At 72.5% G+C, this 45,167-nt stretch carries 42 protein-coding genes (1 of these 42 cut by a window edge); 26 read left to right on the top strand and 16 right to left on the bottom strand.

Going from position 1 to position 45,167, the window contains the following annotated elements; all coding sequences use genetic code 11:
* Positions 1-686, bottom strand: the 5' portion of a protein-coding gene (locus DEI92_RS03550; RefSeq protein WP_111012338.1) for a C4-dicarboxylate transporter. 322 nt of this gene lie to the left of the window's left edge; the window shows 686 of its 1,008 coding nt (coding positions 1-686); its start codon is at positions 684-686; the stop codon falls past the left edge of the window.
* Positions 687-944: 258 nt separating this feature from the next.
* Here DEI92_RS03550 and DEI92_RS03555 point away from each other — a divergent pair, with 258 nt between their 5' ends.
* Positions 945-1,871 (top strand): alpha-E domain-containing protein, encoded by a 927-nt coding sequence (locus DEI92_RS03555; protein WP_111012339.1) that lies wholly within the window; start codon positions 945-947, stop codon positions 1,869-1,871.
* 2 nt (positions 1,872-1,873) lie between these two features.
* Here DEI92_RS03555 and DEI92_RS03560 read toward each other — a convergent pair whose 3' ends face one another.
* The 4 genes from DEI92_RS03560 to DEI92_RS03575 form a co-directional block, all read right to left on the bottom strand.
* Positions 1,874-3,220 (bottom strand): MFS transporter, encoded by a 1,347-nt coding sequence (locus tag DEI92_RS03560; RefSeq protein WP_181434620.1) that lies wholly within the window; start codon positions 3,218-3,220, stop codon positions 1,874-1,876.
* Positions 3,217-3,672: a MarR family winged helix-turn-helix transcriptional regulator gene (locus tag DEI92_RS03565; RefSeq protein ID WP_220035651.1), complete on the bottom strand. Its 456-nt coding sequence runs from the start codon at positions 3,670-3,672 to the stop codon at positions 3,217-3,219. The genes DEI92_RS03560 and DEI92_RS03565 overlap by 4 nt, the downstream gene beginning before the upstream one ends.
* A 268-nt stretch (positions 3,673-3,940) precedes the next feature.
* Entirely contained in the window at positions 3,941-4,216 is a 276-nt protein-coding gene (locus tag DEI92_RS03570) for a hypothetical protein (RefSeq protein ID WP_111010149.1), read from the bottom strand.
* Position 4,217: 1 nt separating this feature from the next.
* On the bottom strand, positions 4,218-5,369 hold the full coding sequence (locus DEI92_RS03575; protein ID WP_111010147.1) for an inorganic phosphate transporter: 1,152 nt from the start codon (positions 5,367-5,369) through the stop codon (positions 4,218-4,220).
* A gap of 124 nt (positions 5,370-5,493) precedes the next feature.
* Between DEI92_RS03575 and DEI92_RS03580 the strand changes: the two genes are divergently transcribed.
* Positions 5,494-6,417: an alpha/beta fold hydrolase gene (locus tag DEI92_RS03580; protein ID WP_258370036.1), complete on the top strand. Its 924-nt coding sequence runs from the start codon at positions 5,494-5,496 to the stop codon at positions 6,415-6,417.
* Complete coding sequence (locus DEI92_RS03585; RefSeq protein WP_111010146.1) at positions 6,414-6,698, top strand: GNAT family N-acetyltransferase; 285 nt, start codon at positions 6,414-6,416, stop codon at positions 6,696-6,698. The genes DEI92_RS03580 and DEI92_RS03585 overlap by 4 nt, the downstream gene beginning before the upstream one ends.
* On the opposite strand, the gene DEI92_RS03590 is transcribed toward DEI92_RS03585, so the two are convergent.
* Both DEI92_RS03590 and DEI92_RS03595 read right to left on the bottom strand, forming a co-directional pair.
* On the bottom strand, positions 6,695-7,021 hold the full coding sequence (locus tag DEI92_RS03590) for a hypothetical protein (protein ID WP_146244046.1): 327 nt from the start codon (positions 7,019-7,021) through the stop codon (positions 6,695-6,697). The genes DEI92_RS03585 and DEI92_RS03590 overlap by 4 nt on opposite strands.
* A 146-nt stretch (positions 7,022-7,167) precedes the next feature.
* Positions 7,168-8,217 (bottom strand): biotin/lipoate A/B protein ligase family protein, encoded by a 1,050-nt coding sequence (locus DEI92_RS03595; protein WP_111010142.1) that lies wholly within the window; start codon positions 8,215-8,217, stop codon positions 7,168-7,170.
* Between the two features lie 139 nt (positions 8,218-8,356).
* Here DEI92_RS03595 and DEI92_RS03600 point away from each other — a divergent pair, with 139 nt between their 5' ends.
* Positions 8,357-9,208, top strand: coding sequence for a DNA-methyltransferase (locus DEI92_RS03600; RefSeq protein WP_375334603.1), 852 nt, complete (start codon positions 8,357-8,359; stop codon positions 9,206-9,208).
* A gap of 144 nt (positions 9,209-9,352) precedes the next feature.
* On the opposite strand, the gene DEI92_RS03605 is transcribed toward DEI92_RS03600, so the two are convergent.
* Positions 9,353-11,770: an MDR family MFS transporter gene (locus tag DEI92_RS03605; RefSeq protein WP_375342526.1), complete on the bottom strand. Its 2,418-nt coding sequence runs from the start codon at positions 11,768-11,770 to the stop codon at positions 9,353-9,355.
* Between the two features lie 240 nt (positions 11,771-12,010).
* Here DEI92_RS03605 and DEI92_RS03610 point away from each other — a divergent pair, with 240 nt between their 5' ends.
* Positions 12,011-12,724, top strand: coding sequence for an alpha/beta hydrolase (locus DEI92_RS03610; RefSeq protein ID WP_181434621.1), 714 nt, complete (start codon positions 12,011-12,013; stop codon positions 12,722-12,724).
* 65 nt (positions 12,725-12,789) lie between these two features.
* Here the strand turns inward: DEI92_RS03610 and pgm are convergent, their stop codons facing one another.
* Positions 12,790-14,412, bottom strand: coding sequence for a phosphoglucomutase (alpha-D-glucose-1,6-bisphosphate-dependent) (gene pgm, locus DEI92_RS03615; RefSeq protein ID WP_111012341.1), 1,623 nt, complete (start codon positions 14,410-14,412; stop codon positions 12,790-12,792).
* Positions 14,413-14,529: 117 nt separating this feature from the next.
* Here pgm and DEI92_RS03620 point away from each other — a divergent pair, with 117 nt between their 5' ends.
* From DEI92_RS03620 to DEI92_RS03640, 5 genes are all read left to right on the top strand, one after another.
* Positions 14,530-15,042, top strand: a complete 513-nt coding sequence (locus tag DEI92_RS03620) for a MarR family winged helix-turn-helix transcriptional regulator (protein WP_111010134.1) — start codon at positions 14,530-14,532, stop codon at positions 15,040-15,042.
* 10 nt (positions 15,043-15,052) lie between these two features.
* A complete protein-coding gene (pheA, locus tag DEI92_RS03625) occupies positions 15,053-16,012 on the top strand; it encodes a prephenate dehydratase (protein WP_181434622.1) in 960 nt (319 codons plus the stop codon).
* Between the two features lie 115 nt (positions 16,013-16,127).
* On the top strand, positions 16,128-17,207 hold the full coding sequence (locus DEI92_RS03630; RefSeq protein WP_111010130.1) for a diacylglycerol kinase family protein: 1,080 nt from the start codon (positions 16,128-16,130) through the stop codon (positions 17,205-17,207).
* Between the two features lie 148 nt (positions 17,208-17,355).
* Positions 17,356-18,618, top strand: coding sequence for a serine--tRNA ligase (gene serS / locus DEI92_RS03635; protein ID WP_111010128.1), 1,263 nt, complete (start codon positions 17,356-17,358; stop codon positions 18,616-18,618).
* Entirely contained in the window at positions 18,615-19,505 is an 891-nt protein-coding gene (locus DEI92_RS03640; protein WP_111012342.1) for an HAD family hydrolase, read from the top strand. The genes serS and DEI92_RS03640 overlap by 4 nt, the downstream gene beginning before the upstream one ends.
* Before the next feature lie 124 nt (positions 19,506-19,629).
* On the opposite strand, the gene DEI92_RS03645 is transcribed toward DEI92_RS03640, so the two are convergent.
* Entirely contained in the window at positions 19,630-20,139 is a 510-nt protein-coding gene (locus tag DEI92_RS03645) for a hypothetical protein (RefSeq protein WP_181434623.1), read from the bottom strand.
* Between DEI92_RS03645 and DEI92_RS03650 the strand changes: the two genes are divergently transcribed.
* A complete protein-coding gene (locus tag DEI92_RS03650) occupies positions 20,108-22,072 on the top strand; it encodes a glycoside hydrolase domain-containing protein (protein ID WP_181434624.1) in 1,965 nt (654 codons plus the stop codon). The genes DEI92_RS03645 and DEI92_RS03650 overlap by 32 nt on opposite strands.
* A gap of 116 nt (positions 22,073-22,188) precedes the next feature.
* Here DEI92_RS03650 and DEI92_RS03655 read toward each other — a convergent pair whose 3' ends face one another.
* Positions 22,189-23,085: a DnaJ family molecular chaperone gene (locus DEI92_RS03655; protein ID WP_111012345.1), complete on the bottom strand. Its 897-nt coding sequence runs from the start codon at positions 23,083-23,085 to the stop codon at positions 22,189-22,191.
* Positions 23,082-23,615, bottom strand: a complete 534-nt coding sequence (locus tag DEI92_RS03660; protein WP_146244452.1) for a hypothetical protein — start codon at positions 23,613-23,615, stop codon at positions 23,082-23,084. The genes DEI92_RS03655 and DEI92_RS03660 overlap by 4 nt, the downstream gene beginning before the upstream one ends.
* Positions 23,616-23,842: 227 nt before the next feature.
* On the opposite strand from DEI92_RS03660, the gene DEI92_RS03665 reads away from it, so the two are divergent.
* The 7 genes from DEI92_RS03665 to DEI92_RS03695 all read left to right on the top strand — a co-directional run bounded on the left by DEI92_RS03665 (position 23,843) and on the right by DEI92_RS03695 (position 32,330).
* Positions 23,843-24,334 carry a DUF4126 family protein gene (locus DEI92_RS03665; RefSeq protein ID WP_111012347.1) on the top strand — a complete coding sequence of 164 codons (492 nt, stop codon included), beginning with the start codon at positions 23,843-23,845 and terminating at the stop codon, positions 24,332-24,334.
* A gap of 135 nt (positions 24,335-24,469) precedes the next feature.
* On the top strand, positions 24,470-25,855 hold the full coding sequence (locus tag DEI92_RS03670) for an MFS transporter (RefSeq protein ID WP_111012437.1): 1,386 nt from the start codon (positions 24,470-24,472) through the stop codon (positions 25,853-25,855).
* A 129-nt stretch (positions 25,856-25,984) separates the two neighbouring features.
* Positions 25,985-27,529: a Mur ligase family protein gene (locus DEI92_RS03675; protein WP_111012348.1), complete on the top strand. Its 1,545-nt coding sequence runs from the start codon at positions 25,985-25,987 to the stop codon at positions 27,527-27,529.
* 239 nt (positions 27,530-27,768) lie between these two features.
* Positions 27,769-28,980: a zinc-dependent alcohol dehydrogenase gene (locus DEI92_RS03680; RefSeq protein WP_111012438.1), complete on the top strand. Its 1,212-nt coding sequence runs from the start codon at positions 27,769-27,771 to the stop codon at positions 28,978-28,980.
* A 93-nt stretch (positions 28,981-29,073) separates the two neighbouring features.
* Positions 29,074-30,549, top strand: a complete 1,476-nt coding sequence (gene glmU / locus DEI92_RS03685) for a bifunctional UDP-N-acetylglucosamine diphosphorylase/glucosamine-1-phosphate N-acetyltransferase GlmU (RefSeq protein ID WP_111012349.1) — start codon at positions 29,074-29,076, stop codon at positions 30,547-30,549.
* A gap of 8 nt (positions 30,550-30,557) precedes the next feature.
* Positions 30,558-31,535 (top strand): ribose-phosphate diphosphokinase, encoded by a 978-nt coding sequence (locus tag DEI92_RS03690; protein WP_111012350.1) that lies wholly within the window; start codon positions 30,558-30,560, stop codon positions 31,533-31,535.
* A gap of 6 nt (positions 31,536-31,541) precedes the next feature.
* Positions 31,542-32,330, top strand: a complete 789-nt coding sequence (locus DEI92_RS03695) for a putative protein N(5)-glutamine methyltransferase (RefSeq protein WP_111012351.1) — start codon at positions 31,542-31,544, stop codon at positions 32,328-32,330.
* Positions 32,331-32,414: 84 nt separating this feature from the next.
* On the opposite strand, the gene DEI92_RS03700 is transcribed toward DEI92_RS03695, so the two are convergent.
* On the bottom strand, positions 32,415-33,395 hold the full coding sequence (locus DEI92_RS03700) for an aldo/keto reductase (protein ID WP_111012352.1): 981 nt from the start codon (positions 33,393-33,395) through the stop codon (positions 32,415-32,417).
* 162 nt (positions 33,396-33,557) lie between these two features.
* On the opposite strand from DEI92_RS03700, the gene DEI92_RS03705 reads away from it, so the two are divergent.
* The gene (locus tag DEI92_RS03705) at positions 33,558-34,589 is read left to right on the top strand and encodes a zinc-dependent alcohol dehydrogenase family protein (RefSeq protein ID WP_111010988.1); all 1,032 of its coding nucleotides are present in this window, start codon (positions 33,558-33,560) and stop codon (positions 34,587-34,589) included.
* A gap of 30 nt (positions 34,590-34,619) precedes the next feature.
* Here the strand turns inward: DEI92_RS03705 and DEI92_RS03710 are convergent, their stop codons facing one another.
* On the bottom strand, positions 34,620-35,723 hold the full coding sequence (locus DEI92_RS03710; protein WP_111012353.1) for a hypothetical protein: 1,104 nt from the start codon (positions 35,721-35,723) through the stop codon (positions 34,620-34,622).
* Between the two features lie 91 nt (positions 35,724-35,814).
* Here DEI92_RS03710 and DEI92_RS03715 point away from each other — a divergent pair, with 91 nt between their 5' ends.
* On the top strand, positions 35,815-36,399 hold the full coding sequence (locus DEI92_RS03715; protein WP_111012354.1) for a TetR/AcrR family transcriptional regulator: 585 nt from the start codon (positions 35,815-35,817) through the stop codon (positions 36,397-36,399).
* On the opposite strand, the gene DEI92_RS03720 is transcribed toward DEI92_RS03715, so the two are convergent.
* The gene (locus DEI92_RS03720; protein ID WP_375342527.1) at positions 36,386-38,158 is read right to left on the bottom strand and encodes a molybdopterin-dependent oxidoreductase; all 1,773 of its coding nucleotides are present in this window, start codon (positions 38,156-38,158) and stop codon (positions 36,386-36,388) included. The genes DEI92_RS03715 and DEI92_RS03720 overlap by 14 nt on opposite strands.
* Positions 38,159-38,255: 97 nt before the next feature.
* Here DEI92_RS03720 and DEI92_RS03725 point away from each other — a divergent pair, with 97 nt between their 5' ends.
* The 3 genes from DEI92_RS03725 to DEI92_RS03735 all read left to right on the top strand — a co-directional run bounded on the left by DEI92_RS03725 (position 38,256) and on the right by DEI92_RS03735 (position 39,948).
* Positions 38,256-38,924, top strand: coding sequence for a hypothetical protein (locus DEI92_RS03725; protein WP_111048129.1), 669 nt, complete (start codon positions 38,256-38,258; stop codon positions 38,922-38,924).
* A gap of 197 nt (positions 38,925-39,121) precedes the next feature.
* Positions 39,122-39,439, top strand: a complete 318-nt coding sequence (locus DEI92_RS03730) for a putative quinol monooxygenase (RefSeq protein ID WP_111010992.1) — start codon at positions 39,122-39,124, stop codon at positions 39,437-39,439.
* A complete protein-coding gene (locus DEI92_RS03735; protein WP_258370039.1) occupies positions 39,436-39,948 on the top strand; it encodes a gluconokinase in 513 nt (170 codons plus the stop codon). Before DEI92_RS03730 ends, DEI92_RS03735 begins: the two co-directional genes overlap by 4 nt.
* Positions 39,949-40,040: 92 nt before the next feature.
* Here DEI92_RS03735 and DEI92_RS03740 read toward each other — a convergent pair whose 3' ends face one another.
* Complete coding sequence (locus DEI92_RS03740) at positions 40,041-40,940, bottom strand: LysR family transcriptional regulator (RefSeq protein ID WP_181434625.1); 900 nt, start codon at positions 40,938-40,940, stop codon at positions 40,041-40,043.
* A 182-nt stretch (positions 40,941-41,122) separates the two neighbouring features.
* On the opposite strand from DEI92_RS03740, the gene DEI92_RS03745 reads away from it, so the two are divergent.
* The 3 genes from DEI92_RS03745 to DEI92_RS03755 are packed head-to-tail and all read left to right on the top strand — an operon-like array spanning position 41,123 to position 45,065.
* Positions 41,123-42,145, top strand: a complete 1,023-nt coding sequence (locus DEI92_RS03745) for a hypothetical protein (RefSeq protein ID WP_258370054.1) — start codon at positions 41,123-41,125, stop codon at positions 42,143-42,145.
* Positions 42,142-43,503, top strand: a complete 1,362-nt coding sequence (locus tag DEI92_RS03750) for an NtaA/DmoA family FMN-dependent monooxygenase (RefSeq protein ID WP_111049977.1) — start codon at positions 42,142-42,144, stop codon at positions 43,501-43,503. The genes DEI92_RS03745 and DEI92_RS03750 overlap by 4 nt, the downstream gene beginning before the upstream one ends.
* Positions 43,504-43,553: 50 nt before the next feature.
* Complete coding sequence (locus DEI92_RS03755; RefSeq protein WP_258370042.1) at positions 43,554-45,065, top strand: cytosine permease; 1,512 nt, start codon at positions 43,554-43,556, stop codon at positions 45,063-45,065.
* Positions 45,066-45,167 lie beyond the last annotated feature (102 nt).

Raw genomic sequence — 45,167 nt, forward strand, 5'->3', positions numbered from 1 at the left:
GTGTGCACGATGGACGGGGTGCCTCCCGTCAGCACCCACCAGGCGTTGCCCGCGACCGCCGGCGGTGCGGAGACGATCGCGAGCGTGGGCAGGAGTGCGGCCGGGATCGCCGGTCCGGTCGCGAACCGAACGAGGAGCACGGCGCCGACGAGGAGCCAGAACAGCACGCCGGTCGCGAAGAAGCCCGTCGCGAGTGCCGGGTGACCGATGGTCGCGAGCGCCTGCGCGCCGAGCAGCGAGCTGGCGACGGTCGGGAGCAGGTACCCGCCGTGGAGCGTTCCCGGGTCGCGAGGCGTGGTGAGCAGGTCGGTCACGAACCACGCACCGAATGCCGTGGTCAGCGCGAGCATCGCCCAGACGCCGACCGCCCCGACCGTCGGCGCCCACGTCGACACGTGCACCGCGAGCAGCGACCCCACCGCGGGCACGAGCGCGGCGAACGGACCGAGGACCGGGTGGCGGAGGTCGGCGACGACGGCTCGGATCCCGCCCGGTCGGCGCAGGTACCGGACGATGGTCACGACCCAGGCGACCGCCGCGGCGGCCCACAGTACTTCGCCGATGGCGGCCGGCGCTCCGAGCAGGTCGCCGGCCGTGGTCCAGGTACCGGCGATACCTGCCGTGCCGAACGAGATCCCGAACGTGTTGAGCGGCAATCGTGGTCGCAGTGTCGTCGTGGTGGTCATCTTGGCTCCTTGTTCGGGTGCCGATGTAACCTTCATAGGCGGCACAGCATTCCCCGCCCACTCCCGTTGCGACCGGCACGTCCGGTCCGTGCACGTCGTTGCTGCCCGGCGCGCCTCCGGACATCGCGGACGCGCCCACGCATCCGCAACATCCGTGACCCGGGCATGAAACACCGCGGCAATCACGAGTCGTTATGTTCTCGGCATGGCCGCTCCGTCCGCTGCGGCCGACGGGTCCGGAGCGTCCGAGGAGGCGACGTGCTGAGCCGCACCGCCAAGAGCGTCTTCGGGATCGGCCGCTCCGTCGAACGCGCGGACGGGACCGCCCGGCTCCTCGACGTCCACCTGCAACTGCTCGACGAGGAGCCGTGGATCGAGGAGGACCTCGCCTGCCGCAGTCTGCTCGGCGTCCTGGGGGCATCGGTGCCGGACGACGAGCGACTCACCCGTGCGGACGTGCTCGGCATGCTCGCCGTCGACCGGCACAACGCCGCCTCGATCGCGTACTCCCTGGGCGCGGCCCGGGAGGACGCACGCCGCGCCCGCGAGTTCGTGTCGACCGAGCTGTGGGAGTGCCTCAACACGACGCGGGCGCGCATGCCCCGCAAGGTCGCGAGCGACAAGGTGCACGAGTTCTTCGGGTGGGTGCGGGAGCGGAGTGCGCTCGCGGTGGGGATCATCGAGTCCACCACGAGCCACGACGAGACCTGGAACTTCTTCACCCTCGGACGCTCGATCGAGCGGGCCGACCTGACCGCGCGCTTGCTCGCCAGCCGCATGCTCACCGAGGTCGCCGGGCCGAGCTGGACCACGATCCTCCGCTCGTGCGGCGCCTACGAGCCGTACCTGCACACGCACCGCGGTGTGCCGTCGGCGCGGACTGCTGCCGAGTTCCTCCTGCTCGACCCGTCGTTCCCGCGCTCCGTCCTGTTCTCGGTGCGCCGCGCCGAGCAGTGCCTCCGCGAGGTCGAGCCGGCGACGGAGCGGGCCGGTACGGAGGACGATGCCCAGCGCCTCCTCGGTGGGATCCGGTCGTCACTCGAGGTCGCGCCCGTGGCCGCGATCCTCGAGGACCTGCCGAGCCGCATGGAACAGGTGCGGCAGGCGACGACGGAGGTGTCCGACGCGATCCGTGCCCGGTACTTCCCGACGGACGCGGCCCCGTCCTGGGCCGGAGGCCGCTGACCTCAGGCGGAGCTGGTGCGGTTCGCGACGGCTTCCTCCGAGGCGAACTCGGCCTGCATCGCCGCGCGCGCCCGACGCCCGCCGACCACCGGGATCGAGCTCGTCACGGCCAGGTGGAGCCGACTGTCCGCGTCGTACCGGAGTCGGAGGTGCTGGAACCGGGACAACCAGACGAGCGCGATCGCGAGGGCGACGAACCCCGACAGGGCCCCGACGCCGAGCGCCCACCGGGGACCCCAGGAGTCGGCCACGGCGCCGACGATCGGCGCTCCGATGGGTGTGCCACCCGCGAAGATCGCCATGTACAGCGCCATCACCCGGCCGCGCATCGCCGGTTCGGTCGTCGTCTGGACGAGGGCGTTGGCGGTGGTCATGAACGTCATGGCGGAGAGCCCGACGAACACGAGCAGGATCGCGAACGTCGCGTACGTGGGCATGACCGCGGCGACGGCGCATGCGAGCCCGAAGCCCGTGGACGCGACGACGAGCAGGCGCAGGCGCGGACGTTCGCGACGGGCCGACAGGAGTGCACCGAGCACCGAACCGATCGCCATGACCGAGTTGAGCAGGCCGAACTCGCCCGCGCCGCGGTGGAACTCCACGCGCGCCATGGTGGACGTGAAGATCGGGAAGTTGAGGCCGAACGTCCCCACCACGAAGATCATGCAGAGCACCACGACGATGTCGGGGCGGGTGCGGACGTAGGTGAACCCCGCGCGGATCTGACCCTTGCCGCGCTTCGGCCGGATACGCCGAGCGAGCTGTGCCGGGTCGACGAACCGCAGCGCGATGAGCACCGCCATGAACGACGCCGCGTTGATCACGAACACCCAACCGGAACCGATGGCGGTGATGAGCACGCCGGCGATCGCGGGGCCGATGAGTCGGGCACCGTTGAACGAGGCGGAGTTGAGTGCGACGGCGTTCGCGACGTTCTCGCCCTGGACGACGTCCGACACGAAGGCCTGGCGCACGGGGGTGTCGAAGGCGGCGACGATGCCGAGCGCGAGCGCGAACCCGTAGACCGACAGGAGCGAGGCAGCGCCCGTGACCACCATGATCCCGAGTGCGAGACCGAGCGCTCCCATGAGGGCCTGCGTGACCATCAGGGTGCGCTGGCGGTCGAACCGGTCGGCGACGAGTCCGGTGATCGGCATGAGCACGAGCTGCGGCCCGAACTGGAACGCCATCGTGATACCGACGGCGACGGCGCTGTCGTGGGTGAACTGCGTCAGGACGATCCAGTCCTGCGCGGTGCGCTGCATCCACGTGCCGACGTTCGACACGAGGGCGCCGGAGAACCAGATGCGGTAGTTGCGTCCCGAGAGGGAACTGAACATGGCGGTCACTGCTGGGTGAGCCTCCTCAGGATGTCGGTGGCGTCGGCGAGGGTGCGCCGTTCGGCGGGTGTGAGCTTGGCGATGCGGGGCGCGAGCCAGGCGTCGCGGCGACGACGGGTCTCCCGGACGAAGGCGGCACCGGCATCGGTGGCGCTGATCAGGACCTTGCGCTTGTCGACGGTGTCCTCGGTCTTCCGGACCAGCCCACGTTCGATGAGGGCGTTCACGGTCTTCGTCATCGAGGGGGGCGTGATGCCCTCGGCATCGCTGAGGTCGGCCAGGGAGCGAGGACCGTTCCGGTGCAGTTGCGCGAGGGCGGAGAACTGGGCATCCGGGACGGAGGCGTCGGCCTTCTGGGCGCGGAGGGTCCGGGACAGGCGGTTGACGGTCATCCGCAGGTCGCTGCTCAGCGATGCGTGCGGTGTCGCCCGGTCGGGGCGAGCGGGGACTTCGACGGACACATCGTTAGCCTATCAAATTAGTTCGGCGAACGAACTGGTTCCGCGGAGGGCGCAGCCGCGTGCCCGCGCGGTCGCCCGCGCCCACCGGTCGCCATGGGGTCGCCCCCATTGCGTCGAGATCGCAGAAGATGCCGCTTCGGAGGGGGCCAAAGCGGCATCTTCTGCGATCTCGACGGAACTGGAGGACCGGCCGGACCTGGAGGACCGGCCCGCCCTGGCCGGGCCGGCCAGCCCTGGCCGGGTTGGCCAGCCCTGGCCGGGGCGGCCGTCAGTGGAACTGGGGGACCGTCAGCCAGATCCCGAACAGCACCGCGGCGGCGCCGACCGCGAAGCACAGTCCCGCACCGGCGATCGCCGCGGGCGGCGTGCGACCCGAACGCGGGGCCTCCTGGTCGGAGGTCGTCGCCTCACCGCGCGGGTCCTGCGGCTGGCCGACGCCGAGCAGGCGGAGGCCCAGGGTGTAGACGACGACGATGCCCACCGCGGCGACGAACCCGACGCCGAACACCTCGCCGATGGCGCTCCAGTCGATGGTGGACCCCATGTCAGGCCTCCGCTCCAGCGGCGACCGGCTCGCGCTCCGGGGCCGGCTCGTCGTTGACGTTCTCGTGCGTGATCGGCTTGCGTCGGGCGAGCATGACGAAGGTCCCGCCACCGGCGACCGCGAGCAACGCCACGATGACGAGCCCGATCGCCGAGGACGACGCGATCCAGGTCGCGATGCCGCCGGCCACCGCGGCGGCGGGGAGCGTGATCACCCAGGCCGAGGCGATCCTCCCGACCACGCCCCAGTGCACGTCGGCGAGCCGCTTGCCGAGGCCCGACCCGACGACGGACCCGCTCGTCACGTGCGTCGTCGACAGGGCGAACCCGAGGTGGCTCGAGATGAGGATCGTCGCGGCCGAACTCGTCTCGGCGGCGAACCCCTGGGGCGACTGGACGTCCGAGATCCGCTTGCCGACCGTCCGCATGATCCGCCAGCCGCCGGTGTAGGTGCCGAGGCCGATCGCCAGGCCGCAGGCGAGGATCACCCACAGCTCGGGGCCGGTCCCGGACTCCTGGTAGTGCGCCGCGACGAGCGTGAGCGTGATGACGCCCATCGTCTTCTGCGCGTCGTTCGTCCCGTGGGCCAGGGACACCAGCGACGCCGAGATCGTCTGCCCGTGCCGGAACCCCGTCGCAGCACCGTGCGTCGTCGCGTTCCGGGTGAAGCGGTAGGCCACGAACGTCGCGACGAGTGCGATGACGCCCGCGATCACGGGGGAGAACAGGGCCGGCAGGACGACCTTCGACACCACGGTGGTCCAGCTCACCGACTGGAACCCGGCGCCGATGACCGCGGCCCCGATGAGACCGCCGAACAACGCGTGGGTCGAGCTCGACGGCAGGCCGAGGTACCACGTGGCGAGGTTCCAGAGCACCGCGCCGACGAGGCCGGCGAAGATCATGACGGGTGTGATCTCGATGCCGCTCTGGCCCTCGTTGATGATCCCCTGCGACACCGTCGAGGCGACCTCCGTGGACAGGAACGCGCCGACGAGGTTGAGCGACGCCGAGATGAGCACCGCGGTGCGCGGTCTGAGGGCACCGGTCGCGACGGACGTGGCCATCGCGTTGGCGGTGTCGTGGAACCCGTTCGTGAAGTCGAACACCAGGGCGACGACGATCACGAGGACCACGGTGACGAGGACGTCCATGCTGCCTCCTGTCGTGAGGGCGTCGGCAGCGGGACTGCCGACACGGGCGCCACGCTAGGCGAGTGCCGCACGCGCCGAGGTGAACAGCGGGTGAACTCGGGCGTCGGCGCGGCAAGATGGTGTGGTGACCGCACCGCAGCCGACACCGCCCGGTCCGAGTGCGCCGATCGAGGCGACGTTCAGGGACGCGTGGGGGATCGACGTCGTCTACGACACCTGGAGCGCGGCGGACCCGCACGGCGTCGTGCAGATCGCCCACGGGGTGGGGGAGCACGGCGGGCGGTACGCGTCGCTCGCCCGGGACCTCGTCGCCGCGGGGTGGACCGTCGTCGTCAACGACCACCGCGGGCACGGGCGGACGGGCCTCCGACAGCACGGTGACGACCGGACGCAGCTCGGCCGGCTCGGACCCGGCGGTCTCCGCGCCGCCGTGGCCGCCGTCCAGCAGATGACGCGGGTCGCGCGGCAGGCGCACCCGGGGCTCCCGATCGTCCTGCTCGGCCACTCGTGGGGATCGATCATGGCGCAGAAGATCGTCAACACCGCCAGCGGCGAGTACGACGGCCTCGTGCTGTCCGGGTCCGCCTACCGTGTGCCCGGTTGGATGAACGGCGGCGACCTCAACAAGCGGCACGCGCACCTCGGGCCGACGAAGTACGAGTGGCTGACCCGCGACCGCGCGATCATCGAGGCGATGGCGGGTGACCCGCTCGCGGCCGAGGCGGACGTCATCGGGCTGTTCGGGATCGCCGACACCCTCCGGCTGCTCGGCGTCCCGCGGCGTCGGATCCCGCACGACCTGCCGCTGCTCCTGCAGGTCGGGTCCGACGACCCGCTCGGCGGGCCGCGCTCCGTGCACCGACTGGCCCGCGCGTACCGTGGCCGCGCCGGCCTCACCGACGTGCGGGTGCACGTGTACGAGGGCGCGCGACACGAGGTCTACAACGAGACGAACCGGGACGAGGTCATCGCCGACCTGGTCGCCTGGCTGAACGCTCACACCCGCACTGCGGACGTCCGGGGCGGGGGCGTAGCCTCGGCCGGATGACGACCGAAGTGCGGAACGACGCCGACCAGAACCAGTACTCACTCGTCGAGGACGGTGCCGTCATCGGCTTCGCCGCGTACGAGATCGACGGCGACGTCATCCGCTTCGTGCACACCGAGGTCGACCCCGAGCACCGCGGCGGCGGCAATGCGTCCATCCTGGTCCGCGGAGCGCTCGACGACGTCCGTGCGGGATCCGACCGGTCGGTGGTCGCGCAGTGCTCCTACGTGCACGCCTGGATCGAGAAGCACCCGGACTACCAGGAGCTCCTGGCGGTCTAGAAGCTGCGCTCGTGCGCCCCGGCACGAGCCGGCCCGCGGTCCGCACGGACCGTGGGCACCCGGATGAGTACGTGGCCGCTCAGCAGGTCGTGGTCGTCGTCCGCCGGCGTCGGCGCCTCGACCGGGAGGCGCGACTGCCGATCGAACTCGGCCTGCGTCTCGTGACGGGTCGGCGCGAACACCTCGTCCATCATCGCGATGGCGCCACCGGACGAGCCGCCCCGGCTCGCCTTGTTCGACAGGTCGACCCAGCCGAGTCGGTCCGCGACCCACGTCGCGAGCACGGCCGCCGCCACCGCGCCGAGCAGGATCAACCAGTTCACGAGCACCGAGGCTACGTGGGTCGTCCGCGCGGGGGATCAGCCGCGCGGGTGATTCTCATGATCCTCGAGCCCCCGTCTCTGGTCCGGCGTCGACGATGCTCGCGTGGCGTCCGGGAGTCCCCTCCTCCCGGGCGCCACGCCCTGCATCAGGGGACGCGCTCGAGCCACTCGCGGGTGGCGAACTTCGTCGCGACGAGCTCCTGGGCGCGGGCACGTTCCTCCGGCGTGACGTGGCCCTCGTGCGCGCCGTACAGCCGGGTGAACGTCGCGATGAGTCGGTCGATGATCTCGGCGCGTGACAGACCCGTCTGCGACCGCAGGGGATCGACCCGCTTCGCAGCGCTCGTGGTGCCCTTGTCGCTCATCTTCTCGCGGCCGATGCGCAGGACCTGGACCATCTTCTCGCCGTCCATGTCGTAGCTCATCGTCGCGTGGTGCAGGATCGCGCCCGTGCCGAGCCGCTTCTGCGCGGCACCGCCGATCTTGCCCTTCGCCGAGGTGATGTCGTTGAGGGGCTGGTACCAGGCCTCGATGCCCAGGGACTTCAGCGCCTCGATCACCCACTCGTCGAGGTACGCGTAGGAGTCGGCGAAGCTCATGCCCTGCACGAGGTCCGCCGGCACGTAGAGCGAGTAACTGATGATCGCGCCCGCGTCCATGAACATCGCACCCCCGCCGGAGATGCGGCGGACGACCTCGACGCCGTACCGCGCCGCACCGGCCGGGTCGACCTCGTTGCGCAGGGACTGGAAGCTGCCGATCACGACGGCGGGCTGGTCCCATTCCCAGATCCGCAGGGTCGGACCGCGGCGTCCGGCACCGACCTCCTCGGTGAGGACCTGGTCGAGCGCCAGGTGCTCGTTCGGCGGGATGGGGCCCTCGTGGATGATCTCCCAGTCGTGGTCCTGCCAGGTCGAGGCCCGGGCCAGGGACCGACGCACGGCCGTGGCCACCGCCTCCGGGGTGAACCCGAGCAGGACGGCGCCCTCGGGCAGGGCGGCCCGGACGGCGGCCGCGATGCCCGCGGCGTCGGTCTCGACCGGCAGGCCGTTCACCGCCGCGTCGATGCGGGGGAGGGCGTCGTCCGGTTCGAGGAAGAAGTCCCCCGCCAGACGGAACCCGTCGATCCGGCCGTCGACGACCTCGAGGTCGACGACGACGAGCTTGCCTCCGGGGACCTTGTACTCGCCGTGCATCCCGTCAGCCTATGCCGGACGCGACGCACGCGAGCGGCGCGGGGCGTGCCTCCCGGCCCGCGGAGCGCGTCATGATGAGCGGGTGCACCCCGTCCCCGTCACCGACGTCGAGCCCCGCCCCGCGGTCGAGCCCGACCGGGTGGTGCACGGCGACAACCTCGACGTCCTCGCGACGCTGCCCGACGGGCTCGCGACGCTCGTCTACCTGGACCCGCCGTTCAACACCGGACGGACCCAGACGCGTCGTGCGTCGACGGCGGTCCGCGCCGTCGACGGCCCCGTCCGGGGGTTCCAGGGGCGGTCGTACGAACGCGTCCGGGGTGACCTCATGCGGTACGACGACCGGTTCGAGGACTACTGGTCGTTCCTCGAGCCGCGGCTCGCGGAGGCCTGGCGGGTGCTCGCCGACGACGGCACGCTGTACGTCCACCTCGACTACCGCGAGGCGCACTACGCCAAGGTCCTGCTCGACGCGCTGTTCGGCCGCGACGCGTTCCTCAACGAGATCATCTGGGCCTACGACTACGGCGCCAAGTCCCGGACCCGCTGGCCGACGAAGCACGACACGATCCTCGTCTACGTCAAGGACCCGGAGCGGTACCACTTCGACTCGGAGGCGGTCGACCGCGAGCCCTACATGGCGCCCGGCCTCGTCACGCCCGAGAAGCGCGAACGCGGCAAGCTCCCCACCGACGTGTGGTGGCACACGATCGTGTCGCCGACGGGTCGCGAGAAGACCGGGTACCCGACGCAGAAGCCCGAGGGGGTGCTCCGCCGGATCGTCCAGGCGTCGAGTCGGCCCGGGGACCTCGTGCTCGACTTCTTCGCCGGCAGCGGGACGACCGGGGCCGTCGCGGCGGCGCTCGGACGGCGGTTCCTGCTCGTCGACGACAATCCCGAGGCGATCGCCGTGATGCGGCGACGTCTGCCCGCAGCGGTGTTCACCACGGCCGAGCCGCCCGCCGCGGACGTCGAGGACCCGGCCGTCTGACCGCGGGCGTCCCCGCGGAGTTCCCCGTTGTCGGCGAATCCCGGGCGCCGCTCGGCGGTTCCGCTCCGAGACGCACGAACGCTCCGAGACGCACGAACGCCCCGGAGTGGTCTCCGGGGCGTTCGTGGTCGTCGAGGTGCGACGTCAGGCGCTGTGCTTGCCGTGCCGCTCGGCGTGGCCGACGTCGGTGGTGCCGTCGGTCGGCGAGGCGGCGGGGGCGGCTACCCTGCCCCGCTCGGCCTCGAGGACCGGTGCGGCGTGCTTGGGCGCGTCCGACTCGTTGTGCACACGACTCGGGGAGTCGACCGCGGCGGCGGCGGAGTGTGCCCCGTGCGTCGGCGCATCCGCGAGCGGCGCGCGGGTCTCACCGCTGTCGAGCGACACGTCCGGTGAGGTCGGCACGGTGTCGACCGCGCCGGTGTCGGGGGACACGAGCGAACCCATCGACGCGGCCGAACCCTGAGCGCCGACGTCGAGGTCGTCGCTCCCGCCGTTGTGCCCGGCAGCGCCACTCGGCACGGACCCCGCAGCGTCGTTCGCCTGCTCCTGCAGGGCCGACACCTTGCGGAGCGGCGGCGTGCGGAAGAACCACGTCAGGATGAACGCGAGCAGGAGCACGCCGAGGCCGACGTAGTAGATCTGCACGGCGGAGTTGTTGAAGCCGGTCAGGAACGCCCTGGTCAAGCGCGGGTCGGCGCCGTTGAGGAACGACGTGTCGCTCGTGTCACTCGTCGTGCTCTTCGCGCTCGACGAGCCCTTCTTGACCTGCTTGATGATGGTCGGCGCGACCGCGGTGACGACGTGCTTCCGCTGCGAGGCGTTCGCGTAGTCGATCCGGAGCCCGCCGTTGCGGACGGAGGCGTGCGCCTGTGCGGCCGCGGCCCGCAGTGCCTTGCGCTCCGCGGCAGGCCGCGCGGCGGCGACCTGCTGCTGGATCACCGACTGCGCGGCGGCCGCCGGGACCTTGCCGGCGCTGACCTGCTGCTGGACGGCCGTCGTGACCTGCTTCGTGACGGCCTGGTCGGCTTGGCCCTTCGCCTGGGCCGCGCCCTGGTCGAGCTGGCTCTGGATCTTCTTCTTGACCGGGGTCACGATCGGGTTCCAGATCTGCTTCATGACGCCGGCGTTCTTCGACGCGTTGGCCACCGACGGCGTGAGGGCTGCGTCGAGGCCGTTCGTCAGGGTGCTCTTGTTCTCCATGGCGGTCGAGATGTTCGTCGGCATGCTCGCGAAGAGCACCGACAGCAGGATCGCCGTGCCGAGCGTTCCACCGATCTGCCGGAAGAACGTCGACGCGCTCGTGGCGACGCCGATGTCACGCGGACCGACCGAGTTCTGCGACGCGAGCGTCAGGGTCTGCATGAGCTGGCCGAGCCCCAGGCCGATGAAGAACATGGCGATGAGCAGGAACCACAGCGGCTTGTCGACGGTGATGAACGTCAGGACGATGTAGCCGATCGAGGTCACCGCGGTGCCCGTCACCGGGAAGATCCGGTACTTGCCGGTCCGCGAGATGATCTGGCCGGAGGTGATCGAGGCGATCATCAGTCCGAGGACCATCGGGAGGGTGGCGAACCCCGACTCGGTCGGGGTCAGGCCCTTGACGATCTGCAGGTACAGCGGGAGCGTCAGCAGCGCGCCGAACATGCCGAACCCGACGAGGACACCCAGGATCGTCGACATCGAGAACACCCGCGAGCGGAACAGCTTCATCGGGATGATCGCGTCGTCGCGCATCGCGCGCTCGACGAGGATGAACGCCAGCAGGCCGAGCCCGCCGATGACGTAGCAGGTCCACGATCCGACCGAGGTCCAACCCCAGTCGCGACCCTGCTCAGCGACGAGCAGGAGCGGCGCGAGGGTCACCACGACGAGCGCGGCACCCCAGTAGTCGATGCGGACCTTGCGCTTGTCACCGACCCGCGGCAGATGCAGGAAGACGATGACCATGATCAGCGCCGCGATGCCGATCGGCACGTTGATGAGGAACACCCAGCGCCAGCCCGTGATGAACAGGATCTGCGCGGCGCCGGAGAACAGACCACCGACGAGCGGGCCGATGACCGACGAGACGCCGAACACCGCGAGGAAGTACCCCTGGTACTTGGCGCGCTGACGCGGGGCCAACATGTCGCCCATGATCGCGAGCGGCAGCGACATGAGGCCACCGGCACCGAGGCCCTGCACGCCACGGAACGCGGCGAGCATGACCATCGACGTCGAGAACGACGCGGCGAACGAGCCGATGATGAAGATCGCGATGGCGATGAGGAACAGCGGTCGCCGCCCGAAGAGGTCGGACAGCTTGCCGTAGATCGGGGTCATGATCGTCGACGCGATGAGGTACGCGGTCGTCACCCACGCCTGCTCGTTCAGCCCGTGCAGGTCGTCACCGATCGTGCGGATCGCGGTCCCGACGATCGTCTGGTCCAGGGCGCCCAGGAACATGCCGGCCATGAGGCCGTAGATCACGAGCAGGATCTGCCGGTGCGACATCACCGCGTTCGATGACGTGGTGGGGGACGACGAGGTGCCGGCCCGTTGCGTCGCGGTCTGGGTCATTGTGCTGGTTCTCCGTCTGGTGCGGGGTCTGGGATGTCCGGCGGCGCTCGGTGCTCGAATCGATCGGGCCGCCGTTGCCGAGAAGTTTGCGTCGCGTGCAAAGTTACAGGTCACGCAACTCAGGCGACAACGCGACGATCACGCCAGGGTATTCCCCGTCGCTCCGACCTGATCGAGCTCCGGGCGACCTGTGGACGGAGGCCCCGCGATCTGTGCCCATGCGCAGGTAGGCTCCGGCGCATGGTCTCCGAACCCGCCGGGCTCACCTACCGACCCGCGGATCTGCCCGGCCCCCGTCCGACGGTCCTCGTGCTGCCCGGTGGTGGGTACGAGGAACACGGCCGCCCGAGTTCGGAGCTGCTCGCCGAGTGGTTCGCCGGGATCGGCGTGCACGGGGTCGTGCTGCGCTACCCGGTCGCCCCGCACCGGCACCCCGAACCCCTGGACGCGGCACGGGCGGCGTTCCGCTGGCTGCGGTCGGGCGCGGCGCCGATCGACGTGGATCGGGCGCGCGTCGGTGTCGTCGGTTCGAGCGCCGGCGGGCACCTCGCCGCGTGCCTGGCGAACGGGATCGACGACCCCGACGACGACCGGCCCGCGTTCTGCGTCCTCAACTACCCGGTCGTCTCGATGGAGCACCCGACGCGGACCCGGCCGATGCGGAACCTGCTCGGCGATGCACCGTCGTGGCGGCTCCGGCGCGAGCTGTCCATGGAGACCCGGGTCGACGCGCGGACGCCACCGACCTTCGTGTGGACGACGGCGGACGACCGCATCGTGCGCGCGACGCACGCACTCGCGTACGTGGAGGCCCTGGTCCGGAACGAGGTGCCGGTCGAGTTCCACCTGTTCCCGCACGGGAGGCACGGGCTCGGCACCGCGGTCAAGGAACCGCACACCTCGCAGTGGACGCGCCTGTGCGAGAACTGGCTGCGGTACCAGCGCGTGCTCTGACCGTCAGCTGATCGGGAGGCGCGGGGCGGAGCCGCACCGTGCCTCCCGACCGAGTGCCCGGGTCGTCAGGCGCCGCCGAGCGCGGCGTCGACGATCTCCCTGGCCTCGCGCTGGACCTGCGCGAGGTGCTCCTGCCCGACGAACGACTCCGCGTAGATCTTGTAGACGTCCTCGGTGCCGGACGGGCGTGCGGCGAACCACGCGCGGTCCGTGACGACCTTGACCCCACCGACGGCCGCGCCGTTGCCCGGGGCCTTCGACAGCTTCGCGACGATGGGGTCGCCGGCCAGGGTGTCCGCCTGGATCGCGTCGCCGTCGAGCTTGCCGAGCGCTGCCTTCTGGGCCTTCGTCGCAGCGGCGTCGACGCGCTGGTACACGGGGTCACCGAAGCGCTCCGTGAGCTCGCGGTAGAGCTGCGACGGTGTCTTGCCCGTGACGGCGATGATCTCGGACGCGAGCAGCGCGAGGATGATGCCGTCCTTGTCGGTCGTCCACGCGGTGCCGTCCATCCGGAGGAACGAGGCACCCGCGCTCTCCTCGCCACCGAAGCCCACGGAGCCGTCGATCAGGCCCGGGACGAACCACTTGAACCCGACCGGGACCTCCCACAGGGTCCGGCCGAGCGACTCCGCGACGCGGTCGATGATGCTCGAGGAGACGAGGGTCTTGCCGATCGCGGCGTCCTGCCGCCAGTGCGGACGGTGCGAGTACAGGTACTCGATCGCCACCGCCAGGTAGTGGTTGGGGTTCATGAGCCCACCGTCCGGCGTGACGATCCCGTGCCGGTCGGAATCGGCGTCGTTGCCCGTGAGGACGTCGAATTCGTCCTTGTGGGCGAGCACCGACGCCATGGCGGACGGGCTCGACGGGTCCATCCGGATCTTGCCGTCCCAGTCGAGGGTCATGAACGACCACGTCGGGTCGACGTCGGGGTTCACCACCGTCAGGTCGAGGCCGTAGTGGTCCCGGATGCGGTTCCAGTAGGGCAGGCTGGCGCCGCCGAGCGGGTCCGCGCCGATCCGGACGCCCGCGCGCTTGATCGCCGCGATGTCGATGATGTCCGCCAGGTCGTGCACGTACGTGTCGAGGAAGTCGTACCGGCCGGGGCTCGCCTGCTCCTGGCGCTGCACGTCCACGAGACCGCCGGCGATGATCGCGTTGGCCCGGTCGGCGATCCACTTCGTCGCGTCGCTGTCCGCGGGCCCACCGTGCGGCGGGTTGTACTTGAAGCCGCCGTCGCGCGGGGGGTTGTGGCTCGGCGTGATGACGATGCCGTCGGCGGTGTCGTCGTGGCCCTCGCGGTTGTAGCGGATGATCGCGTGGCTCAGCGCGGGCGTCGGGACGTACCCGTTGTCCTTGTCGGCGAGCACGGTGACGCCGTTCGCGGCCAGGACCTCGAGCGCGGTCCGTTCGGCCGGACCGCTCAGCGCGTGCGTGTCGCGGCCGATGAACAGCGGCCCCGTGGTGCCCTGCTGCGCGCGGTACTCGACGATCGCCTGGGTGATGGCGGCGATGTGTGCGTCGTTGAACGCGGTGTCGAGCGAGGAGCCCCGGTGGCCGGACGTGCCGAACACCACCATCTGCTCGGGGTTCGATGCGTCCGGGACCCGCGAGTAGTAGGCGTCGACGAGCTCTTGGAGATCGACGAGGTCCTCGGCGGTCGCGGGCGTTCCGGCACGGTCGTTCATGCGCCCATCCTGGCACCGCGCCGTGTCCTGTGCCCGACTGTCCACAGGCCGGCGCCCGACGGGGTCCAGGGAGGAATGACACCGGTTGCATCGACAACCATTCCGTAGGATCGGGGGATGACGACGGACGACGTGCCCTGGCTCGACCGCGAGCAGGTCCGCGTGTGGATCCGCCTCGTCGCCGTCATGGAGCTCCTGCCCGCGGCGCTCGACCAGCAGTTGCAGCGCGATTCCGACCTGACGCACTTCGACTACATGGTCATCGCCATGCTCTCCGAACGCGACGACCGCACGCTGCGCATGACGGCCCTGTCCGCCGCCACGAACAGCTCGTTGCCCCGGCTGTCCCACGTCGTCACCCGCCTCGAGAAGCGCGGGCTCGTCTCGCGGTGTCCGTCGACGGACGACCGGCGGGCAACGGACGTCCGACTCACGGACGCCGGGTGGGAGGCCGTGGTCGCCGCTGCCCCCGGCCACGTCCGGAACGCCCGCCACCTCGTGGTCGACGCGATCGGCGAGGACCGCTTCCGGCAGCTCGACGCCGACCTCCGCGCGATGCTCCGCCGACTCGACCCCGAGGGTCGCCTCGCCGCCCTCACCGACCCGGATGGCCGCCCGCCCGTGCAATAGAGTCGGCCGCATGGCCGAGCCCGATGCCTCCGCGTCCGACACGTACAGCTACCTCGGACCGGCCGGGACCTTCACGGAGGCCGCGCTCAAGCAGGTCGCCGCGGCCGCCGGCAAGCCCTGGCGGTCGGTCAACAACGTCGGCGAGGCCCTCGACGACGTCATGAGCGGACGGAGCGTCGGCGCGGTCATCGCCATCGAGAACAGCGTCGACGGTGGGGTCACCGCCACGCAGGACGCCCTCGCGCGCATCCCGGGGGTCCGCATCATCGGCGAGTACCTCGTGCCGGTCGACTTCGTCCTCGTCGCCCGGCACGGCACCGTGCTCGCGGACGTCCGCACCGTGAACGCCCACCCGGTCGCGTACGGGCAGACCTACCGCTGGCTCGAGGACCACGTCCCGGGGCACGGACACATCCCCGCGTCGTCGAACGTCGCGGCGGCGGCGGCGCTCCTCGACCCGGCCGCGGGGGCGCTCGCCGAGGCCGCGGTCGCCCCGCCCGGCATCACCGACCACCACGACCTCGCCGTCCTCGCCGAGCACATCGGCGAGAACCCGTTCGCCGTCACGCGGTTCGTCCTCGTGTCGCGGGACCTGGCGATCCCGGCCCGGACCGGCGCCGACAAGACGAGCGTCGTCGTGGAGCTGCCGGACGACCGCGCAGGTGCGCTCGTCGACCTGCTCGAGCAGTTCGCCACCCGGGGCATCAACATGGGGCTCCTCAGCTCGCGGCCGATCGGCGACGAGCTCGGCCGCTACCGCTTCGTCATCGACCTGGACGGCCACGTGCACGACGAGCGCGTGGCGGACGCGCTCCTCGGCCTCCGGCGGTTCAGCCCCCGGGTGACGTTCCTCGGGTCGTACCCCAGGGCCGACGGCCACGCGTCCGAGGTGCAGGCCCGGTACCGGGACGAAGCGTTCACCGAGGCACGCGAGTGGCTCCGACGGATCGTCGCGGGCGAGCCTGGTTGACCCGGCCGGGCCGGACGCCGGTGACCCACCAGGTGGGCGCCTGTGGAACGACCCGGCCGTCCACAGAAGCCGGGGGCCGAGAAGACGGATCTGGCGGTCCCGGTAGCGTTGTCGCATGACGACGCCCCCCGAGACCGATGCGGCCCCGCGCGACGACGTCGCCGCGGTGCCCTCGACCGCCGCCCACTCGGCCACGAGCCAGCACACCGCCGCCGTGGTCTACAACCCGATCAAGGTCGACCTGCCGGCCCTGCGCCAGAGCGTGAGCCGCTACGAACGTGAGGCCGGGTGGAGCGAGACCCTCTGGTTCGCGACGACCGAGGAGGACCCGGGCGCCGGCATGGCCCGGGCCGCGCTCGAGGCCGGTGCCGATGTGGTGGCCGCCGCGGGCGGCGACGGCACGACGCGGATCGTCGCCGAGGTCGTGCACGGATCCGGCGCGTCGCTCGCGCTGCTGCCGAGCGGCACCGGCAACCTGCTCGCGCGGAACATGCGGTTCCCGCTCGACGAGATGGACACGAGCGTGCAGACCCTGTTCCACGGCGAGGACCGCGCGGTCGACATCGGCATGCTCACCGTCGAGCGTGAGGGCGGGGAGCGTGAGGACTTCGGGTTCCTCGTCATGGCCGGGCTCGGGCTCGACGCCCGGATGCTCGCCAACACGCGCCCGGAGCTCAAGAAACGGGTGGGCTGGCTCGCCTACGTCGACGCCGTGGCCCGATCGCTCCGTGACTCCGACAGCATGGAGGCCCGCTACAACCTCGACGGTGCCGGCAACCGCTCGCTCCGCGCCCACACGCTCATCGTGGGCAACTGCGGCACCCTGCAGGCCGGCATCCTCCTGCTGCCCGACGCCACGATCACGGACGGCGTGTTCGACGTCGTCGCGCTGCGCCCGAAGTCCGTGTTCGGCTGGGCCCGGATCGGCGCCCGCCTGATGTGGGAGAACGCGATCCTGCGGCGTGCGCGATCGACCAAGATCGGCCAGACCGCGGTGGGGGAGCGGATCATCGCCCGGGCACGTGAGGAACGTCCGCTGCGGTACATGCGCGGCAAGGAGATCGTCGTGCGGCTCGAGACGCCCGACGAGTTCGAGATCGACGGCGACCCGGTGGGTCGGATCCGGGCGTTCCGGGCGCGCATCGACGAAGGCGGCTTGACCGTGCGCGTGCCCGTCGGGCACGTCCTGCACTGAGCGACGGCCGCCGACGACGGACGTCCGGCACCCACCAACCTCCTGCACGATCCGTGCGGCGGCCGGGAGGCGCGGGACGGGCGCGCGCCGTCCCTCCCGTCCGATCGGCGCCGGACCGGCGCGAGGGGACGGTCGGTAAGATGCTCCAGTGATCGATCCGCAGCTCCTCCGCGACCACCCCGACCGGATCAAGGCATCGCAGGCGGCCCGTGGTGACTCCGTGGAGCTCGTCGACCAAGCGCTCGCCGCGGACACCGCACGTCGGCTCGCGATCTCGTCGTTCGAGGCGCTCCGTGCCGAGCAGAACGCGTTCGGCAAGACCGTCGCGAAGGCACCGAAGGACGAGAAGGCGGCGCTCGTGCAGCAGGCGCAGGCGCTCGCCGCCCGGGTCAAGCAGGCCCAGGCGATCGTCACCGAGTCCGAGGACGCGTTCCGCACGACCGTCGGGAAGCTCGCGAACCCGATCATCGAGGGCGTCCCGAGCGGCGGCGAGGAGGACTTCGTCACCCTGCGCACCGTCGGCACGAAGCCGGAGTTCGACTTCGAGCCGAAGGACCACGCCGACCTCGGCGAGCACCTCGGGATCATCGACATCCCGCGTGGCACGAAGGTGTCCGGCTCGCGCTTCTACTTCCTCCGCGGCATGGGGGCGCGGCTCGAGATCGCGCTCATGAACCTCGCGCTCGACCGGGCGATCGCCCACGGCTTCGAGCCCCTCATCACGCCGACGCTCGTGCGCCCCGAGACGATGGCCGGCACGGGGTTCCTCGGTGAGCACGCCGACGAGATCTACTACCTGCCCGCCGACGACCTGTACCTGACCGGCACGAGTGAGGTCGCGCTCGCGGGCTACCACTCCGACGAGATCCTCGACGTGTCGAACGGCCCCCTCCGCTACGCCGGGTGGTCGACGTGCTACCGACGCGAGGCCGGGTCCGCGGGCAAGGACAACCGCGGGATCCTCCGGGTCCACCAGTTCAACAAGCTCGAGATGTTCGCGTACGTGCACCCCGACGAGGCCGAGGCGGAGCACGACCGGCTCGTCTCCTACCAAGAGGACATGCTCGGCGCGCTCGGACTCCACTACCGCGTCATCGACGTCGCCGCCGGTGACCTCGGGCAGAGCGCCGCCCGCAAGTTCGACATCGAGGCGTGGGTGCCGACGCAGGGGACCTACCGCGAGCTCACCTCGACGTCGAACTGCACGACGTTCCAGGCCCGCCGCCTCGACATCCGGCACCGCACCGAGTCCGGCAAGACCGCCCCGGTGGCGACGCTGAACGGCACGCTCGCCACGACCCGTTGGCTCGTCGCGATCCTCGAGACGCACCAGCAGGCCGACGGCACGGTCGTCGTGCCCGAGGTCCTCCGCCCGTACCTCGGCGGCACCGAGGTGATCGAGCCGCGATGACCGACGACCTCCGCGAGCAGGCCGTCCCCGACCCTGGGGCGAGCTCGGGTGCGACGTCGACGGCGCCGCGGCCGGACCACTGGCTCGTGGCGCTCGACATCGACGGGACGGTCATGCGCGAGGACGGCGTCATCACCGACGCGACGAGCGCGGCCGTCCATGCTGCGGTGGCGGCCGGACACGAGGTGATGCTCTCGACCGGTCGCAGCGCCTCCATGACGTTGCCCGTGGTCGCGGCCCTCGGGATCCGCCCACGGTTCCTGGTGTGCGCGAACGGCGCGATCACGCTCGAGCGGAGCGGCGCCCCCGAGGACGCCGAGCGCGGGGGCTACCGCCGCGCGTTCGTGGAGTGCTTCGACCCGACCGAGGTCCTCCGCACCATCCGCGGGTCCCTGCACGGCGCCGCGTTCGGCGTCGAGGACGAGACCGGCCACTACCGCGTGCACGGGATCTTCCCCGAGGGCAGCCTGAGTTCCGACGTCGAGCACGTCGCGTTCGACGACCTCTTCGGCGTCGAGGCCACCCGGGTCGTCGTCATCTCACCGAACCACGACCTCGACGACTTCCTGCGGGCGGTGGACCGGATGGGCCTCCACAAGGTGTCCTACAACGTGGGGTGGACCGCCTGGCTCGACATCGCGCCCGAGGGCGTGACCAAGGCCAGCGCGATGGAGCGGGTCCGGTCCGTGCTCGACGTCCCACGGTCGCGCGTGTTCGCGGCGGGCGACGGCCGGAACGACATCGACATGCTGCACTGGGCCGCCGAGTCCGGCCGCGGCGTCGTGATGGGCCAGGCGCCCGAGGACGTCGTCGCTGCCGGCGGTGAGGTCACCGGGAGCGTCGCGGAGGACGGTCTGGCCGCCGCACTCGCGACGCTCCCGCGCTGACCCGGCCCGGTTCCCGGTTCCAGGTTCCCGGTTTCCGGTTCCCGGTTCCGCAAGATCGCAGTCGTTGCCGTTTCGACGGTGGTGTGAGCGGCAACGACTGCGATCCCGGTGGGATGACGTGGCGTCAGCCGCAGAACTCGTAGGGCGGCACCCTGTCCGTGCTCACCCAGATCGACTGCACCTGCTGCGGCGTCGAGCGCACGTCGAACACGATCCAGGCGCCGTGGTCCTGGTAGCCGCGGTAGTCCTCCTGGTCGTCCTCGCGGATCTGCACGAGGTCGGGGTGGTGCGCCTCGAGGGTCGCCAGCGGTGTGCCGAGCGTGTCGCCCTGCGCCGTCTTCGGCGAGGAGGCCCCCGCGCCCTGCAGGAGGATCCCGTGCACGACGTCGCGCGCGTCCGGCAGCGCCTGGGTCCACACGGAGGAACCGGTCCGCCGCCACATCGCGATGTTCGGGTTCGGGCAGTCGTCCGAGCGGGTGTACGCGGTCATGGACGCGCCCTCGGCCGTCACCGAACCGCCGATGGTGAGCGGCCCGACGCCGGCACCCGTGATCGTCCACGTCGTCGGGTCGGCGAGGTCGAGCGTCGGGGAGGCGGATGGTGTGGCGGGCGGCGGCGTGGTGGGCGTCGTCATGGTCGGGGACCCGGCGGACGCGATCATCGCCGACGCGTACGCGTTCGGGGCCCGCGACTTCGACACCTCGGCCGCGCTCGCCGCCATGCAGCGTGAGGCGAACGAGCCGAACGACGTGCGTCCCGCCCTGTCGGCGTACGAGGACGACGGCTACATCCCCATCGACGGCTCCTACGGCTGCTGCAACTTCTACGGCGCCGTCTCGACGCAGCAGGAGTACAACACGGCCGACCACGCCATCGCGTCCTTCGCGACCGCCATCGGCAAGGGGAGCGTCGCGCACCAGTACCAGGAGCGCGCGAACAACTGGCAGAACGTCTTCAACCCGGCCTCGGGGTACCTGCAGCCGAAGAACACGAACGGCGTGTTCACGGCCGGGTTCTCCCCGACCTCGTCCCAGGGCTTCGTCGAGGGGTCCGCGGCGCAGTACACGCCGATGGAGCCGTTCGACATCGCGGGGCTGATCGCGGCGGACGGCGGGAAGAAGGCCTGGAACGCCAAGCTCGACGCGCTGACCTCGACGATCAAGAACCCGACCAGCGCGAACGCCGACTTCGGGAACGAGCCGAGCATCGAGATCCCGTGGGAGTACGACTACACGGGCGAGCCGTGGAAGACCCAGTCGACGGTGCGGAGCGTCCAGCAGCAGATATTCACGAACCAGCCCGCAGGGATCGCCGGCAACGACGACCTCGGCACGATGAGCGCCTGGTACGTCTGGTCGGCGCTCGGCTTCTTCCCGGAGACCCCGGGGACCACCGACCTGGCGCTCGGCAGCCCGGTGTTCGCGAACGTCGCGATCCACCTGCCGTCGGGAGGGACGCTGACGGAGTCGGCGCCGGCTGCGTCCACCACGAACCAGTACGTCCAGAGCATGACGTCGAACGGCGCGAGCTGGTCGCACGCGTACCTGGACCCGTCGCTGATCACGAAGGGGGGTTCGGTGACCTTCGCACTCGGAGCGAAGCCGAACACGTCCTTCGCCGCGGCGGCCGGTGACGCGCCGCCGTCCGACACCACGGGGCTGGCGTCCGCGCTCGGCTCCACGGACCAGAGCGTCGTCGTGACGGCGCCCGGGACCGCGGCGACGGTGCACCTCGGCGTCCGCAACCTGACCGCGAAGAAGCAGACCGTCTCGTGGTCGGCCGCGCCCGCGGGGTCCTCGGGCACCTCCGCCGGGACGTCCGCCGGTCCGGCCTCGGGATCGCTCGTCCTCGCGGCGAACGGCACGGGCACCGCGACCGTCGGCATCACCGCGCCGACGACCGAGGGCCGGTACACGCAGACGTTCACCTTCCGCGACCAGGCGGGCAACCGCCTGCCGAACGTCACGGTCGAGGTGGACGTGGCGAAGCCGGGCGAACTGTGGCCGTTCTACGACGACGCGGGCATCGCGCAGGACGGGCAGAGGCTGTCCTCGACCTACGACGGCGAGGGATGGTCGTACTCGGCGCAGGCGCTCGCGGCGGCCGGGCTCACGCTCGGTGGCACGGTGCAGTCCGACGGGCTCACCTACACGCTGCCGGACACCACGCCGGGTGACTTCGACAACATCCAGGCCGGCGGACAGACGGTTCCCCTCCAGGGCACCGCGGGTGCGACCCGCCTCGGCATCCTCGGGAGCGCCACGAACGGCGACCCCGACTCGACCGGGACGTTCACCGTCCACTACACGGACGGGACGACCTCGACGCTGACCCTCGGGTTCAGCGACTGGACGCTCAACGCCGGCTCCTCGCAGCCCACGGCGGGCGAACAGGTCGTGGCCGACTCCGCGTACCGCGACACCTCGAGCGGTGGTCGTGACCCGGTGCACGCGTACCTGTTCACGACGAGCGGTGCGCTGACGGCGGGCAAGACGGTGTCGAGCGTCACCCTCCCGGCGACGACGAACGCGGGCACGCTCCACGTGTTCGCCTTCGCGATCGGTTAGGAGGCCCGCAGCCGGCTGCCGATCGGCAGCCGGTTCGGAGGCGCGTGACGGCCCCGGTGGACTCGGTCCACCGGGGCCGTTCGCGCTGTCATCGCGCGGAGGAGCGGGCCGCCGGCTCAGCCCGGACAGCTCGCTTCGTCGAGGTCGATGTAGAAGTCGCGGTGGCCTCGCGGGATCGGCACGACCACGTGGTTCGTCCGGTCCGCGACGAGCGGCGTGCGGACGGTGACGAGGCTGCTCGGCACGCGGTCGTCGTACTGGGTCAGACCCCAGCGCAGTTCAGCGTCGCGGCAGCTCCCGAGCGGCGTGATGTCGACGTCGAAGCACCCGGTGTTCGTCGTGCAGTCGGTCGCGGTCGAGAGGACCCGCCAGTTGCTGCGGGTCAGTTCGATCCACCCCGCCGCTGCCGCGTCGCGCGCGCCACCGGAGTGTGCGACGCGCCCGGTCCTGCCCGTCGGCGCAGACGAGGCGTGCGTGCCCGTCCTGTCGTACGACCCCGTCGCGCCGCCCGCGCTGCCCGAGGACGACGTGGCCTGGCTGACCACGCCCGCCCCGAGGAAGGCCACGGCCACGAGCGCGATCGACGCCACGACCAGCGTCCGCATCCCGAACCGGCGCACGGGCCGTCGGGGCGTGACGGGTCCGTCCCACGGTTGCGCGGTCGACTCCGCCCGTGCGACGAACTCGTCGAAGGACAACGGCACCGGGCGGGCGCGCGGCGGATCGGCAGCTGTGTTCGAGCCCTGCGTCGGGCCTCCCGGCCGGTCCGCAGCCGCGGTGCGTGGCGTGGGCGCCGGGGCGGCGGCGAGAAGGGCGTCCTTCGCATCGGTGATGCGCGCGAACTCGCGGTTCGCCGCGCGGCGCTCGACCTCGCTCGCGTCGACGAAGCGGTCCGGGTGGACGAGGCGCGCCCGCAATCGGTACGCCGCGGCGATCTCGCTGCGCGAGGCGCCCGCGGGCACGTCGAGGACGATCGCGGCGACGTCGGGTGTCATCGTCTCCTGGCGGCTCATGCGGTCGCCCGGAACTCGGCGAGGTACCGCTCGTAGGCGGCCCGGTCGGTCGCAGCCTGCGTGGCCACCGCCGTCTGGAGGACGGTCCGCCAGGCCACGCGTCGTGCGTCGACGACCTCGAAGACGCCGGTGAGGACCCGGACGAGCCCGACCAGGATGCCGATGCTGGCGAGTGCGAACGCGGTCATCGGGGTGAACGCCGCGAGGACCGTGACGGCGGTCGACACCGCGACCACGGCGCTGGCAACGGTGAGCCTCCGGACGGGCGGGCCGATGACGGGGGCAGCCGCGCGACGCCAGGCCGCGCCGTTCCGTCGCCAGAAGACCCAGCCGGGCGGGGCGCTCGGCGGGCGGCCGTTCGCGACGGGGGGCGTCCATCCCGGCGGCGGTGTCCAGCCCTGACGGCGGACCACCCAGTCGGCCGGCGGGCTCGGCCACCCCGGCGGCGCGTTGAATCGGAGCGGCACCTGCCGCAGCTCGGCGACCATCCACACCCCCGGTCCGACCGTCGTCCTGACGGTGGCCCCCACCGTACTGATGCAGACGGACGGTCGGGAGTCCCGCGAACGGGCGACCGGCGCCCGCTGACGGTCCACACGGCCCGACGCCCGGTGACCGCGTGCCGGGCGCTGGATGGTGCCGCCGCAGCCCGCTCGGTCGCCGCGTTCCACGTCACCCGTCGGCGGGCTGGGTCCCCGTCGACCCGCGGTCGGTAGCCTCGCGCGAGGACCACATCCGCCACCACGAGGAGCCCTCCATGCCGAGCACCACCACGCTGTCCATCCCGGCCCGGGCACTGCTGCTCGGCGTGTTCACGGGCGCCCGGTCCGCCACGCCCCTCGCGGTCCTCGCGCTGCAGCACGATCGCCCCTCGCTCCAGGGCGCCTGGCAGCAGTGGCCCGTGTTCCGCTCGCCCGTCGGCCGAGGCGCCCTCGTCGCCTCGGCGGCCGGGGAACTGGTCGCCGACAAGCTCCCCGTCACGCCCAGTCGGCTGAAGCCCGGGGCGCTCCTCGGACGCGTCGCGGCCGGTGCGATCGCCGGGCTCGTCATCGGGAGCGTGGGCGGCAGCAGTGTGTCGCGCCTCCAGACCGCGGTGCTCGGTGGCGTCGGCGCGGTGATCGGGAGCTACGCGGGCTACCTCGGCCGCACGGCCCTCGGCTGGGTCAGCGGTCTGCCGGACCCGGTCGTCGCGCTCGTCGAGGACGCGATCACGGTCGCGGGGGCGACCGCGGTGGTCACCGCCGACTGACCGACGGACGGGAGGGGCGGGGCCAGCGGCTGCGCCCCTCCCGTCCGGCTCCGGTCGGCTGTGTCAGCACGTGCGATCGCCGCCGACCGCCACCGCCGCGACCCGTGCGACACCCGGCTCCGCTACGGTTCGCCCATGGCAGCAACGGCGCCCCCGCAGCGCACCGACCGGCGTGGCCTCGTGGCGTGGGCGCTCTGGGACTGGGGATCGGCCGCGTTCAACGCCGTCGTCACGACGTTCGTCTTCAGCACCTACCTGGCCAGTCGCGCGTTCATCGACCCCGCCCTCGTCGCGCACGAGCACGGTGCGGCCGGGCGGCGGGCGGTCGAGGCAGCCCTCGCCCACAACGCGACCGTGGTGTCGGTCGCGCTGACGATCGCCGGCGTCGTCGTCGCGCTCATCGCACCGGCGATCGGCCGGTTCGCCGACGCGTCCGGGCACCGGAAGCGGTCCGTGCTGCTCGCGACGATCGGCATCGTGCTGAGCATCGGGTGCATGGTGTTCGTCGCGCCAGCCCAGCCGTACCTCGTGCTCGGGGCGTCCCTCCTCGGCATCGGCACGGTCGCGTACGAGATCGCCAGCGTCGGCTACAACGCGATGCTCGGGCAGGTCGCCCCCGAGGGCCGGACCGGCCGGGTGTCCGGCATCGGCTGGGCCGCCGGGTACTTCGGGGGCATCGTGCTGCTCGTCGTCCTGCTCGTGCTGTGCATCCAGGACTTCGGCTCGCCCGACCGCGCGGGACTGCTCGGCCTGCCGTCGACCGTGGCGGGTGGGGAGTGGAGCGTCCGGGTCGCGATCGGCATCGCCGCGCTGTGGCTCGCGGCCTCGTCGGTGCCGCTGTTCGTCGTCGTGCCCGAGGCCACCCGCGGACCGGCGCGGCGCAGCGGCGTCCTCACCGCCTACGCCGACCTCGGCCGCGACGTCGCCCGACTGTGGCGCGAGCGGCGCGACCTCCTCATGTTCCTCGTCGCGAGCGCCGTGTTCCGCGACGGCCTCGCCGCCGTGTTCACGTTCGGGGCGATCATCGCCGCGCAGGTGTTCGGGTTCTCGTCGTCCGAGGTCATCCTGTTCGCGATCGCGGCGAACGTCGTCGCGGGCATCGCCACCGTCGTGTCCGGACGGCTCGACGACCGCTTCGGCTCGCGCGCGCTCATCCTCGCCGCGCTCGTCGGACTCGTCGCGTGCGGCACGGGCGTCCTGTTCATCGGCACCGCGCAGCAGGGATTCTGGGTGCTCGGCCTCGCGCTGTGTCTGTTCGTCGGCCCGGTGCAGTCGTCGAGCCGCGCCTACCTCGCGCGCCTCGCGACCCCCGGGCGCGAGGGCGAGCTCTTCGGTCTGTACGCCACCACGGGCCGGGCGGCGAGCTTCCTGGCACCCGCGCTGTTCGGACTCGCCGTGACGATCGGCGGATCCACGCGGTTCGGCATCCTCGGCATCGTCGCGGTGCTGCTCGCCGGGCTCGTGCTCATGCTCTTCGTCCGGGTGCAGCGCGCGCAGCCGGCATCCCTCGGGCGGGCCTGAGCCGCAGTCGGGTGGGAGGGGGCAGCACGCGTCCCCTCCTCGCCGTCGCCTGAACGGCACGTACCCCGACCCGCACCTCTCCGGCGTAGCGTCGCGCTGTCCTGAGCCACGACGACGAGGAGTCGACCGGTGTCCGATGCGTTCCGGCCCCGCAACCCGACGGGCACCGCGCTCCGTGCCGTCGCCGAGGTCGTCGGCGCGACCACGCCGACCGCCGTCCCCGACGACCTGCGCGTGACCGGCGTCGCCGTCGAGGACGGCGAGGTCCGCCCCGGGGACCTGTTCGTCGCGATGCCCGGTGCCCACACGCACGGCGTCCGGTTCGTCCCGGCCGCGTTGTCGGCGGGGGCCGTCGCGGTCCTCACCGACGCGGCGGGTGCCGAGGCGCTCGCGGCGTCGACCGTGCCGATCCTCGTCGTGCCGTCACCCCGCGCCGTGCTCGGTCGGACGGCGGCGGTCGTGTTCGGGACGTCCGCGCCGTCCGCGACGCTGTTCGGCGTCACCGGCACGAACGGCAAGACGTCGAGCGTGTACCTGCTCGACGCGGTCATGCGCCGACTCGGGTGGCGGACCGCGCTGACCTCCACCGCCGAGCGCCACGTGGGCGACCGGGTCATCGCGAGCCGGCTGACGACCCCCGAGGCGAGCGAGCTCCACGGGTTCCTCGCCGCGGCCCTGGAGCACGGTGCCGACGGCGTCGCCCTCGAGATCAGCGCGCAGGCCCTGTCCCGCCACCGGGTGGACGGGGTGGTCGTCGACGTCGCCGGGTTCACGAACCTCAGCCACGACCACCTCGACGAGTACGCCGACTTCGACGCGTACCTGGCGGCCAAGGCGCTCCTGTTCCGCCCCGACCGATCGCGGCGCGCGGTCGTGTCGCTCGACTCGGCCGCCGGTGCGCGGATCGCGGCGTCCGCCGAGGTCCCCCTGACGACCATCACCTCGCGCCCGGACACGGCCGCCGACTGGCACGTCACCGTCCTCGAGCAGCGCCCGGACGCCACGCGGTTCCGGCTCGACGGCCCCGGGGGAGCGACCGTCACCACCGAGGTGCCCCTGCTCGGCGTGCACATGGCGGCGAACACGGGGCTCGCGATCGTCATGCTCGCCGCCTCGGGCGTGCCGTTCCCGGACCTCGTGCGCGCGGTCGGCGCTCGGCTCGACGTCGACGTCCCCGGGCGCATGGCGGACGCGTCCGCGGCCACCGGGCCCCGGGTCTTCGTCGACTTCGCGCACACCCCCGACGCGTTCGAGAAGAGCCTCATCGCGATGCGGGCGTTCACGGCCGGGCCGCTCGTCATGGTCGTCGGCGCCGACGGGGACAAGGACCCGACCAAGCGCGCGGGCATGGGCGAGGTCGGGGCCCGGCACGCCGACGTCGTCATCGTCGCGGACCACCACCCCCGGCACGAGGACCCGGACGCCATCCGCGCGGCGATCCTCGCCGGCGCGCGCGGGGCGGGCACCGACACGACCATCCTCGAGATCCCCGATCCGCCCAGCGCGATCCGCGCCGCCCTCCGCCACGCGGGAGCGGACGGGGCCGTGTACTGGGCCGGCCCCGGGCTGACCGACTACCGCATCATCGGCGACGCGCACGTCCCCTACTCGTCGTACGAGGACGCCGCGGTGGCGCTCGCCGAGGCCGGATGGGGCGTCGGCGTCGAGGCCTGAGGCGGCGGCGCGGCCCGCGCGGCCAGGACCGGGTCCGGGAGGCCCGGCAGCGGGTCCGGGAGGCCCGGCACCGCGTCCGACGTCGCCGACGTGCGCCGTGCCTCCCGGTCGGACCGCCGACCCTGGCAGTGCCGTCCCCCGAGCTCGCACCGGCATCCGCGTACCGTCCAGCGCGCCCCGAGATCCGGGGATCCGCGACGCTCGTGCGCGAGCTGCGGCAGGACGTGAGGAGCACGCTCATGAAGGCAGTCGTCTGGCACGGCATCGGCGACATCCGACTCGACGAGGTCCCCGAGCCGACGATCCAGGACCCGCACGACGCGATCGTCCGCGTCACCCGAAGCGCGATCTGCGGAACCGACCTGCACTTCGTCCGCGGGACGATGGCCCCGATGCAGGAGGGCACGATCCTCGGTCACGAGGCCGTGGGCGTCGTCACGCAGGTCGGCGACGCCGTCCGCGGATTCAGCGCAGGCGACCGCGTCCTCATCAACTCCACGATCTCGTGCGGCGCCTGTCGGTACTGCCGGATGGGCAAGACGGCGCAGTGCGACGTGGCGAACCCGAACGGGTCGCAGGCCGGCACGAGTTTCTTCGGTGGCCCGGTGTCGACCGGTCCCGTCGACGGACTCCAGGCCGAGTACGTGCGCGTCCCCTGGGCGCAGAACACCATGCACGGGTTGCCCGAGAACGTGAGCGACGAGCAGGCGATCCTGCTGTCCGACATCTTCCCGACCGGGTGGTTCGGCGCCGAGCTGGCCGGTGTCAGCCGTGGTGACGTGGTCGTCGTGTTCGGAGCGGGCATCGTCGGGCAGTTCGCGATCGCCTCGGCGTTCAAGCAGGGCGCGGGTCGCGTGATCGTCGTGGACGGCCAGGAGACCCGGCTGGCCCAGGCCCTGGCGCAGCACGCCGAGGTCGTCGACTTCAACCGCGAGGACCCCGTCCAGGCGGTCATGGACCTGACGAACGGGATCGGTGCGGACTGCGTCATCGACGCGGTCGGGGTCGACGCCGAGCGCCCGAAGCAGGGACCCGCCGCGGTCTCCGCCGACGAGGCCGAGCAGTTCGACGCCGAGGTCGCCTCGATCGCTCCCGACGCGCAGCCTCGGGGCGACCAGTGGAAGCCGGGCGACGGACCCTCGCAGGTCGCGCGCTGGGCGGTGCAGGTCGTCGCGAAGTACGGCCGCATCGGGATCATCGGCGTGTACTCGCCGACCGTCGACGCCTACCCGATCGGCGAGGCCATGAACAAGAACCTCACGATCCGCGCGGGGAACTGCGATCACCACTCCGTCACGCCGCCGCTCATCGACCTCGTCGCGAGCGGGCAGTTCGACCCGACGACCCTGATCACCCAGCACGAGGCCATGACGGACGCGATCGCGGCGTACGAGGCGTTCGACCGGCGCGAGGACGGCTGGACCAAGGTGGAACTGACGCTCGTCGGCTGACCGACGGCGTGTCGGCCGGGAGGCGCGGCACCGGACCCGACGCCGGGCCCGTGTGTCGTCCCTCCCGGCCGCGAACCGGGCCAGGATGGGAGCATGACCGACCAGCCGATCGCCGTGGTCGTCCTCGCCGCCGGGCAGGGCACCCGCATGAAGTCCGCGACCCCCAAGGTGCTCCACCGGCTCGCCGGACTCCCGCTCATCGCCCACGTGCTCCGCACCGCGGAGTCCCTCGCACCGGCGCACGTGGCGGTCGTCGTCCGGCACGAGCGCGAGCGCGTCGCGGCCGAGGTCACCGAGCGCATGCCGGACGCCCTCGTCGTCGACCAGGACGACGTCCCCGGCACCGGCCGTGCCGTCGAGGTGGCGGTCGCCGCGCTCCCGGCCGACTTCGACGGCGTCGTCGTCGTGCTCAGTGCGGACGTGCCGCTGCTCGACGCGGCGAGCGTCCGGGCCCTCGTGCAGCAGCACACCACCGCGGGCGACGCCGTGACCTTCGTCAGCGCGATCGCGCCCGACCCGACCGGGCTCGGACGGATCCTCCGCGACGAGCGGGGTGCGTTCACGGGGGTCGTCGAGCACAAGGACGCCACCGACGAGCAGCGCATGATCACCGAGGCGAACGCGGGCATCTACGCGTTCGACGTCGCGCAGCTCCGCGCCGTCCTGCCGTCGATCGGCACCGACAACGCGCAGGGCGAGAAGTACATCACCGACGCGCCCGCCCTCATCGCCGCCCGGGGTGGTCGCATCGACGTCCTCACCTTGTCCGACCCGTGGCTGGTCGCCGGCGTGAACGACCGCGCCCAGCTCGCCGACGCGGGGCGCGAGCTCAACGCCCGGATCGTCCGCGCGCACCAGCTCGCCGGCGTCACGATCAAGGACCCGGCGACGACGTGGATCGACCTCGACGTCACGATCGAGCCCGACGCCGAGATCCTGCCGGGCACGCAACTCGAGGGGGCCACGGCGATCGCGGCCGGCGCGGTCGTCGGACCGGACACGACGCTCCGTGACACCGAGGTCGGACCCGGCGCGACCGTCGTCCGGACCGATGCGACGCTCGCGGTCGTCGGCGCCAGGGCGACCGTCGGGCCGTTCGCGTACCTCCGGGCCGGGACGTACCTCGGCGACGACGGCAAGATCGGCACCTTCGTCGAGACGAAGAACGCCCGCATCGGCCGCGGCAGCAAGGTGCCGCACCTGTCGTACATCGGGGACGCCGAGGTGGGCGAGGGCTCGAACATCGGCGCGAACACGATCACCGCGAACTACGACGGCGTGCACAAGCACCGCACCGAGGTGGGCTCCCAGGTCCGCACCGGCTCGCACAACGTCTTCGTCGCCCCGGTTAGGATTGGGGACGGGGCGTACACGGGAGCGGGAACGACGGTCCGCAAGGACGTCCCCGCCGGCTCGCTCGCCATCAGCTACGCCCCGCAGCGCATCACCGAGGGCTGGGTTGAGGAACATCGGCCCGGAACCCCTGCTGCCGAGGCCGCTGCGGCCGCGGGGGCACGACGCGCCCCCGCCCCATCCCCCCAGAGCGCGACCCCGCGGGTCGAGGAGTGAGCACACAGGTGTCCGGAATCAAGATGACCGGCCAGAAGCGACTCGTGCTGGTGTCGGGCCGAGCGCATCCGGAGCTCGCCGAGTCGATCGCGGACGAACTCGGGCTCGACCTCGTCCCGACGGACGCCCGGACCTTCGCGAACGGCGAGCTCTACGCGCGGTTCGACGAGTCGGTCCGCGGCTGCGACGCCTTCGTCATCCAGTCCCACACCGCGCCGATCAACGAGTGGCTCATGGAGCAGCTCATCATCGTCGACGCCCTCAAGCGCGCGTCGGCCAAGCGGATCACGGTCGTCGCGCCGTTCTACCCCTACGCCCGTCAGGACAAGAAGGGCCGCGGGCGTGAGCCGATCTCGGCCCGCCTCGTCGCCGACCTGTTCAAGGCCGCCGGCGCCCACCGGATCATGAGCGTCGACCTGCACGCACCGCAGATCCAGGGCTTCTTCGACGGCCCGGTCGACCACCTGTTCGCGATGCCCGTGCTGCTCGAGCACTTCCGGCAGCTGCTCGACCCGGCGACGCTCACGGTCGTGTCGCCCGACATGGGCCGCGTCCGGGTCGCCGACATCTGGAGCGAGAAGCTCGGCGCGCCGCTGGCGATCATCCACAAGCGCCGTGATCCGCTCGTGCCGAACCAGGTCACGGTCCACGAGATCGTCGGGGACGTCTCGGGCCGCTGGTGCCTGCTCGTCGACGACCTCATCGACACCGGCCGGACGATCGCCAAGGCGGCCGAGGCCCTCAAGGCGAACGGGGCGGTCGGGGTCGTGGTCGCGGCCACGCACGCGGTGTTCTCCGACCCGGCGACCGAGCTGCTGCAGAGCGAGTTCATCGACCAGGTCGTCGTCACGGACACGTTGCCGCTCGCTGAGGACAAGCGCTGGGACCGCCTGACGATCCTGCCGATCGCGCCGCTCATCGCCCGCGCCATCCACGAGGTCTTCGACGACGGCTCCGTGACCTCGATGTTCGACGGCGCAGCGTAGCGGCGCATGCCCGACCACGACCCGGCCGCGCACCGCGCCCTGACCGCCCGACTCCGCGCGGCCGGCAGCGTGTTCGCCGAGGACGAGGCCACGGTCATCCTCGACGAGGCGGACGGCGACGCGGTCCGGCTGCGGACCCTGCTGCAACGGCGCCTCGCGGGCGAACCGCTCGAGGTCGTCGTCGGGTGGGCGTCGTTCTGCGGGCACCGGGTCCGGGTGGTGCCCGGCGTGTTCGTGCCCCGTCGGCGGACCGAGCTCGTCGTCGAGGAGGCCGCCCCGTTCCTCCAGGTCGGCGACAGCGTCGTGGACCTGTGCTGCGGCGTCGGCGCGATCAGCGTCGGCCTCATCGTGACGGTGGGGCTGCTGGACCTCGTCGCCGTGGACATCGACCCGGACGCGGTCGAGGTCGCGGCCGAGAACCTGGCCGGCCGTGCCGTGGCCGTCGTCGGCGACCTGTTCGAGCCGCTGCCCGACCGCCTCCGCGGCGCCGTCACGGTCGTGGCGGTGAACGCGCCCTACGTGCCGACGGACGCCATCGCGCTGATGCCACCGGAGGCGCGTGAGCACGAGCGCCGCGTCGCGCTCGACGGCGGCGCCGACGGGCTGGACGTGCACCGGCGGATCGCCGCGGGCGTCGGCGAGTGGCTCCGCCCCGGCGGCGCCGTCGTCATCGAGGTGAGCGCAGAACAGGCAGACGCATCCGCCGCGCTCTTCACGGCCGCCGGCCTGGAGGCGCGGATCGCTCGAGACGACGACCGTGACGCCACGGTCGTCGTCGCCGTCCGCCCCGCCTGACCCCACCCCCGCGAGATCGCAGTCGATGCCGTTCTCGGGGTCGCCTGAGCGGCAACGACTGCGATCTCGCGGGATGGGCCCGGGTCAGAAGAACGTCGGCTGGCGGGCCACGTAGTGCTCCTCGAGCGCCGCTGCCTCGTCGTCGGTCAGGTGGACGTCGAGGGCAGCCGCGGCGTCCTCGATGTGGTGCACCTTGGTGGCGCCGACGATGGGCGCGTCCACGACCGGGTTGCGCAGCACCCACGCGAGCGCGACCTGCGCCATGCTGACCCCACGCTCGTCGGCGATCCGCGCCACCGCGTCGACGATGCCCTCGTCCGAGTCGAGTCGGACGGGGTTCCCCTTCGGGTCGCGTTCCGGCTCGTCACCGGCACGGGCGGTGTTCTGCTCGCTCCACGGGCGTGCCAGCTTGCCGGCCTGCAGGGGACCCCACGGGATCGACCCGACGCCCTGGTCCGCGAGGAGCCCGAACATCTCTCGCTCCTCCTCGCGCTGCACGAGGCTGTACTGGTTCTGCATGGACACGAATCGCGTCCACCCACCGAGGTCCGCTGCGGCCTGCAGCTTGGCGAACTGCCACGCCCACATGCTCGACGCACCGATGTAGCGCACCTTGCCCGCCTGGATGACGTCGTGCAGGGCCTCCATTGTCTCCTCGACGGGGGTGTCCGGGTCGAACCGGTGGATCTGGTACAGGTCGATCCAGTCGGTGCCGAGTCGCTGCAGGGACTTGTCGACCTGCTCCAGGATCGCCCGACGGCTCAGTCCGGACTCGCCAGGGCCCGGGCCCATCTCACCGAACACCTTCGTGGCCAGGACGACGTCCTCGCGGCGGGTGTACTCGCGGATCGCCGCGCCGGTGACCTCTTCGGAGCTGCCGCGCCCGTAGACGTTCGCGGTGTCCCAGAAGTCGATGCCGAGCTCCACCGCCCTCCGGAAGATCGGCTCCGCCGCGGCGGCGTCGAGCGTCCAGGTCTGCTGCTCGTTGCCGTTGCCGAAGCTCATGCAACCGAGCGTGATGCGGCTGACCCGCAGGCCGGTCGGTCCGAGGTGGGTGTACTCCATGCGGTCGTCTCCTGACGTCGTCGTCCTGCTCCCCTGTGTACACGCCGCACCCCTCCGCGAGATCGCAGTCGTCGCCGTTCTGCGGGCCTCCAGAGCGACGACGACTGCGATCTCGCGCAACGGGGCACGCCGCCCGCCCGTCGGGGCTGCGAGGATTGGCGCATGCGCGCAGTCCGGTACGACGCCTTCGGTGCCCAGCCCTCCGTCGTCGAGGTCGACGCCCCCGCCTGTCCGCCCGACGGCGTGGTCGTCCGGGTGGCGGCGACGGGCGTGTGCCGCAGCGACTGGCACGCATGGCGCGGACACGACGACTCGGTGCACCTGCCGCACGTCCCCGGGCACGAGTTCGCGGGCGTCGTGGCCCAGGTCGGTCCGGACGTCCACGAGCACCGCGTCGGTGACCGGGTGACGGCGCCGTTCGTGTTCGCCTGTGGCACGTGCGACGAGTGCCGCGCCGGGGCGACGCAGGTGTGCACACGACAGGAGCAGCCGGGGTTCACGCTGCCCGGGTCGTTCGCCGAGCAGGTCGTGGTGCCGCACGCCGACCTCAACCTCGTGCCGCTGCCCGACGCGATCGGGTTCGTCGAGGCCGCGGGGCTCGGTTGCCGGTTCGGCACGGCCTACCACGCCGTCCACGCGCGCGGGCGGGTCCAGACGGGGGAGTGGGTCGCCGTGTACGGCTGCGGCGGGGTCGGGCTGTCCACGATCGTCGTCGCGCTCGCGGCGGGGGCCCAGGTGATCGCGGTCGACGTCGCTCCCGCGGCGCTCGAACGGGCCCAGGCGCTCGGCGCCGTGACCGTGCCGAGCGGACCCGACGCCGTCGAGCGGGTGCGCGCGCTCGCCGGGGGCGGGGTCCACGTTTCCTTCGACGCGTTCGGCAGCCGGAGCACGTCGAACGCGGCGATCGAGAGCCTCCGCCCACGGGGGCGTCACGTCCAGGTCGGGCTGCTGCTCGGCGCCGAGGCCGAGCCCGCCGTCGCGATGGGCCGCGTCATCGCCCAGGAGCTCGAGCTGCTCGGGAGCCACGGGATCGCCGTCTCGGAGTACGCGGCCATGCTCGCCGCGATCGTGTCGGGGCATCTGCGGCCGGACACCACGGTCGGCCGGACCATCGGGTTCGAGGAGCTGCCCGCCGCGCTCACCGGACTCGACGGACCCGCCGCGGTGCCGGGGATGACCGTGGCGGTGCTCTGACCCTGGCGGCCGGTGTCGTCGACACCCCGCTCACGCAGGCGCGTCGACGACGACGCCGCCAGCGGCGACCGCCAGGTCGGCGCCGAACACCACGCCGGGGGTGCCAGCGCCCGGTCGGCCCTCGCCCTGGAGGAGCCGTGTCGCGACCTCGACGGCGGCTGCGGTCGTGAACACGGATGCGTCACCGAGCCGCAGCCAGCCCTCGCGCACGCGGCCGTCCGGCCACTCGACCCGTGCGTGGCCCCACGACGACGCCCGAGGGCGAGGTCGGTCCTCGAAGCGGATCGCGGACAGGCGCCCGACGACGAAGCGCCGCACGGGGGCGATCCGGAACAGGGCGGTCGCGAGCGGGAGGACGGCGCGCACCGCGGGGTTCGCGGGGGCGAGGGCCGAGGCCGCGACCACGTCGTCCGCGTCGCTCGCGAGCCAGGCCGCGAGCAGTTCACCGCTCGCGCCGCTGCCGGCGCCGACCCGGTCCCCGTCCGGCGTCGTGATGGTCCGGTAGTCCGTGACGACCCGTCGCGTGCGGACGAGTCGACCGTCCTGGACCTGCGCTCCGCCGAAGGCCGCGACGTCGGCGATGGACTCCGCCAGGGCACTGCCGAGGGTCCCGGCTTCGGTCGCCACCGAGGCGATCGCGTCGACCCGGACGCGCCGCGGCCGGGGCTCGCCGTCGCACAGGCGCACGACGACGCTCTCGACCGCGACCACCCCGAACCCGGCGCCGGGCACGAGGACCTGTCCCGCGGCTGCCGCGCGACGGTCCTGCCGCAGGACGTCGTCGACCGCGGCGTACTCGTTCGACAGGTCGAGGTAGTGCGTGCCGTGTGGGAGCGCCCGGACGACCGGGAGCGCGGTCCGCGTGAAGGGGCCCACGGTGTTGACGACGACCCCGGGTCGTTCCCGTCCGATCGCCGCGAGGAGGTCGCTGAATCCGCCGACGACCATCCGGGGACTGCGCGCGGCCGAGCCCGGCCGCTCGGAGGCGACGGCGGACACGGCGTCCCGGACCTCCTCGAGCCGCGCTCGGTCCCGCGCTGCGAGCACCACGGGGACACCGCGGGCGTGGAGCTCCGCCGCGATCGCCCGTCCGGTGCGCCCGGTGGCCCCGAGGACCATGACCTCGTCGTGCATGTCGTGCTCCGCCCGTCCCGCGTGCCTCGATGACACGTCGTGTCGTCACGATACACGTGATGACACGACGTGTCGTGAGTAGGATCGACGGGTGGCTCGATGGGATCCGGATGCACGAGCGCGCCTCGAGCAGGCCGCGCTCGAGCTGTTCCGTGAGCAGGGGTTCGCCGCGACCACCGTCCCGCAGATCACCGCGCGCGCCGGCCTCACCACCCGGACGTTCTTCCGGCACTTCGCCGACAAGCGCGAGGTCCTGTTCGGGTTCGAGGACCAGTTCCCCGCGGTGGTGGCCGAGCTGCTCGCCCAGGCGCCGCCGGACCTCGCGCCGATCGCCCTCATCGCGGCGGGGCTGGAGACCCTGGCCGAGACCCGGTTCCAACCCCTGCGCGAGTACCTGCTCACCCACCGTGCGGTGGTCCGGAGCGACGAGCGCCTGCGCGAACGCGAGCTGACGAAGCATGCGGCGCTCGCCCGGGCCGTCCGTGCCGGGTTCGTCGAGCGCGGCGAGGACGACCTGTCCGCCACGCTCGCCGCCGAGGTCAGCGGTGCCGTGTGGTGGGTGTCGCTCGACCGCTGGCTCGACGAGGACGGTGAGCGCGCGTTGGTCGCGGTCGTCCGCGAGACCATGGCGCGGTTCCTCGCGATGACGGGCGGCGGCGACCTCAGCTCGCGGTGACGCCCACCGAGTGCCAGCCGCTCGCCCCGTTCGGTGCCGGCGCCCGCTCGACGCTCGTCTGCACCGTGCCGTCCGCGCTGATCGCCCGGACCGTCAGGGTGTGCGGCCCGTGCGTCGGCGTCCAGTCGCGGAGCACCCACTGCCGCCAGGTGTCCGCGGACACCGAGTCCGCGAGCTCGGCGTCGCGCCATGCTCCGTCGTCGACGCGGACCTGCACGCCCCGCACGCCGGTGTGCGGCTGCCACGCCACCCCGGCGACCGCGACCCGCTCGCCCGCGCGCACCGTGCCTCCAGACCGTGGCGTGTCGATCCGCGACTCGAGCTTGACCGGCCCCTGCGCGCTCCACCCGCGGGGTGTCCAGTAGCCCTCGGCGTCGGCGAACCGCGTGACGGTGAGCTCGGTCACCCACTTCGTGGCGGACACGTAGCCGTACAGGCCGGGGACGACCATGCGGACCGGGAACCCGTGCTCGGCGGGCAGCGGCTCGCCGTTCATGCCGACCGCCAGGATCGCGTCCGTGCCGGCGTCCTGCAGGACGTCGAGGGGTGTGCCCGCGGTGAACCCGTCGACGCTCCGCGAGAGCACCATGTCCGCCGATGCGTGCGGGCCGGCCTCGGCGAGCAGGTGCCGGATCGGGTACCCGAGCCAGAGCGCGTTGCCGATGAGGTCGCCGCCGACCTCGTTCGAGACGCAGCTCATGGTGGCCATGTGCTCTTCGAGCGGCCGGGCGAGCAGGTCGGCGAACGAGATCTCGACGTCGTGGTCGACAATGCCGGTGATCCGGAGCTTCCAGGTGTCGGGATCGACCGACGGCACGCGCAGCGCGGTGTCGATCCGGTAGAACTCGGCGCTCGGGGTGACGTACGGCGTGATCCCGTGCACGCCGAGACTCGCGCCGGCCGGGACCACGCGCTCGTGCACGGCCGGTGTCGGCAGGTGGACGGCGCGCTTGACGGCCGCTGCGGCGGAGCTCGCCGCGTCGACGACGCGCGCGCCGGCCCCGACGACGAGCGCGGTGACGCCGAGGGTCAGCGTCCACCCGAGGAACGCCCGGCGTTGCACCGCGGGGGAGCCCGTCATCGTGCTCGCTGCGGTCGGGGTCGCGTGCTGCTCGGCGGCGGCGTCCCACCGCCGGAACCGCTGCATGCTGAGGCGGAGCGTGACGACCGCCGCGAGGACCCCGACGACCGAGGGTGCACCGTCGAGGCTCCCGCTGCCGGAACGGGTCATCACCGCGACGAGGGCGATCACCCCGCCGATGGCGAACACGACGGTGCCGAACGGCGGACGACGGCGCTCGAGGACGCCCGCCGCCGCGGTGATCAGGGCGAGGAGCACTGCCATGAGGACGAACAACGCCGCCTTGTCGCCCGTGCCGAACAGCGTCACCATGAGGTCCTTCACCCACCGCGGCGCGAGGTCGATCGCGGCCGAGCCGACCGCGACGAGCGGACTGCCGGCACCGTTGAGCAGGAGCGCGACGATCTCGGCGACGGCGAGGAACACGATCCCGGCCACGAGCCCCACGGCCGCGGCGGCGATCGTCCGTGTGCGGTCGGGCAGGTGCAGCGGGCGGTCGACGGGTTCCGCGGCAAGGGGCGCCGCGATGGCAGTACCGGGCGCGCGGCGGTCGGCACCGGGCGCGGGGCGGTCGGCACCGGTTGCCGGGCGATCCGCACCGGGCGCGCGGCGGTCGGCACCGGGCGCCGGGCGGTGGTGTCGAGCGGCGTCGCGCTGGTCCGGGTCCTCGGTGCTCACGGGGCGATCGTAGGCGGGTCCTCTGGCGGTTCCCCGGGTCGCCGGACCCCCCGAACTCGGCGCTTCGCCGGGGACCGCTGCGTGCGAGGATCGGACGGTGACCACCCACCTCGGCCCGGACCGCCGCATCGCGCGCGGCGTCGACCGCTGGGCGATCGTGCGGTGGGGCGTCGTCGTGCTGTGGGTGGCGCTGCTCGTCGTGCGGGTGACGGTGGTGAGCACGGATCCCGCCGCGGACCTCCGTGTGCTCGGGGTCGTGCAGTTCCTCGCGACGCTCGTGGGGGTGCTCATCGTGGCGCTCGGCGTCGGCATGTCATGGTCGAAGCGCGTCCGGACGACCGACGTGTCGCTCGGACGGGCGATCCGCAGCATCGACCCGACCGTGCGGCTCGTGCCGGCGGTGCCGACGAGCGAACTCCGCGACCTCGTCGGGCGCGCGCATCCCGAGGTCGCCCTCGGGCGCCACGTCGTCTGGGGGTTCGGCGCGACCGAGGCGTCCCTGTGGCAACTCGACGGGCGGCAGGCCCTGCGGGTGCTCGTGGTCCGGTGGACGCGGGTCGTGCACGTCGGTGTCGAGGACCTCCCCGACGGCTCCTCGTCCCCCCACCGCGCGGTCATCGCCATCCACTTCCACCGTCCGGACGGCACGCCCGCGGTCGCGACGTTCGCGGTGCGCCGCGCGCTCGGGTCGCTGCGGCTGCTCGGCCGTGGGCCGGCGCTCGACCGGCTCAGCGCCGACCTCGCCGCCGAGCGCGTCATCCTGTAGGCACGCCCGGCCGACCGCTGCTCGCGAGATCGCACAACGCGCCGCTCAGCTCGTGACGTGAGCGGCATGTCCTGCACGCTCGCGCTCGCGCTCGCGCCGCGCCCCGCCACGGCCGATCCCATTGCCTCTCGCCGCCGCGAGCGCGAGCCTCCGGACGCCCTGGGAGCGGCGCACGCAGCGGTTCGTACTGTGGGCCCATGACCGATCCGATCGTCGTCGTCGCGACCTTCCGTCCGAAGCCCGAGTCCGTCGCGGACCTGACCGCCGCCGTGCAGGAGTACGTGCCGGTCGCACAGCAGGACGAGGGCAACCTCCGCTACGCGCTGCACGAGGCCGGCGAGGGCGTCCTCGTGCTCATCGAGCAGTGGAGCGACCAGCAGGCCCTCGAGCAGCACGGCGCCGCGCCCGAGTTCACCGCCTTCACGCAGCGCGTGCAGCCGTTGCTCGCGAGTCCGCTCGAGGTCCGGGTCCTCCGCCCGGTGCCGCTCGGCGACGACGCCAAGGGCGCGCTGTGACCGGTCATCGCCCCGTCGTCGTCATGGGGGTGTCCGGTTCGGGCAAGACGACCATCGGCTCCGCCCTCGCGCGCCACTGGGAGGGCACCCAGTTCGTCGACGCCGACGACCTGCACCCCCAGGCGAACAAGGAGAAGATGCGGTCCGGGCATCCCCTGACCGACGAGGACCGCTGGCCGTGGCTCGACATCTGCGCGGCCCGCATCGCCGCGATCGAGGCCCAGGGGCAGCGCTGCGTCATGGCGAACTCCGCGCTGAAGCGGGTCTACCGGGACCGCCTGCGCTCGACGAACCCCGACCTGTTCTTCGTGTTCCTCACCGGCGACGAGGACGTCATCGCCGAACGGCAGCGCCGCCGGCACCACGAGTACATGCCCGACTCGCTGCTCGGCTCGCAGCTCGCGACGCTCGAGCCGATGCAGGCCGACGAGGCCGGGCTCGTCGTCCGGATCGACCAGACCCTCGAGTCCGTGATCCAGAGCATCGACAGCGCCCTCGTCACCCGCTGACCGGCCAGCCGGAGCCGGCTGGAGCCAGCGAGGCCCGAGGGCCCCGGCGCCGGCGAGGCCCGAGGGTGCCGGCGCCGGGGCCACAGCGCCGGTCAGGCGGCCGGGTCGGCCCAGGACCGGCGGACGCGGTCGACCAGGTCCAGGACGTGCGCGCGGTCGTCGTCGCGTCGGCGGACCATGGCGACGCTGACCGCCGGGAGGCCCACCATCGGCACGAACGCGAGTCCCGTGCCCCCGGCGTTCTCGGCCACCGTCGTGCTCGTGAACGCCATGCCCCGCCCGGCCGCCACCTGCGCGAGCATCTCCTCGACCGTCCGCGCCGGGGGTCCGACGACGACGGGAGCCCGCCCGTCCGGCCGTGTCGCCGCGATCCAGAAGTCCCGGTCCGAGGCGGCGTCGACGATCGGCTCGTCGTCGAGGTCCGCGAGCGCCAGTGCCGTGCGTCCGGCGAGCGGGTGGTCGGCGCGGAACACGGCGACGAGGTCGCGCGTGCCGAGGACCGTGGCGACCCAGTCGGCCTCCGCGAACCCGGGGGAGAGCTGCGCCACGAGCACGTCGACCTCACCCGCCGCGAGCCGCTGGTGCTCGCTGCCCCACGGGACGTGCTCGAGCACGACCTCGACGTCGGCGGCCTCACCCTCGCGCACGGCGAGACCGGTCAGGGCCCGTGGCGCGCTCGTGCCGAACCCGACGACGACGCGCGGCCGGGCGGCGACCCGACGAGCCCGGGCCACCGCACGCTCCGCGGCGGCCAGGACGGCGACGGCGTCGGCGTGGAACGCGTGCCCCGCCGGGGTGAGCCGCACACCGCTCCCGGGCGTCCGGCCACGGCGGTCGACGAGTTCGACCCCGAGGACGTCCTCGAGTCGTCGGATGGCCTGACTCAGGGCCGGCTGCGACACCCCGGTCACGGCGGCAGCGGCGGTGAACCCCTGCTCGGCGACGAGCACGACGAACGCGCGGAGGAGCCGGAGGTCGAGGTCGACGGGCACGGCGTGGTCCTCCTCGCTCGCGCGCTCCGCGCGTTTCCGGCGTGTAACGGATCCGGGCCCGAGTGCGGCGCCGCACCCTGCCGATCCCCGTGTCGGCGGGCACATCAGCGCTGCTTATGGCCCCAGTGGCGCATCCTATGCGACAGCCGTGGTGCCCTCGCCCTACGCTGCCGGACGTGCAGATGCCGGTCCACCCCACCGCCGACGACCGGCTCCGCGCCCTGCCGAAGACCCACCTCCACGCGCACCTCGACGGCAGCTACCCGGTCGACGCGGTCCGCGCCCTCGCGACGCGACGCGGCCTCCCGTTCCACCGGCCGGAGCGGTTCGCCGACGTCTGGGCGTTCTTCGACGCGTACGGCACCGTCCCGGCCCTCGTCGCGACGCACGAGGACCTCGCCGCACTCTGCCGGGCACTCGTGCACGCCGAGGCCGCCGAGGGCGTCCGGTACCTCGAGCCCGCCGTCGAGCCGCAGCTGTACGCCGAGCGTCTCGGCGGGAACGAGCAGGTCCTCCGCACCGTCCTCGCGGCCTTCGCCGAGGCGGCCGCCGACGCCGCCGCCGCGGGCACGCCCGTCGAGGTCGGTGCCGACCTGACGCTCAACACCGACGCCGACGCGGACCTCGCCGACGAGCTCGGTGCGCTCGCCGCCCGGTTCGCCGGCAGCGGCGTCACCGCGCTCGGCACCGCCTGCTTCGACGAGGACGGCGACCTGGCCCCGTTCGTCGGTGCGGCGCGCGCCGCACGGGCGGCGGGCCTCCCGGTCGTGAGCCACGCGGGCCAGACCGGCGGGCCGGACCGCGTGACGGCCGTGCTCGAGGTGCTCGGTGCCTCCCGGATCTCGCACGGGTTCCGAGCGGTCGAGGACGCCCGCGTCACCGATCGGCTGGCGGCCGAGGGGATCGTCTGCGACGTCTGCCCGGTGTCGAACGTGCGGCTCGGCGTCGTCGCCGACCTCGCGTCGCACCCCGCCCCGGTCCTCGTCGAGCGCGGGGTCCCGGTGACCCTGAACGCGGACGACCCGCTCTGGTTCGGGGCCACCGTGTCCGACCAGTACGCGATCGCCCGCACGACGTGGGGATTCGACGACCAGGCCCTGGCCGACCTCGCGCGCACCGGCACGCGGGCCACCGGGATGTCCGCGGACACCCGCGACCGATTCGACCGTGAGCTCACCGCATGGCTCACAGGAGGGCGAGCATGACGAAGGAACTGTTCCTCGGCGCGTTCGAGATCAACGGCGTGAACCTCACGAGCCAGGGGCTCTGGGCGCACCCCGACAACACGACGTGGCGCTACAAGGAGCTCGAGCACTGGACCGACCTGGCCCGCATGCTCGACGACGGCGGGTTCGACTTCATGTTCCTCGCCGACTCGTACGGGTACCCGGTGATCGACGGCGTCGTGCCCGACGTGGCCTTCGAGCAGGGCGTCGAGATCCCGAAGAACGACCCGATGCTCCTCGTCCCCGCAATGGCCGCGGCCGCCCCACGCCTGTGCTTCGGCGTGACGTCGTCGACGAGCTTCGAGCCGCCGTTCGCGAACGCACGCCGCTTCGCCACGCTCGACCACCTGACCCGCGGCCGCATCGCCTGGAACGTCGTCACGACGTCGAGCGCGGTCGTCACGGAGCTGTTCGGCAAGGACCGCTACGTGCCGCACGACGAGCGGTACGCGATCGCGCAGGAGTACCTCGAGCTGAGCTACGCGCTCCTCGAGGGCTCGTGGGAGGACGACGCCGTCCTCGCCGACAAGGGCGCACGTCGGTACGCGGACGCGAGCAAGGTGCACAAGGTGGTGCACCACGGCCGGTACTTCGACGTCGAGGGCTACGCCAACACCGAGCCCGGGCCGCAGCGCACGCCCGTGCTGTTCCAGGCCGGCGCGTCGTCATCGGGTCGCGCCTTCGCCGCGGGCAACGCGGAGCTCGTGTTCCTGCAGGGCAAGGACGCGCCCTCGTTGGCCGCGCAGGTCACCGACATCCGCACCCGCGCCGAGCAGGCCGGGAGGGCCGGGACGGACATCCGCACCGTCTCCGGTCTGTCGGTCATCACCGCACCGTCCACCGCGCAGGCGGAGGACCAGCTCGAGGAGTACCTCTCCTACGTCGACCCGGACGCCGCACGCGTCTACTACGCGAGCATGACCGGCATCGACCTCGCCGCGCTCGACCCCGAGGGCTCGTTCTCGGACGTCACCACCGAGGGCGGCCGGACCCAGGTCGAGCGGTACAAGGGCACGTCCGTGCGCGAGGCCACCGCGGACTTCATCCGGAACGGCATGCGCGAGTTCGTCCTGACCGGCACGCCGACCGAGGTCGTCGACCGCATCGAGGCCCTGGTGACCGACACCGACCTCGACGGATTCAACTACACGCCCTACGTCACGCCGGGTTCGTACCGGTCGTTCATCGCCGACGTCGTGCCCGAACTCCGTCGTCGTGGCATGCTGCCCGAGACGCCCCGCACGGGCACGTTCCGCGAACGGCTCTCGGGACGCGGCCCGCACCTCCCCGCCAGCCACCGGGCGGCACGGTTCCGGCACCAGCCGGCCACCGCCTGACCAACCGGGAGGTGCGGGGCCGGACCCCACACCCTCCCCGAAGGAGCACCGTGAGCACCATCGACGACACGACCACGAGCCCGGCATCCGCGCTCTCGGTCGAGCGCAACGGCATCAACGAGATCGCCGAGCACGAGCGGCGCGGCAAGCCGCGCGACCTGTTCTGGCCGTGGTTCGCGGGCAACGTGAGCGTCCTCGGCGTCAGCTACGGCGCGTACGTCCTCGGGTTCGGGATCTCGTTCTGGCAGGCGACGGTCGTCGTCGTCCTCGGCGTCGTGCTGTCGTACGTGCTCTGCGGGCTCAGCGCGCTCGCAGGCAAGCGGGGGTCCGCCCCGACCATGACCCTGAGCCGCAGCGTGTTCGGGGTGCGGGGGAACCGCCTCCCGTCCGTCGTGTCCTGGATCCTGACGGTCGGGTGGGAGACCTCGCTCGCCGCGGTGGCCGTGCTCGCGACCGCGACCGTGTTCGACCGCCTCGGCTGGGGCGGCGGTGTCGTGACGAAGGTGGCGGCCCTCGTCGTCGTCATCGCCCTCATCGTCCTCGGCGGCACGCTCGGGTTCGAGCTCATCATGCGCCTCCAGCGGTGGATCACGATCATCGCGGGCGTCCTCACCGTGCTCTACATCGTGTTCGCCGCGGGGCACGTCGACCTCGGGAAGGTCATGGCGATGCCGTCCGGGAACGGGCCGGCCGTGATCGGCGCGCTCCTGTTCGTCATGACGGGGTTCGGGCTCGGCTGGGTGAACGCGGCCGCCGACTACTCCCGCTACCTGCCCCGGAGCGCCTCGAGCGGCGGCGTCGTGTTCTGGACGACGTTCGGCTCGTCGCTCGGCCCCGCCGTCCTGCTCGTCTTCGGCCTGCTCGTGTCGGGGTCCTCGAAGCACCTCGAGTCCGCGATCGGGACCGACCCCGTGGGGGCGCTCGCGGGGATCCTGCCGACGTGGTTCCTCGTGCCGTTCGTCGTGACCGCGGTGCTCGGCATCGTGTCCGGCGCGATCATGGACATCTACTCGTCCGGACTCGCGCTGCTCAACGCCGGGCTCAAGGTCTCGCGGCCCGTCGCGGTCGGCGTCGACGGCGTGATCATGACGCTCGGCACGATCTACATCGTGTTCGTCTCGGGGAGCTTCATCACGGTGTTCCAGGGCTTCCTCATCACCCTCGGCGTGCCGATCGCGGCCTGGGCGGGCATCTTCATCGCGGACCTCGTGCTCCGCAAGCGGGACTACGCCGAGCGGGAGCTGTTCACGCGCCGCGGGCGGTACGGCGACGTCCGCTGGGACAGCATCGCGATCCTCGTCGTGGCCACGGCCGTGGGCTGGGGGCTCGTCACGAACACCGCCGCGGGCTGGCTGTCCTGGCAGGGGTACCTGCTCGGCCCGTTCGGACTCGGCGGGACCCAGGGCGCGTGGGCGTACGCGAACCTCGGCGTGGTCGTCGCGCTCGTGATCGGGTTCCTCGGCACGTTCCTGACCGGCCGCGGTGCGGTGACCCGGCAGGAGCAGGCCCCGGCCGTCCCGGTCGACGTCGACGAGACGGACCCGAGGGTCATCGCCGAGTAGCCGCCCCCCGCCCCCCTCTCGCCCGCCACCAACCGTGAGATCGCAGTCGTTGCCGTTCTGAGGGGGGTCAGAACGGCAACGACTGCGATCTCACGGTTGGGG

Origin of the sequence: Curtobacterium sp. MCBD17_034, assembly GCF_003234515.1 — a bacterium.
Taxonomy (GTDB): domain Bacteria; phylum Actinomycetota; class Actinomycetes; order Actinomycetales; family Microbacteriaceae; genus Curtobacterium.

Excerpts from the sequence above, each read along its gene's own strand:
- DEI92_RS03570 (WP_111010149.1), bottom strand. The coding sequence starts at position 4,216 with ATGGGGTCCACCATCGACTGGAGCGCCATCGGCGAGGTGTTCGGCGTC.
- DEI92_RS03575 (WP_111010147.1), bottom strand. The coding sequence starts at position 5,369 with ATGGACGTCCTCGTCACCGTGGTCCTCGTGATCGTCGTCGCCCTGGTG.
- DEI92_RS03585 (WP_111010146.1), top strand. The coding sequence starts at position 6,414 with ATGACGACCGAAGTGCGGAACGACGCCGACCAGAACCAGTACTCACTC.
- DEI92_RS03595 (WP_111010142.1), bottom strand. The coding sequence starts at position 8,217 with ATGCACGGCGAGTACAAGGTCCCCGGAGGCAAGCTCGTCGTCGTCGAC.
- DEI92_RS03605 (WP_375342526.1), bottom strand. The coding sequence starts at position 11,770 with ATGACCCAGACCGCGACGCAACGGGCCGGCACCTCGTCGTCCCCCACC.
- DEI92_RS03610 (WP_181434621.1), top strand. The coding sequence starts at position 12,011 with ATGGTCTCCGAACCCGCCGGGCTCACCTACCGACCCGCGGATCTGCCC.
- pgm (WP_111012341.1), bottom strand. The coding sequence starts at position 14,412 with ATGAACGACCGTGCCGGAACGCCCGCGACCGCCGAGGACCTCGTCGAT.
- DEI92_RS03620 (WP_111010134.1), top strand. The coding sequence starts at position 14,530 with ATGACGACGGACGACGTGCCCTGGCTCGACCGCGAGCAGGTCCGCGTG.
- pheA (WP_181434622.1), top strand. The coding sequence starts at position 15,053 with ATGGCCGAGCCCGATGCCTCCGCGTCCGACACGTACAGCTACCTCGGA.
- DEI92_RS03630 (WP_111010130.1), top strand. The coding sequence starts at position 16,128 with ATGACGACGCCCCCCGAGACCGATGCGGCCCCGCGCGACGACGTCGCC.
- DEI92_RS03640 (WP_111012342.1), top strand. The coding sequence starts at position 18,615 with ATGACCGACGACCTCCGCGAGCAGGCCGTCCCCGACCCTGGGGCGAGC.
- DEI92_RS03645 (WP_181434623.1), bottom strand. The coding sequence starts at position 20,139 with ATGACGACGCCCACCACGCCGCCGCCCGCCACACCATCCGCCTCCCCG.
- DEI92_RS03655 (WP_111012345.1), bottom strand. The coding sequence starts at position 23,085 with ATGAGCCGCCAGGAGACGATGACACCCGACGTCGCCGCGATCGTCCTC.
- DEI92_RS03665 (WP_111012347.1), top strand. The coding sequence starts at position 23,843 with ATGCCGAGCACCACCACGCTGTCCATCCCGGCCCGGGCACTGCTGCTC.
- DEI92_RS03670 (WP_111012437.1), top strand. The coding sequence starts at position 24,470 with ATGGCAGCAACGGCGCCCCCGCAGCGCACCGACCGGCGTGGCCTCGTG.
- DEI92_RS03680 (WP_111012438.1), top strand. The coding sequence starts at position 27,769 with ATGAAGGCAGTCGTCTGGCACGGCATCGGCGACATCCGACTCGACGAG.
- glmU (WP_111012349.1), top strand. The coding sequence starts at position 29,074 with ATGACCGACCAGCCGATCGCCGTGGTCGTCCTCGCCGCCGGGCAGGGC.
- DEI92_RS03695 (WP_111012351.1), top strand. The coding sequence starts at position 31,542 with ATGCCCGACCACGACCCGGCCGCGCACCGCGCCCTGACCGCCCGACTC.
- DEI92_RS03700 (WP_111012352.1), bottom strand. The coding sequence starts at position 33,395 with ATGGAGTACACCCACCTCGGACCGACCGGCCTGCGGGTCAGCCGCATC.
- DEI92_RS03705 (WP_111010988.1), top strand. The coding sequence starts at position 33,558 with ATGCGCGCAGTCCGGTACGACGCCTTCGGTGCCCAGCCCTCCGTCGTC.
- DEI92_RS03710 (WP_111012353.1), bottom strand. The coding sequence starts at position 35,723 with ATGCACGACGAGGTCATGGTCCTCGGGGCCACCGGGCGCACCGGACGG.
- DEI92_RS03730 (WP_111010992.1), top strand. The coding sequence starts at position 39,122 with ATGACCGATCCGATCGTCGTCGTCGCGACCTTCCGTCCGAAGCCCGAG.
- DEI92_RS03745 (WP_258370054.1), top strand. The coding sequence starts at position 41,123 with ATGCCGGTCCACCCCACCGCCGACGACCGGCTCCGCGCCCTGCCGAAG.
- DEI92_RS03750 (WP_111049977.1), top strand. The coding sequence starts at position 42,142 with ATGACGAAGGAACTGTTCCTCGGCGCGTTCGAGATCAACGGCGTGAAC.